Here is a 56,599-nt window from a genome sequence, read left to right as displayed (position 1 = left end):
CAAAGCGATTCTCGATGAGATGATTGAGGCTAACCGCGACTACTGGCCTGCGCTGCAAAAAGCGTGGGAAAACGGCAAAGCGGTATAAAAATACCGAGTTGGCTCGCGGGTTTAGCGAAGGTGGCTTGTAGGGTGATGAAAAAACGTTAACAATTCAGAGTAATTATTGATGACACGGAGAACCCCATGTCCACCTCATTTTTTGTCGCGGCCGACTGGCTGATAGAGCATAGCGATGATCCTGAAATCCAGTTGATTGACGCCCGCATGGCGCCAGTGGGTCAGGAACATCGCGATATGCGCGCGGAGTATCGTGACGGGCATCTTCCCGGCGCGGTTTTTTTTGATATCGAAGCCCTTTCCGACCACAGCACCTCCTTACCGCATATGCTGACGCGCCCGGAAGCGTTCGCCGTGGCGATGCGCGAGCTGGGCATCAGCCAGGATAAACACCTGGTAGTGTATGACGAAGGCACGCTGTTCTCCGCGCCGCGCGCATGGTGGATGCTGCGCAATTACGGCGTGGAGAATGTCTCGATTCTCGCGGGTGGTCTGGCTGGCTGGCAGCGCGACGCCCTGCCGTTGCAGAAAGGCGAGGTGCCGCTGCCGGAATCCGACTTTAACGCCAACTTCGATCCATCCGTGGTGAAAAAGCTGACCGATGTACTGCTGGCAAGCCACGAAGGCACCGCGCAGATTGTCGATGCGCGCCCAGCCCCGCGTTTTTCCGGCGAAGTCGATGAACCACGTCCGGGCCTGAAGCGCGGGCATATTCCCGGCGCACTGAACGTGCCGTGGGTTGATCTGGTGGTCGATGGTGAACTGAGAACCACCGATGAACTGGCCGCCATTTTCCGCCGCCAGGGCGTTGACCTGAACCAGCCGATCATTGCCAGCTGCGGCTCCGGCGTCACGGCGTCCGTGGTGATCCTTGCGCTTACGACGCTGGGCGCAAATAACGTGACACTGTATGACGGCTCCTGGAGTGAATGGGGCGCGCGCGACGATTTGCCTGTCGAACCGGCCTGAATGGACAACCGGCTTGCGCCCTTGCTGACGCGCGGGGCGTCACTGACCCGCGCGGAATATCGTGTGCTTGCACATCTGACGGAACATCCGTTGCTGGTGGGTAATATCACCGTGCGTCAGCTGGCGCAGGCGACTTACGTTTCCACCGCCACCATTATCCGGCTCTGTCAGAAACTTGGCTTTAGCGGCTACAGCGAATTTATCTGGCACTGCAAACAGCTTTTGTCCGACACACCGCATATTGCTCAGCAACATCATGAAGGGCATGACCAGCTACCGGCGCTGTTCCCGCAGTTTATGGCCAATTACCAGCGCACCTTCCAGTGGGTGACGGAAGAGAAGCGTCACCGCTTCGCCGCGCTGCTGCGCGATCGGGAGAGTTTTTTTCTCTATGGCGCGGGGTTCTCTTATCTCTTCGCCGAGTATTTAACCAAGAAGTTGCAGGTGCTGGGCAAGACGGCGTTTATCTCCGGGCCTGGCGACAGCCGCAATATCTTCCTCAGCAATGCCGCGCGTTATCAGGTCTTTATTGCCGTGTCGCGCAGCGGTGAAACCGAGCAGGTGCTGGATAAAGCGCGGATTGCGCGCACGGTTGGCATGACGGTCGTCGCCTTTACCCGCGCATCAGCAAACACGCTGGCGGAACTGGCGGATGTGCATTTTGCGCTGTATGACGAAGCGGTGCACTTTGCTGCCGAAGCGGCGGGCATTACGTCGTTTGAGTCGAATCTGGTGCTGTTAATGGATCTGTTGCTGCTGGAAGCGACGCAATAAACGGGCGGTACATTTCGCACCGCCTGTTCATCAGATAATGCGGTTGTTTTTGAAATCGCGCAGGAAACTGCCCCAGCGGCGTTCATAGAACGGCGTGATATGCGCCAGCATAAAGTGGCTGATACCTTTCTCGCCTTCCACCACCGGGCAAATATCGATCGGCTCATCCCCAGGCAGCGTATCTGTCGCGACGCTGCCCGCTGCATGGATGATCTCTTCGATGTCCCCTTCCGCTTCAATGCCAATCAGCAGGTTGGGTTGCTCGTCGGCCTTCTCTTTAATTGAGCAGAGAAACGCGCGTTTGACGGTTTTGATGCTTTTAAACAGCGTGGTCAGTGAATCGACCATTTGCGCAGGCGGTTCAGCTACTTCGGAAAGCAGCAGCGCCGTACCGCCTTCCAGCACTTCCTGCTGGCTGAGCGGACTACTTTCTGCGCCCACTAAATGGCTTAACTCGCGCGGCGTGAACTCTTTGCCGGTGGGTAATTTAGCGTTGAGGAATAGCGTCTCTCCCAGCGTCATTTCAAACAGCGTACGCGCAGGCATGACCACAAATGCCTGTTCTTCGCTAACGGCCTGCTGTAAGGCTTGCAGCGAGGTAAAGAACGGAATGACCGAGTTACCGTCATCTTTTTCCCAGTGCTGCAAATCCAGCGCGCTGTCTTCGACAATCGCTTCACCTTCCGCCGCCGTACCCGGCACCCAGACGGTTGATTCCAGCAGCGTACGGAAAAAAGCCGGGCGATAAGCGGGCTCGGTCGCCGCCTGCTCCAGCAGGGTTTCTAATTCGTTTTTGCTTTCGGACATAGGTTCTCTGATTCGTTGTAGTCCATGCCTTTTGTAGGCTGGATGAGCATAATGCCATCCGGCCTACAATGACGCTTACCCGGCAGTCAATAAATTCGCGATGGTGCGTACGCCAAGCCCGGTCGCACCGGCCGCCCACTGTTCCACTGCCGCTTTGCGGTAGGTGGCGGAGCAGTCGATATGCAGCCAGCCCTGCTGGTAGTTTTCAACAAAGTGCGACAGGAACCCGGCAGCCGTGCTTGCCCCGGCCGGGAAAGAACCGCTGGCGGTGTTGTTCAATTCTGCAAAGCTGGACGGCAGCTGATTGCGGTGGAACTCCGCCAGAGGCAGACGCCAGAACGGTTCATTTTCTGCCGTCGCACTGTTGAGCAGACGGCCAGCCAGCGCATCGTCAAAGCTGAACAGCGCGTGGTAATCGTTACCCAGCGCGGTTTTCGCCGCGCCAGTCAGCGTTGCGGCATCAATGATAAACTGCGGTTTTTGCGCAGACGCATCAATCAAGCCATCCGCCAGCACCAGACGCCCTTCAGCATCGGTGTTCATGATCTCTACGGTTTTGCCGTTGCGATAATGAATAATATCGCCCAGTTTAAAGGCGTTACCGCTGATCAGGTTGTCGGCACAGCAGAGGTACAGTTTGACGCGCTTATCCAGCCCGCGGGTGATGGCGAACGCCAGCGCGCCGGTCACCAGCGCCGCGCCCCCCATATCGGATTTCATTGAATCCATTGATGAGGTTGGTTTGATGCTGTAACCGCCGGAGTCAAAGGTGATGCCTTTGCCCACCAGCGCGGCATATACCGGCGCATCCGGGTTGCCGGTCGGGTTATAGTCCAGCGCCAGCAATACCGGCGGGCGCTCAGAACCGCGACCAACGGTGTGCAGGCCAAGGTAATTCTGCTCGCGCAGATCTTCGCCTTTGGTGATGCGGTAAGAGACGTTTTCACCGCCCGCGCTGTGCAGCAGATCGACCGCGCGCTGCGCCAGTTGCTCCGGCCCTAACTCTTCTGCCGGCGCGTTGATGATGTCGCGTACCCAGTCGATGGTTTTCAGGCGGCTATCCAGCTCTTTTTGCCCGGCTTCGTCCAGCGGCGCCCACTCCACTTTGCGTGTGCCTTTCGGCCCTTTGTAACCGGCCCAGAACGCCCAGCTACGATCCGCGTCCCAGCCTTCGCCGCTCAGTGCAACGTGTTTAATGCCCAGGCCGTCGATTTTGCGCGCGGCGCGCTGAATCAGACCTAAATCGTCTTTTCCATTCAGATGCAGGGCGATGCCGTCGTTATTGATGCTCCATGAGGCTTTTTCACCCCAACGCGCATCCGCGCTTTGCGTGGTGAGTGTCACTTTCATAGCTTCTGTCATTATATTTATCCTTATCGGCAGGCGCCGGATGGCAACGTTGCCTTTTCCGGCCTACGTATGCATGAAAACGGGCCGCCCGAAGGCAGCCCGTGAGATGATTATGATGCTTCGTCTAACCAGACTAGCAGAATCGCTTCGAGAATTTTTTCATTCGATGCGTTCGGATCGTCGTCGAACTCTTCCAGCTCGCAGATCCACTGATGCATATCGGTGAAACGTACGGTTTTCGGGTCCACATCCGGGCGGCTGTCATACAGCGCCTCGCCGATTTCGCGGCTGTCGGTCCATTTCAATCCCATATCAGTGCTCCCGCGCGTGGTTAATGGTGTAACGCGGGATCTCTACCACCAGATCTTCATCGGTGACGCGCGCCTGGCAGCTTAAACGGCTGTCCGGCTCCAGACCCCAGGCTTTATCCAGCATGTCGTCTTCGTCTTCGCTGCTTTCCGGCAAAGAGTCAAACCCTTCACGCACGAGGCAGTGGCAGGTGGTGCAGGCACATGATTTTTCGCAGGCGTGCTCAATCTCGATACCGCCGCGCAGGGCAACATCAAGAATGGTTTCACCGCTCTTCGCTTCCAGAACTGCGCCATCCGGACAGAGATCCTGATGAGGCAGAAAAACAATTTTAGGCATATTAAACCTCGTCGACGGAATGGCCTTTCAGCGCGGTACGCACGGACTGATCCATACGGCGCGCGGCGAATTCCTGGGTTTGTTTATCTACATTTTTAATGGCTTGTTCTATCGCGTCGGTATCATCGCCGTCGGCCACGCTGCGCAACTGCGCAACTGCCTCGTCGATAACCTCGCGCTCTGCGGCGCTTAACAGCGCGGCATCAGCGGCGAGCGCGCCGGTTAAACTTTCCAGCACGCGCGCGGCTTCCACTTTCTGCTCCGCCAGCATGCGCGCTTTCACGTCCTGCTCGGCGAAACTCATGGAGTCTTTAATCATATTGGCGATTTCGCCGTCGGTCAGACCGTAAGAGGGTTTCACCTGGATGGAGGCTTCCACGCCGGTGGATTTCTCCATCGCAGTGACGCTCAACAGACCGTCAGCATCTACCTGGAAGGTGACACGAATATGCGCCCCACCCGCCGGCAGCGCCGGAATGCCACGCAGAGCAAAACGCGCCAGCGAACGGCAATCCGCCACCAGCTCCCGCTCACCCTGCATTACATGGATAGACATTGCGGTCTGGCCATCTTTAAAGGTCGTGAACTCCTGGGCGCGGGCCACCGGAATCGTGGTGTTGCGCGGAATAACTTTTTCCACCAGTCCGCCCATGGTTTCCAGCCCCAGCGACAGCGGAATAACATCCAGCAGCAGCATTTCGCTGTCCGGCTTGTTGCCGACCAGAATGTCTGCCTGAATCGCCGCGCCAATTGCCACTACTTTATCCGGGTCGATGGAGGTTAACGGCGTGCGGCCGAAAAATTCACCCACGCGTTCACGCACCAGCGGTACGCGAGTGGAACCGCCCACCATTACCACTTCCAGCACATCCTGCGCTTCCACGTCCGCATCTTTCAGCGCACGACGACAGGAGAGCAGAGTGCGTTTGACAAGCGTTGAGATCATCTCTTCAAACTGCGCGCGAGTTACCACGCCCTGCCAGCCAGCCACATCAACAGTCGTGCTGTCGGCATCGCTCAGCGCAATCTTGGCGGCAATCGCCGCATCCAGAAGTTCACGTTGCTGACGCGCATCGCTGCGATCGGTAATGCCTGCCTGCTCGCTGATATAATCTGCCAGCAAGTGGTCGAAATCGTCGCCGCCGAGCGCGGAATCACCACCGGTCGCCAGCACTTCGAACACGCCGCGGCTCAGACGCAGAATGGAGATATCAAAAGTGCCGCCGCCAAGATCATAAACGGCGATAACGCCTTCTTTGCCGGAATCCAGGCCGTAGGCAATCGCCGCCGCGGTCGGCTCATTGAGCAGACGCAGCACATGCAACCCGGCTAAACGCGCAGCATCTTTCGTGCCCTGACGCTGCGCATCGTCGAAATAGGCAGGAACGGTGATCACCACGCCATCCAATTCGCCGGAGAGCGTCTCCTGCGCGCGGGCAGCCAGCGCTTTCAGAATATCGGCAGAAACGCGGATCGGGTTGACCACGCCGCCGCGCGTCACAATCATCGGCAGGCCGTTTTCACTGGCCTGGAATTGCCACGGCAGATGCAGGTAACGCGCCTGAATATCCGCCAGACTGCGGCCCATCAGGCGTTTTACGGAGCTGATGGTATTGACCGAATCCAGCGCTGCATTGGCGCGCGCATCGTAGCCGACAACGTGGCTGTCAGCCTGGTAGTTAACCACTGAAGGGAGTAAATGGCGCCCGGCGCTGTCGGCCAGCGTTTCCGCCTGACCGCTACGCACGGTGGCAACCAGCGAATTGGTGGTGCCGAGATCGATGCCCGCCGCCAGACGACGCTGATGCGGCGCGGCGCTCAGACCCGGCTCACTGATTTGTAATAAGGCCATTATGTGCTTCCAAAAAAATTAAAAACCGAGCAGTTTTTCTTCGAGTTGTTCTGTTGAGCTGCGCAGTTTATCGAGAAAACGCAGTTTACGCACGGTATCCGCCGCGACGTCCCACGTCTGATTGTCGAGTTGTTCCACCATCTGCTGGTGGCGGGCGTCGTACATCCCTTTTACCCGCTTCTGGAACGCTTCCAGACGGCCGCTGTCTTCCGCACGCTCGATCTCATCCAGCTCTTCGCGCAGCTCAAGCTGCTCCATCAAAAAGGCCGTGTCGCGAACGGTGTGCTGTTCAGAAGCTAAATCGAAGCCGTGCAGCGACAGCAAATATTCCGCGCGGGAGAGCGGATTGCGCAGGGTTTGCCACGCCTGATTAATGGTAGCGGATTGTTGGACCGCAGCCAGTTGTTCCGCCTGCGGGCGGCTGGCAAAGCGATCGGGGTGGAACTGCCGTTGCAGATCCTGGAAACGTGTCGCCAGCGCCTGAACGTCAAGCGGGTATTGGGCCGGCAACCCAAAGAGGGTGAAGTAATCCATAACAATTCCGGGTGTGCAATCGAAGCAAACCCCACGCGCAGCATGCTGCGGTGGGGTCAATGGGTAGGCGATCAGACGTTGAAGCTTTCGCCGCAACCGCACTCGTCTTTGACGTTAGGGTTGGTGAATTTAAACCCTTCGTTCAGGCCTTCTTTGACAAAGTCCAGTTGAGTGCCGTCGAGGAATTGCAGGCTTTTGCCGTCAACCACTACCTTCACGCCTTTGTCTTCGAACACCGTATCTTCTTCAGTCGGCGCGTCAACAAACTCCAGCACGTAGGCCATACCAGAACAACCGGAGGTTCTGACCCCCAGACGCAGACCAAACCCTTTGCCACGGTTGGCCAGGAAGGTATTTACTCGCGCGGCAGCACTGTCGCTCAGGCTAATGGACATGACAACAACCTCCTGCCTTATTTCGCTTCTTGTTTGCTTTTGTAGTCCGCAATCGCGGCTTTGATCGCATCTTCCGCCAGGATAGAGCAGTGGATTTTCACCGGCGGCAACTCCAGCTCTTCAGCGATATCGGTGTTTTTGATCGCCTGCGCTTCGTCCAGTGACTTGCCTTTTACCCACTCAGTTACCAGCGAGCTGGAAGCGATCGCCGAGCCACAACCGTAGGTTTTGAAACGCGCGTCTTCGATGATGCCTTTATCGTTAACTTTGATTTGCAGCTTCATGACGTCGCCACACGCTGGCGCGCCAACCATGCCGCTACCGACGCTGTCGTCGCCGTTGTCGAACGAGCCAACGTTGCGCGGATTTTCGTAGTGATCGATTACTTTTTCGCTATAAGCCATGATTAAATTCTCCTGTTTCCGCAACCGTTATTAGTGATGAGCCCATTCGATGGAGTTGATATCCACGCCCTGTTTGAACATTTCCCACAGCGGAGAGAGTTCGCGCAGACGGCCGATGGATTTACGCACCAGTTCGATGGTGTAGTCGATCTCTTCAACGGTGGTAAAACGACCTAAAGAGAAACGGATGGAGCTGTGCGCCAGCTCATCGCTCATACCCAGTGCGCGCAGCACGTAGGACGGTTCCAGGCTTGCGGAAGTACAGGCAGAACCGGAAGAAACAGCCAGATCTTTCAGCGCCATGATCAGCGACTCGCCTTCAACGTAGTTAAAGCTGACGTTGAGGATGTTCGGTGCGCCGTGCTCAAGATCGCCGTTCAGGTAAACTTCTTCGATATCGTTGATGCCGTTCCACAGACGGCTACGCAGACCGCGCAGACGCTCCATTTCGCTCGCCATCTCTTCTTTGGCAATACGGTAAGCTTCGCCCATGCCAACGATCTGGTGAACAGGCAACGTACCGGAACGCATACCGCGCTCGTGACCGCCGCCGTGCATCTGCGCTTCAATACGGATACGCGGTTTACGGCGTACGTACAGAGCGCCAATACCTTTCGGCCCATAGATTTTATGGCCAGAGAAGGACATCAGATCCACTTTCAGCTGGCTTAAGTCGATCGGCAGTTTGCCGACGCTCTGAGTAGCATCAACGTGATAAATAATGCCGCGAGCACGGCACATTTCGCCGATGGTTGCGATGTCCTGCACCACGCCGATTTCGTTGTTCACATGCATGATGGAGACGAGGATGGTGTCGTCACGCATCGCCGCTTCCAGCTCTTTCAGATCGATAATGCCGTTGCGCTGCGGGGCGAGGTAAGTCACTTCAAACCCTTCGCGCTCAAGCTGGCGACAGGTGTCCAGCACGGCTTTGTGTTCGGTTTTGCTGGTGATGATGTGCTTGCCTTTTTTCTGATAAAAGTTGGCAGCACCTTTGATCGCCAGGTTGTCGGATTCGGTCGCGCCGGAGGTGAAGACGATTTCGCGCGGGTCGGCACCCACCAGTTCAGCGATCTGGTTACGGGCGATATCTACCGCTTCTTCAGCTTGCCAGCCAAAACGGTGTGAACGGGAGGCTGGGTTACCAAAGGTCCCGTCCAGAGTGAGAAACTGCATCATTTTCTCGGCAACACGCGGATCCACCGGCGTAGTTGCGGAGTAATCGAGATAGATCGGTAATTTCATTGCTCTTTAAACTCCGTACATCGCTCTAATGCAAGGAATCAGGCAACCGGCTGGATGTACGACCGTGTTAACGGGGCACATCGATGTGCCCCGGCCCAATTCTGAATACTGTTTTTTATTATGCGCGCAGTTTAACGTCGATAGCGTCTTGTGCGCGGGTGGTGCGATGGGATTCAGTGCTGTGCTGACGATCGGACACATCGAGAATTTCCTGGTTATTGACCAGTTCACCCAGTGTGATGTTGTTGAGGAAACCGGTCAGACGGTCGCTCAGATCGCGCCACAGCGCATGGGTCAAACACTTATCGCCACCCTGGCAGCCGCTTTTACCCTGGCAACGGGTTGCGTCTACCGATTCGTCAACAGCGCTGATCACTTCGCCCACGGCGATGCTGCTCGCATCTTTGCCCAGCAGATAACCACCGCCAGGACCACGCACGCTGGCCACCAGGCCATTTTTACGCAGACGGGAGAACAGCTGCTCCAGATAGGACAGGGAAATTCCCTGACGCTCAGAAATATCAGCTAACGGAACCGGGCCCGCTTCGGAGTTGAGTGCAACGTCCAGCATTGCGGTCACGGCATAACGCCCTTTCGATGTCAGTCTCATGTCTTACAAGCCTCAAACTCGCCCCTGCCCGGGCTATATTATTTAATATGTTAATGTTGCATAGCGGTTGCAAGTCTGACATTCCCGACTAAATTGGTCAACTATTTAGTTGACTAAATTAGTCAGGTATTTGACTTTTCGTGCTTAACATAAATACCGGGTGGCACGTTGCCCTTTCCGGCCTACTGGCGCGGGGCTTGTAGACTGATGAGCGCCAGCAAATCACGCTTTATGCTGCTGCTCAATAGAGGCCAGAATACCGCGCAGGATATTCAGTTCCTGGCTTTCCGGGCGCGCACGCGTGAACAGACGGCGCAGCTTGTTCATCACCTGGCCGGGATGGTTTTCGCGGATAAAACCGGTCGCCAGCAGCGTCTTTTCCAGATGCTCGTAAAAGCGCTCAAGATCGTCGACCAGCGGATACGGCGTCTCTTCATGTTCTGCAGAAGATTCACTCTCCTGCGTCGCCAGCCAGGCCATACGCACTTCATAAGCGATAACCTGCACCGCCATCGCCAGGTTCAGCGAGCTGTACTCCGGGTTAGCGGCAATCGCCACGTGATAATGGCACTTTTGCAGTTCTTCATTCGTCAGGCCGACACGCTCGCGGCCGAACACCAGCGCCACCGGCGCGTGTTCTGCTTCCGCGACGCTTTTTAATCCGCATTCGCGCGGATCGAGCATCGGCCATGGGAGCGTACGTGAGCGGGCGCTGGTGCCAACCACCAGGCTACAGCCAGCTAATGCTTCATCCAGCGTATCGACAATGTGCGCACTGCCGATGACATCGCTGGCACCTGCCGCCAGAGCGATGGCCTGTGAATCCGGTTTAACCAGCGGGTTAACCAGCCACAGATTCGTCAACCCCATTGTTTTCATTGCACGGGCAACAGAGCCCATGTTGCCGGTGTGGGAGGTTTCCACCAGTACGATTCGAATATTTTGCAGCATAGATTTTCAACGGCTAAAGAATATTCGTGCATATTATCATAAACCGAAGACATATTCCGAATTGGCTGCTATTATGTGCGCCGTTTTCCGTTCTTTAACATCCAGTGAGAGAGACCGATGCATCCGATGCTGAACATCGCCGTGCGTGCTGCGCGCAAGGCGGGTAATTTAATTGCCAAAAACTACGAAACTCCCGATGCCGTAGAAACCAGCCAGAAAGGCAGCAATGATTTCGTGACCAACGTTGATAAAGCTGCTGAAGCAGTGATTATTGACACCATCCGCAAATCTTACCCGCAACACACCATCATCACCGAAGAGAGTGGCGAGCACGAAGGCACTGACCAGGATGTGCAATGGGTTATCGATCCACTGGATGGCACCACCAACTTCATCAAACGTTTGCCGCATTTCGCGGTATCTATCGCCGTTCGTATTAAAGGCCGCACTGAAGTTGCGGTGGTTTACGATCCGATGCGTAACGAACTTTTCACTGCAACCCGTGGCCAGGGCGCACAGCTTAACGGCTACCGTCTGCGCGGCAGCAATGCCCGCGATCTGGATGGTACCATTCTGGCGACCGGTTTCCCGTTCAAAGCAAAACAGCACGCGACGACCTACATTAACGTTGTCGGCAAACTGTTTACCGAATGCGCGGACTTCCGCCGCACCGGTTCCGCCGCGCTGGATCTGGCCTATGTTGCCGCAGGCCGCGTTGATGGTTTCTTTGAAATCGGGCTGAAACCGTGGGATTTCGCCGCAGGCGAGCTGCTGGTGCGTGAAGCGGGTGGTCTGGTGTGTGATTTCACCGGCGGCCACAACTACATGATGACTGGCAACATCGTTGCAGGTAACCCGCGTGTCGTAAAAGCCATGCTGGCAAACATGCGCGAAGAACTGAGCGACGCGCTGAAACGCTGAGATGTTTATTGCCCGATGGCGCTTTGCTTATCGGGCCTACAGCTTACGTATTCCATCATGGTTCGTGTATGTCGCCCAGGCCGGATAAGGCGTAAGCCTCCATCCGGCACTATCAAAACGGCCGCAAACCGCCGCCCGGCGGTAACGCGCTGACCCACATCACCACCGCCGCACTTATCAACAACACCCCTCCCGCCAGAGCCAGCGTTGTCCAGCCTACCTGTCGCCATAATACCGGCGTCTGCTGGCCGCTGAGTTTTACCGCTAACTGACGAAAACCATGTACCAGTAGCGCCAGCGCACTGATGGTCAGTGACGTGCCCGCCGCCATCACCAACGCTGACGCCACGCCCCAGGCAAAAACGCCAATCACTTTGCTGAACAGCAACACCATGATCGCACCAGAGCACGGGCGCATCCCCATGGATAACACAATCATCAACCTGGCTCGCCAGTCTTCACCGCTTTGCAGTTGCGAAGAAGTCGGCAGATGCTGATGCCCACAGCCGCAGCCTTCGTGGTGTACATGATGTGGCGTAAACGTGCGAAATACTGGTTTTTGCCGCAGAGCAAACAACTTTTTCAGCGCCCGCCAGCACAGCATCAGCCCCAGCACGCCGACCAGCAGGTAGCTGCCCTTCTCCAGCCAGTAACCGCTTAAATGCAGCTGCCGTGCAGGTAACGTCAGAATGTTCAGCACCACCACCACTAACGTAACCGCCACCAGCCCCTGCAACAGCGAGGAAGCCAGCGTCAGCATAATACCGGAACGCAATTTAGAGGGATGCGTGGCAAGCCAGGTGGCGATCACCACTTTACCGTGTCCTGGCCCCAGCGCATGCAACACGCCATAGACAAAGCTGAACAACAGCAGCGAACCGCCCGCTTTGGTTGGGTTTTCCGCCACCGCTTTCAGCAATGCGCTCATTTGTATATTCACATTGCGCTGCCAGATCGCGCTTTTGATCATCACCTGCGGCCACACCTGCCACAGCCAAAAACCGGCAATAAGCGCACAGAGCATAAACAGCAGCAGCGGCCACCATGCCAGCAGGCGGCGGGAACGGGGACGAACACCGGATATCACTGACATGAGAGGGTTACCGTTTGTGCAAATTGTTTGCCTAATTCCATGTCTTCCTCCGGCGCATCGGCTTTGTCCAGCGACTGCGCATAATTCAGCACCTCTTCGCCGGGTTTAGGGGTATGAACGGCCAGCTTACAGGATTTCTGCAACTCTGCAGGCAGAGACGCATCGCTCGCTTTGTCGTAACTCATATCGACAAAATAGGTGGGATCAAACGTAGAAAAAGTATATTGCTGGCCGCTAAGCGGCTGCGGCTCGGCGAGCGGCAGGATAAACGTCAACACCGCCTGATGCCCTTCCCGCTCCATACCATATTCCGTCGGTCGGTTGAGGAATTTTACTTTCTGCCCGTTGTGCCAGACCTCAGTAAAATAGTGCTGACCAAGTACATTCGCCATCACTTCCGCCGCCAGTTTTTTCCACACCTCATCGCCTGGCTGCGCATTGCCCGCATCATAAAGCAGATCCGCTGAAGTGATCTCATCCATTGTCCAGCGCATTTTCAGGCCGGAGAAGTGACCATTCTCTGCTAATACTTGTGTTTTCAGCTGGATAAAACTGTGCGGGTGCGCGCTTACCGTAAACGATAAAAGCGCGAGAAACACGCCCGTGACGCATTGTTTAACTGCTTGCATCTGTTCCTCACGTGAAAAATTCTGTGATGCTCTCCGGCAATCCTGAATGAAAGCACCGCGGCTTCGCTATCGCTGAGCATACCTTTAACTACGCTTATCAAACACCCTAACTGGAATCTGACAGATGACTATTGTAATGACACCGCCATCTGCGCTCTCCAGTCCGCAGCGCCGCTGCCAGGTGCTGTTGATGCTTGCCCTGCCGGGGCAAAGCGTCAGCCTGGAACATATCAGCGCCGTGAATGGCGTTGATGATGCCGCAGCCCGGCAGGATATTGACGAGACCAACAGTGAAATCCAGCGTTACCACCGGATTTCCATCGTGCGCCAGCACAACGGCAGCTATCGGATTGAAGGCGCTCCCCTCGACCAGCGCTTATGCCTGCTGCACTGGTTGCGTCGCGCGCTGCGGCTGTGCCCGCAATTTATCACGCAACAGTTTACCCCGTTGTTAAAAACAGCGCTTAAACAACAAGACATTGCCCGAACCCTGTATGACGACACCAATCTGCGCGCCTTAATTAACCTCTGCGCCCGTCGTTTACAACGCTCGATTGAGTGCCGGGATATGCAGTTTCTCTGCCTCTACTTGCAGTATTGTCTGTTACAAAACCATCACGGGCAGACGCCGGAATTTACCCCAGTGCAACAAACCTGGGCGCAAATGCGCGCCGAATACCTGGTCGCGCACGATATTGTGCGCCACTGGCAGCGCAGGGTAGCGGCAGTGCCGCAGGAAAATGAGCATCTGTTTCTGTCGCTGCTCTTTATGCTGGTGCGCACGCCCGATCCGCTTCGCGACCAGCATCAGCAGGATCGCCGTCTGCAACAGGCGATTGCCCGAATGATTGCCCGCTTTCACCAGCTTGCCGGGTTACGTTTTAGTGATGAGCAAGGTTTAACCGCGCAGCTTTATATTCATCTGGCGCAGGCGCTGGATCGCTGTCTGTTTGGCATCGGCATTGATAACAGCCTGCCGGAAGAGATCCATCGCCTCTACCCACGTCTAATGCGCACCACGCGTGAGGCATTACAGGAGCTGGAAGATGAATACGCACTGCGCTTTAGCGATGAAGAAGCGGGGCTGGTCGCGGTGATTTTCGGCGCCTGGCTGATGCAGGCGACCGACTTGCATGAGAAACAGGTGGTGTTGCTTACCGGCGATGACACGGCGCGCGAGCAGCAGATTGAGCAGCAACTACGCGAGTTAACGCTGCTGCCGCTGACCATCAACTACCTGCCGCTGGCGGAGTTTCGCAATGTGGGCGCACCAAAGGATGTGTCGTTAGTCATCACCCCTTACACCACACCGCTGCCGCTCTTTTCCCCGCCGCTCATCCATGCCGTCGAGTCGCTGAGTTCACAGCAACAACAGCATATTCGCACCATGCTGGAAGGTTAGCTGGCAACCGGCTGCTGGGCGGCCACTTTCGGTCGCAGGAACAGTGCCGGGATTGCCAGCAGCGCCATTACGAAAAACAACCCCTGATGCAGATATTCGAACAGGAATCCTGCAAACATGGTCATCACGGCAATACTGCCGCCCATCGCCACGGCGGAATAAATCGCCTGTAAACGGATCACTTCGCTGCCCTTACGGGCGGAGATATAACGCATACCCGCAAGATGGCAAACGGTAAAGGTTCCGCAGTGCAGGATTTGTGTGGCAATCAGCCACGGTAACTCTGTGGTCCAGCCCATCAAGCTCCAGCGCACCAGCCCGCAGACGGCGGAAAGCAGCAGTAGATCGCGGGCGCTGAAGCGGCGGAAAAGCCGGTTACTGAGGGCGAAGATCACCACTTCAGCCACCACGCCTAACGACCAAAGGTAGCCCACCGTCGAGGCGGAATAACCGGCCGATTGCCAGTAAATCGCACTGAAACCGTAGTAGGCAGCATGCGCGCCCTGCAGTAACGACACGCACGCCAGAAAACGCCAGTTTTGCACAAACAGCGCGCGCCAGGCTGACCAGCCAGCACCTTCCTGATGGCGGCTTTCACCCTGCGGCAGAATGGACGGGCGCAGCAGCATCCCCAGCAGCATTGAGGCGGCGCCCAGCGTCAGCATCGCCAGAATCGCCCGATAATCATAGAGGCTCACCAACTTACCGGTCAGCGCCGAGCCAATCACAAAGGCGATCGATCCCCATAACCGGACCCGGCCATAATCCATCGGGAACTGTTTTTGCCAGGTGCCCGCCAGCGCATCGGTGAGCGGCACTAACGGTGAGAAAAAGAGGTTGAAACCGACAATGATCACCGCCAACCACGCAACATGGCTGCCAGCATAAAACGCCAGCGCAAACAGTAATGTCGCCAGCGCGAGCACACGTAGTGCGGTGATTAAACGGGAAGGATCGCTCACGCGCGGAGCAATCAGCAGGCTCCCCAGGAAACGAGCCACCAGCCCTGCGCCAAGCAGCATGCCAATGATTTCCGGCGTCAGGCCAACGCCTTTGAGCCAGACGCTCCAGAAGGGTAAGAAAATGCCGTAGCTAAAAAAGTAGGTGAAGTAAGCGAGCGCCAGCCAGCGCGTGGACTGCAAGACCATGATTTCCTCCTGAATGGTGGCGATAGTCTGGAGGCAAATGACAAGGCTTGCAAGTAACAATCAGATAACACGCGCGCTCGCGCAACTTATTAACGGATGTAGGAATCGAGTACGCTGAGCACGACATCGAGATCGGCCTCGCGCTTGATTTCATCGTTTTCATGGACAATGTGATCCGTCAAATGCCCCTTGATCACTTCGCGCATCAAGCCGTTTACTGCGCCACGAATGGCGGCGATTTGCTGCAAGACTTGCGAGCATTCATGGGGCTCGTCGAGCATTTTTTTCAGCGCCGCTACCTGCCCTTCAATTTTGCTGGCCCGCGCTTTCAGCTTTCGTTTATCCCTGATGGTATGCGACATACAGCCCTCTACTCATTCATGCGTAACGGATATCAGCATACCATGCATTAACTGGGGGGGAGTTTATTTCTACTGGGGGATAGTATTTTTTACTGGGGGGGAGTAGATTAAAGCGCACAAAATGTTATCGAGAATTATTCTCATGAACGACTTCACCATTCTTTTTCAGCAAGGGAATGCCTGGTTTTTTATCCCCAGCGCGATACTGCTTGGTGCGTTGCACGGCCTGGAACCGGGCCACTCAAAGACGATGATGGCAGCCTTTATCATCGCTATCAAAGGCACCGTCAAACAGGCGGTGATGCTGGGGCTGGCAGCCACGCTGTCGCATACGGTTGTCGTCTGGCTGATTGCGCTGGGCGGCATGTATCTCAGCGGCAAGTTCACGGCGCAATCTGTGGAGCCCTGGCTGCAAATGGTTTCTGCGGTCATCATCATCGGTACCGCAGCATGGATGTTTTTACGCACCTGGCAGGGTGAGCACGCCTGGAAAAATGATCATCACAACGACCACGATCATCACCACCATCATTCTCACGATCACCACCATGATCATGAGCATTCGCATCACAGCCGCGGGCTGATCTTCCAGCCTGTTCAGGCCGTCAGTCTGGCGCAGCCGGCCATTCTGTCGGTGCGTAAGGTGGTGAAAGAAGAGGAGTATCAGGATGCGCACGAACGGGCGCATGCCAGGGATATTGAGCGTCGCTTTAACGGGACGGAAGTGACCAATGGGCAGATCCTGCTGTTTGGTCTGACCGGCGGGCTGATCCCCTGCCCGGCGGCGATCACCATTCTGCTGATCTGTATTCAGCTCAAAGCGCTGACGCTGGGCGCCACGCTGGTAATCTGTTTCAGTATCGGCCTTGCGCTGACGCTGGTCGCAGTCGGCGTCGGTGCAGCTTTTAGCGTACAGCAGGCGGCAAAACGCTGGTCCGGCTTCAATACGATCGCCCGTAAAGCCCCTTACTTCTCCAGCGCGCTGATCGCGCTGGTCGGAATGTATATGGGCATTCACGGTTACGCCAGCTTACAGTAATGCGCATTTGCCAGGCGACAGGCGTAAAAAAGGCCGCTCAATGCGGCCTTTTTGCTTTCAGATCTAATGCTTACGCGTAAACCGGGAAGCGTGCGCAGATATCCAGCACTTTCTGTTTGGTGCGCTCAATAACCGCTTCGTCATTGATGCTGTCCAGCACGTCACACATCCAGCCAGCCAGCTCTTTCACTTCCGCTTCTTTGAAGCCGCGACGAGTGACTGCCGGGCTGCCGATACGGATACCGGAAGTAACGAACGGGCTCTTCGGATCGTTCGGCACGCTGTTTTTGTTAACGGTGATGTTCGCACGACCCAGTGCAGCGTCTGCTTCTTTACCGGTCAGGTTTTTGTCTACCAGATCCAGCAGGAACAGGTGGTTGTCCGTACCGCCGGAAACCACTTTGTAACCGCGGCTCAGGAACACTTCAACCATCGCTTTGGCGTTTTTCGCGACCTGCTGCTGGTAGGCTTTGAACTCTGGCTCCATCGCTTCTTTCAGCGCCACCGCTTTACCGGCGATCACGTGCATCAGCGGGCCGCCCTGGCCGCCAGGGAAGACGGCGGAGTTCAGTTTTTTGTACAGCTCTTCGCTACCGCCTTTCGCCAGGATCAGGCCGCCGCGCGGACCCGCCAGGGTTTTGTGCGTGGTGGTAGTCACAACGTGTGCATGAGGAACCGGGTTCGGATAAACGCCTGCGGCGACCAGGCCAGCAACGTGCGCCATATCGACGAACAGGTAAGCGCCGATGCTGTCGGCAATTTCACGCATTTTCGCCCAGTCAACCACGCCGGAGTAAGCAGAGAAGCCGCCGATGATCATTTTCGGTTTGTGCTTCTGCGCTTGTTCATTCAGATCGTTGTAATCGATATGGCCAGTTTCATCGATGCCGTAAGGTACGATGTTGTACAGCTTGCCGGAGAAGTTCACCGGAGAGCCGTGAGTCAGGTGGCCGCCGTGCGCCAGGTTCATACCCAGCACGGTGTCGCCCGGCTCCAGCAGAGACGTGTAAACCGCGAAGTTCGCCTGCGAACCGGAGTGCGGCTGCACGTTAGCGTAATCGGCGCCAAACAGCTCTTTTGCGCGATCGATAGCCAGTTGCTCAACGATATCCACATATTCGCAACCGCCGTAGTAGCGCTTGCCTGGATAGCCTTCAGCATATTTGTTCGTCAGCTGAGAACCCTGAGCCTGCATCACACGCGGGCTGGTGTAGTTTTCGGAGGCGATTAGTTCAATGTGCTCTTCCTGACGTACTTTTTCTTGCTCCATAGCCTGCCACAATTCGGCATCATAATCGGCAATGTTCATTTCACGCTTTAACATCCGCATCTCCTGACTCAGCTAACAAAACAACTCTTTTCGAAGGCCCAATTTGGGGAACGGCTCACAGTATAACTGATTAATAACCCGATAACAGGTCTTGACAAAGGTTTTTACGCAAACGTTTGGCTCCGCACCAGACAAGGGTTTGAGCGATAACGCCATCCGGCGAGAAAACGGATTTCTTTTCAGGTTTGTGATGCAAGTTATTCACGTTCAAATCCCTTTACATTGTCGGCTCTTTACAAGCCAGTGCGCCGCGCTATAAGATGCATTTAAAATACAACTTTAAAGATTAACCAAAAGGAAGTCCCCATGCTCGACACCCAAACCATCGCAACGGTAAAAGCCACCCTTCCCCTGCTGGCCGCGACCGGCCCGAAACTGACCGCCCATTTTTATGACCGTATGTTTACACATAATCCGGAGCTGAAAGAGATCTTCAATATGAGCAACCAGCGCAACGGCGATCAGCGTGAAGCGCTGTTTAATGCCATTGCCGCATATGCCAGCAATATTGATAATCTCGCCGCCCTGCTGCCTGCGGTGGAAAAAATCGCCCAGAAACACACCAGCTTCCAGATCCAGCCGGAGCAGTACAACATCGTTGGCGCGCATCTGCTGGCAACGCTGGATGAGATGTTCAGCCCGGGCCAGGAAGTACTGGATGCCTGGGGAAAAGCCTACGGCGTGCTGGCGGGCGTCTTTATCAATCGCGAAGCGCAAATCTACAGCGAGCACGCCGAAAAAACCGGCGGCTGGCAAGGCACTCGCGCTTTCCGTCTGCGTGAGAAAATTTCGCAGAGCGCATTGATCACCAGTTTTGAATTTGAACCTGTCGATGGTCTGCCGGTTGCGGATTATCAGCCGGGGCAATATCTCGGCATCTGGCTGAAGCCGGAAGGTTTTACCCACCAGGAGATTCGTCAGTATTCGCTGACCCGCAAGCCGAATGGCAAAACGTACCGCATCGCCGTGAAACGCGAAGCAGGCGGTCAGGTTTCCGAATGGCTGCACGACGAAGCCAAATCGGGCGATATCGTTCATCTGGCCGCGCCTGCCGGGGATTTCTTTATGGCTATTCCGGCCACTACGCCAGTAACGCTGATTTCTGCCGGTGTCGGCCAGACACCGATGCTGGCAATGCTGGATCACCTGGCCAAAACGCAGCATCGTGCGCAGGTTAACTGGTTCCACGCCGCGCTTGATGGTCAGGTTCATGCTTTTGCTGATGAAGTCAGCCAGCTTGGCGCTTCACTCAACGGTTTCTACCAGCATGTCTGGTATCAGCAGCCGCAGGCGGCCGATTGCGGTCGTTTTCACAGTGAAGGATTAATGGATTTAAGCGCGCTGGAAGGGAAATTTAGCGATCCGGAGATGCAATTTTATCTGTGCGGCCCGGTCGGGTTTATGCAGTTTGCCGCCCAACAGCTTGTGGCGCTCGGCATTGCCAAAGAGAAGATTCACTACGAATGCTTTGGCCCGCATAAGGTGTTGTAAGTCAGTTTCCCTCACCCCATGGGGTGAGGGAGAAACATCAAATCGCGGCGTCGTCTTCTTCGCCAGTACGGATGCGCACCACGCGCGCCACGTCAAAGACAAAGATTTTACCGTCACCGATTTTGCCGGTTTGCGCCGTGCGGATAATGGTATCCACACAGGTATCAACGATATCGTCAGTCACCACGATTTCAATTTTCACTTTTGGCAGAAAGTCCACCATATACTCGGCGCCGCGATAAAGTTCGGTGTGCCCTTTCTGACGACCAAAACCTTTCACTTCGGTCACCGTCATCCCGGTGATGCCGACTTCCGCCAGCGCTTCGCGCACATCATCCAGTTTGAAAGGTTTAATAATCGCATCAATTTTTTTCATGGTCTTTCCTTACACGCTCTTACCAGTCTGCTGCATCGTAATCGGTTGCTCACAGTAGCATAATCATTTCGCCATTACTCTTTAAAGTCATTGGCGTCCAGCTCATGCCGGGAGAGCAATTTGTAGAATTCGGTGCGGTTGCGCCCCGCCATACGGGCAGCATGTGTCACATTACCTTTGGTGATTTGCAGCAGCTTGCGCAGGTAGTTGAGTTCAAACTGGTTGCGCGCTTCAACAAAGGTCGGCAGCGCGGTGTTTTCACCTTCCAGCGCCTGCTCGACCAGCGCGTCGCTGATCACCGGCGATGAGGTCAGCGCCACGCATTGCTCAATCACGTTCACCAACTGGCGCACGTTACCAGGCCAGGAGGCGGTCATTAAGCGCTTCATCGCATCGGTAGAAAAGGCGCGCACAAAGGGTTTATGCCGATCCGCCGCCTGGCGCAGCAGGTGATTAGCCAGTAGAGGAATATCTTCCGCACGCTCGGCCAGCGCTGGCAGCTTGAGGCTTACCACATTCAGGCGATAGTAGAGATCTTCGCGGAATTCACCGCGCGCCATCGCTTTCGGCAAATCACGGTGCGTCGCCGAAATAATGCGTACATTAATATCAATATCGCGGTTGCTGCCGAGCGGACGCACTTTGCGCTCCTGCAACACACGTAACAGCTTGACCTGTAACGGGATCGGCATATCGCCAATCTCATCAAGAAACAGCGTACCGCCCTCTGCGGCCTGGAACAGACCTTCACGGCTACTGACCGCGCCGGTGAACGCGCCGCGCGCGTGGCCAAACAGCTCTGACTCCAGCAACTGCTCCGGCAGCGCGCCACAGTTAATGGCGATAAACGCGCTTTTGCTACGCGGGCTGGCATTGTGGATCGCCTGCGCCAGCACCTCTTTGCCGGTTCCGCTCTGGCCGTTAATCAGCACGCTCACATCCGATTGCGCCACCATACGCGCCTGCTCAAGCAGACGCAGCATTAGCGGGCTGCGGGTGACAATGGTTTCGTGCCACCGATCGTCGCTGGCGGAACCGCTATGTTCCAGCGCATCATCGATGGCTTTATACAGCGCATCTTTATCCACCGGCTTGGTCAGGAAACTGAAAACGCCCTGCTGGGTGGCGGCCACGGCATCAGGGATCGAACCGTGCGCCGTCAGGATAATCACCGGCATTCCCGGCTGCACACGCTGGATTTCAGCAAAAAGCTGCATGCCATCCATCTCATCCATGCGCAAATCGCTGATCACTAAATCGACCTTTTCCCTCGCGAGAATGCGCAACCCTTCCTGTCCGCTTTCTGCGGTGACAACGCTGTAGCCTTCGCTGGTGAGGCGCAACCCCAGCAGTTTCAGCAATCCAGGATCGTCATCCACTAACAACAAGTGGGCAGGTTTACGGCTGGTCATGGTTTCACATCCTCCTGAGTCGCATCCGTTTTCGGCGTGTGAACATTATCGGGCAGATCGGTAGCAGCAGGTTTGCTACGCGTGGAAAGGCGGCGCTCAATATCAGTGAGGGTTTCCAGTTTGCGCGTGGTCGTTTCCAGTTGCTCGCGCAGGAACTGTTGTTGCTGTCGCAGGCTGTCCAGCTCGCTGTCGGTGGATTGCTGAAGTTTACCGTAGCGGCTGCGCTCATCGGCGAGCTGCAATTTCGAGGCTTCGCCGTCGCGCCAGAGCTGGAAGATCGGACGAACCTGCGCCGGGATAACCGGGCTTAAGGCGTCCAGCTTGTCGTTATATTCCCGACGTTCCAGCGGCGAAATCTTCGCGCTGGAGAGCAAAATACCGCGTCGGAAAGTGGCCTGCCAGCTTTCATCAGACCATGAACGCGCTTCTGCACGCGCTGCCGCTGGCGCTAAACGCTGGGCGCAATCCATACTGCGCAGCCAGTAGAGTGGGTTATTGTCAACGTCCGGTCCCGATAACGACCAGATATCCTCACAGTCCGTTGCCAGAAAATCCGCCAGTTGATGATCGGGGAGTCTCACTTCCTGGTCGTCATGAATAGCGCTTTGCGGCTTCTGCGCCACGCAGCCCGCCAGTAACAGACAGGGAAGCGCACGAAGCCAGACGTTTTGCTGTGTAACCGCGTTAACCACGCGGGAAAAGAGATGCGACATACTCACCAGATATAGATTCATTAAATGGATTTTTCCGGCGTATTAAGCGGTAACTCAATACGGAAACAGACATCGGCTTTGCCGTCCGCCACCAGATGCAGTTCACCCTGCATACGGCGGAGGCAATCTCTGGCGATACTTAACCCTAACCCGCTTCCTTTCACCGCCCCTTTCCTTTGGTGGCTTCCCTGGAAGAAAGGTTCAAAAATCATCTCTCGTTCGCTTTCAGGGATCGGCGTACCGGTATTTGCCACCTCAATACAAAGCCGGTTACCGGCTGTAAAACTGCGCAGATAAATGGTACCGGATTCAGCACCATAGTGCACCGCGTTGGAGTAAAGATTATCCAGCACGCTCATCAACAGCATCGGTTCGGCCAGGCAGCTTGCCGCATCCAGCGCGATCTCGGTATGCATCATTTTAGCTCGCGCTGGCAAACTGTGAGCGGAGATCACCATATCAATCAACGGTTCCAGCTCCACCTGTTCCAGTTCGACCGCGCCATCCGCCAGTTTGCGGTTGTAATCGAGCAGTTGTTCAATCAGCTTTTGCAGATTGCGACTGCTGGCATCGAGGATCTCCACCACCTCTTTCTGCTCTGCCGTCAGCGGCCCAACCACTTCATCAGCAAGCAGTTCCGTCCCTTCGCGCATGCTGGCGAGCGGCGTTTTAAGTTCATGGGAGAGATGGCGTAAAAATTGATGACGCTGGGATTCCAGCCAGGCCAGCCTTTCGCTGAGCCAGATAATGCGTTCGCCCACATAACGCAGTTCACGCGGCCCTTTAAACACCACGGAATGGCCCAGAGATCGCCCTTCTCCCAGCCGGTTGATCATGCGTTCGATTCCCTTCACCGGGCCGATGATCATGCGGGTAAACAACAGTACCAGGCCAAGGCTTACCAGGAACAGCACCAGCGCCTGCCAGCCGAAAAATTGCCCGCGTTCAGCGATCTCCAGTTGCAGTTGCTGCCCGCGCGAGAACACCACTGCGCGGGTGGATTGCACCATATCCGTATTGGCGGCGGCAAAGGCTTCAAGCTGCGCGGAAGCCGCTGCCGACGGGCCGCTGTTTTTACACTGCAACTGGGCAAGATCGCTGAGATCCTGGCGTAACGCCTGGTAGAGTTTGTCATCCGGCAGCACGCCAGCATGCGCATCAAGCATTTCGCTGTAGCGTTTACGCTGATTCTGGTAAACCCGCGCCAGCGTTGCATCATCCAGCACGCAATACTGGCGGTAGCTGCGCTCCATTTCGAGCGCCGCATTGGTCATCGCTTCGCTGCGACGTGCGTCAATCAACGTGGTGCGGTTGGTTTGCAGCGCCTGCGCGCTAAGCGCATTCAGGCTTTGCCACGCCTGCCAGGCCAGAACCAGCAGCGGTAATAAAATCAGCAGGAACGCCATCATGACCAGTTGGCGCAGCGAGCGGGGAAAAACAGGCCAGCGTTTCAATGCAGTACTCTCACAGAAAAAGATACCGGAATGCTAACTGATTTAGTAAATGCCAGAAACAACAAAGCCGGGCTTTAACCCGGCTTTGTTTAAAAATTAGGCGGTGCCTAACTCGACGTTTCGCCCGATATCTGATAAAGCTACGCAATGATCAGCAGTTGGACGGCAGGCACCTTTAAGTGCGTCATTCTGAGTTTATGTAGCGCGTCCCGAAGGGGCTGACATAAGAAGGTGAATGAGCCACTGCCTGTTATTATGCATGTATTATGCCAATGTATAAATCATTATTTTAATATATTGATTATTAATGAATTTTTATCACCTGCCGGTAAAACAAAAATGTTTATCATTTCACCAACCTGTCGCTAATTAGCAACACCCATTCATCACCGAAAATAACTTATTAATAATCAATAGATTAAATGTCGCCTTTTAGAGACAGTAAGGAATATCTGTTGTCGGGAAATACCGACAGTTGAGCGGGCAAAAAAAAGCCCCCTTCCCGAAGGAAGAGGGCTTGTCTGCAACAGCCGATTAACCCAATTGTTTACGGGCGTTGCGGAAGATGCGCATCCACGGGCTGTCCTCGCCCCAGTTTTCCGGGTGCCAGGAGTTGGAGACCGTACGGAACACGCGCTCCGGGTGCGGCATCATGATGGTTACGCGACCGCTTTCGCTGGTTACCGCCGTAATACCGTTCGGCGAACCGTTCGGGTTAGCCGGGTAGGTTTCCGTCACTTTGCCGAAGTTATCGACATAACGCAGCGCCACCAGCCCTTTGCTCTCAAGCTGAGCCAGATGCGCCGCGTCACGCACTTCGACACGGCCTTCACCGTGAGAAACCGCGATCGGCATTTGCGAACCGACCATGCCGGCCAGCAGCAGCGACGGGCTTTGCGTCACTTCAACCAGGCTGAAGCGCGCTTCAAAGCGATCGGAGTGGTTACGCACAAAGCGCGGCCACAGTTCGCTACCCGGGATCAGCTCACGCAGGTTAGACATCATCTGGCAGCCGTTACATACGCCCAGCGCCAGCGTCTGCGGACGATGGAAAAAGGTTTCAAACTCATCGCGTACGCGGTCGTTGAATAAAATCGACTTCGCCCAGCCTTCGCCCGCGCCCAATACGTCACCGTAAGAGAAGCCACCGCACGCTACCAGCGCGTGGAAGTTTTCCAGTCCACTGCGCCCGGCCAGCAGATCGCTCATATGCACGTCGATAGCATCAAACCCGGCACGGTGGAAAGCGGCCGCCATTTCCACATGGGAGTTAACGCCCTGCTCGCGCAGCACCGCCACTTTCGGACGCGCGCCGGTAGCAATAAACGGCGCAGCGATATCGGCATTGATATCGAACGACAGTTTTACGTTCAGGCCCGGATCGGCGTCATTCGCTTTCGCGTCATGCTCCTGATCCGCACATTCCGGGTTGTCGCGCAGGCGCTGCATCTGCCAGGTGGTTTCTGCCCACCACATACGCAGCGTGGTTCGGCTTTCGCTGAACACCGGCTGGCCGTTCGCCTCGATAACAAAGCGGTCACCGGAAACGGCACGGCCGAGATAATGAACATTGTCACCCAGACCGTAGGCCGCCAGTACGCTTTCCACCGCCTCACGATCGACGGCACGTACCTGAATCACCGCGCCCAGCTCTTCGTTAAACAGCGAGGCCAGACGATCGCTGCCCAGCGCCGCAATGTCAGCATTCACGCCGCAGTGGCCGGTAAAGGCCATTTCAGCCAGCGTGACCAGCAAACCGCCATCGGAACGGTCGTGATAAGCCAGCAGTTTACGATCGGCCACCAGCGCCTGAATCGCATCATAGAAGCCTTTTAATTGCTCAACGTTACGCACATCCGCAGGTTTGTCGCCCAGTTGACGGTAAACCTGCGCCAGCGCCGTCGCGCCCAGCGCGTTGTTGCCGTTACCGAGATCGATCAGCAGCAAGGCGTTATCTTCCGTTGAAAGCTGCGGCGTCACCGTGTGGCGCACATCTTCCACGCGGGCAAAGGCAGTGATCACCAGCGACAACGGCGAGGTCATCTCGCGCTGCTCGCTGCCTTCCTGCCAGCGGGTTTTCATCGACATGGAGTCTTTACCCACCGGAATGGTCAGCCCCAGCGCCGGGCAAAGCTCTTCACCAACGGCTTTTACCGCCGCATACAGGCCCGCGTCTTCACCCGGGTGACCGGCTGCCGCCATCCAGTTGGCGGAGAGTTTGATACGTTTAATATCGCCAATCTGCGTCGCCGCAATATTGGTTAATGCTTCACCCACCGCCAGGCGAGCGGAAGCAGCAAAGTCGAGCAGCGCAACCGGCGCACGTTCGCCCAGCGCCATCGCTTCGCCGTAGTAGCTGTCAAGGCTGGCAGTAGTGACCGCGCAGTTAGCAACCGGTACCTGCCACGGGCCAACCATCTGATCGCGGGAAACCATACCGGTCACCGTACGGTCGCCAATGGTGACGAGGAAGGTTTTTTCCGCCACGGTCGGCAGATGCAGCACGCGGTTTACCGCATCAGCCACAGAGATGCTTTGCGTATTGAAGGCATCGCCGGTCGCCTGACGGGTTTCTACGTCACGCGTCATTTTCGGCGTTTTACCCAGCAGCACATCCAGCGGCATGTCGATCGGCTGGTTGTTAAAGTGCTTGTCATTCAGCGTCAGGTGCTGCGCTTCGGTGGCTTCACCGATTACCGCGTACGGCGCGCGTTCGCGGCGGCAAAGCTCGTCAAACAGCGCCAGTTGATCGGCGGCAACCGCCAGCACATAGCGCTCCTGCGATTCGTTACACCAGATTTCCAGCGGGCTCATGCCCGGCTCATCACTGAGGATATCGCGCAGTTCGAAACGACCACCGCGACCGCCATCGCTCACCAGCTCCGGCATGGCGTTCGACAGACCGCCCGCGCCAACATCATGAATAAAGAGGATCGGGTTGGCATCGCCCAGCTGCCAGCAGCGGTCGATCACTTCCTGGCAACGACGCTCCATCTCCGGGTTATCACGCTGTACGGAGGCAAAATCGAGATCCGCATCAGACTGGCCGGAGGCCATAGAAGACGCCGCGCCGCCGCCGAGACCGATGTTCATCGCCGGGCCACCCAGCACGATCAGTTTCGCGCCAACGGTGATCTCGCCTTTCTGTACGTGATCCGCGCGGATGTTACCGATCCCGCCTGCCAGCATGATCGGTTTGTGATAGCCGCGCAGCTCTTCGCCGTTGTGGCTGTTTACTTTCTCTTCATAGGTACGGAAGTAACCATTCAGCGCCGGACGACCAAATTCGTTATTGAACGCTGCGCCGCCCAGCGGGCCGTCGGTCATAATATCCAGCGCAGTAACGATACGCTCTGGCTTACCAAAATCCTCTTCCCACGGCTGTTCAAAGCCCGGGATGCGCAGATTGGAAACGGAGAAGCCCACCAGCCCGGCTTTCGGTTTCGCGCCGCGACCGGTCGCACCTTCATCGCGGATTTCGCCGCCGGAACCGGTCGCCGCCCCTGGCCACGGTGAAATCGCCGTCGGGTGGTTATGGGTTTCCACTTTCATCAGAATATGTGCCGGTTCCTGATGGAAATCGTAACGGCCTTCCCCGCGATCGGCGAAGAAGCGCCCCACTTCCGAACCTTCCATGACCGCCGCGTTGTCTTTGTAGGCTGACAGCACGAAGTCCGGCGTTTGCTCGAAGGTGTTTTTAATCATTTTGAACAGCGACTTCGGCTGCTGCTTGCCATCAATCACCCAGTCGGCGTTGAAAATTTTGTGGCGACAGTGCTCGGAGTTCGCCTGGGCAAACATATAGAGCTCGATGTCGTTCGGGTTACGCCCCAGACGGGTGAACGCATCCTGCAGGTAATCAATTTCGTCTTCCGCCAGCGCCAGGCCAAGACGCAGGTTCGCGTCGATCAGCGCCTGGCGGCCTTCGCCAAGCAGATCAACGCTCTGCACCGGTGCCGGTTGATGGTGCTCAAACAGACGCGCAGCGTCCGCCTGCGAGGTGAACACACTCTCCATCATGCGGTCATGCAGTTCGGCGGCGACCTCATTCCACTGGGCATCGCTCAGACCCGCCGCGTCAACGTAATACGCCACGCCGCGCTCAAGGCGATTGATTTTATTCAGTCCGCAGTTGTGGGCGATATCGGTCGCTTTGGAAGACCAGGGAGAGATGGTGCCAGGACGAGGCGTGACGAGCAGTAATTTTCCGGTCGGCGTATGGCTGCCAAGGCTCGGGCCGTATTTCAGCAGGCGCTGGAGCCGTGCGTACTCTTCGTCAGTAAGGCTCTCATTCAGATCGGCAAAGTGGGCATACTCGGCATAAATATTACTGACCGGGAGGTTGGCCGCCTGAAAACGCGCCAGCAGTTTGTTGATACGGAAAGCGGACAATGCAGGCGAACCACGCAGAATTTCCATCATAAGTCTCTCGTCTTCGAAGCGTCAGGGACGCTTTAAGTGTGCACCAGGGGGAAAACGGGCGTCATTATAGAGAATAGTGCGCGGCGACGAAACCGTTTGCGTCGAAATAAACCACGTCTGATTTTTTAACAATAGCTGTCGCCGACTGCTCTAATTAGTTGCCAACTGGCGTTTTGTTGCGCAAAATGCCGCTCAATCACCGACAAACCCTGTTGTTACCACGGTAAAAAATATTCTGAAGCAAAGCACTGCGCAGAGAATTAACTAATTGAAAAAATTTAAGATTAATTATCTGCTCATCGGCATTGTCACCCTGCTGCTGGCAGCGGCCCTGTGGCCTTCCATTCCCTGGTTCGGTAAAGCCGACAATCGCATCGCGGCGATCAAAGCACGCGGGGAATTGCGCATCAGTACGCTTTCCAGTCCGCTGAGCTATGCCGTCATTGACGGGAAAACCTCCGGGCTGGATTACGATCTGGCACAGCATTTTGCCGATTACCTCGGCGTCAAACTGAAAGTGACCGTACGGCAGAACATCAGCCAGCTTTTCGACGATCTCGATAATGATGACGCCGATATGCTTGCTGCTGGCCTTGTCTATAACAGCGAACGAATCAAAAACTACCAGACCGGCCCGGTCTACTACTCGGTTTCGCAGCAACTGGTTTATCGGGTTGGCGGCTATCGTCCGCGCTCGCTGCAATCGATCACCGCCGATCAATTAACCATCGCCCCCGGCCACGTTGCACTGGATGATCTGCGCGAACTTAAAGAGAAAAAGTACCCGGATTTAAGCTGGAAAGTGGACGAAAAACTGGGCACGACAGCACTGTTAGAACAGGTTGTCGAGGGCAAACTGAGTTATACCGTGGCCGATTCAGTGGCAATCAGCCTGTTCCAGCGCGTTCATCCGGAACTGGCCGTCGCGCTGGATATCACCGATGAACAGCCAGTGACCTGGTTCAGCAAGCGTGACGACGATAATACGCTGTCAGCGGCGATGCTCGACTTCTTCAACAACATGAATGAAGACGGCACGCTCGCCCGGCTGGAAGAGAAATACCTCGGCCACGGCGACGATTTTGACTATGTGGATACGCGCACTTTCCTGCGCGCAGTGGACAGCGTATTGCCCGATCTTCAGCCGATCTTTGAAAAATACGCGCAGGAGATCGACTGGCGGTTGCTGGCGGCCATTTCTTACCAGGAGTCGCACTGGGATTCGCAGGCCACCTCGCCCACCGGCGTGCGCGGCCTGATGATGCTGACCAAAAACACGGCGCAGAGCCTTGGCTTAAGCGATCGTACCGATGCTGAACAAAGCATCAGCGGCGGCGCCCGTTATCTGCTGGATATGATGAGCAAAGTGCCGGATAGCGTGCCGCAGGATGAGAAAATCTGGTTTGCGCTGGCGGCCTACAATATGGGTTACGCGCATATGCTTGATGCCCGCGCGCTGACGGCGAAAACCAAAGGCAATCCCGATAGCTGGGCCGACGTCAAACAGCGGCTGCCGCTGCTGAGCCAGAAACCTTATTACAGTAAGCTGACTTACGGTTACGCCCGTGGTCATGAAGCTTATGCTTATGTGGAAAATATTCGTAAGTACGAAATTAGCCTGGTGGGTTATCTGCTGGAAAAAGAGAAAGTAGCCGCCAAAGCCCTGCAACTGGCGCAGAGTTATCCGGCAGTTTCGACAGATGAACTTAATCGCCCGGATTACGGCGTGATGCCCTTCAGCGCGCTGACGGCCAACGATGCCTTCCCGCGTAACCCGTTACTGGTGCCCGAAGCGCTGGTAAAAAATCCGCTTAAAGTCAATCGCTAGTTTTTCGGTCGGCGTGAATTGCCGGACGGCAGCTTCGCCTTATCCGGCCTGGAGATTTGGCGAGTCCGGCGGCGATTTCTTCAGCGCTTTTTTCTCTATCCGGCGCTGGCGGAAAAAGTCGCTCAGCATAGCCGCACACTCGTCGCGCAACACACCCTCTTCCATTTCAATCCGGTGATTCATACCCGGATGATGCAGTACATCCAGCAGCGATCCCGCCGCGCCCGTTTTGGCATCGCGCGCGCCAAACACCAGCCGCCCGATGCGGCTATGCACCATGGCACCGGCGCACATCACGCACGGCTCCAGCGTGACATATAACGTAGTATCGATCAGACGATAATTTTGCAGCACCAGCCCGCCCTGGCGTAGCGCCATGATTTCAGCATGGGCGGTCGGATCGTGGCGGCCAATCGGCCGGTTCCAGCCTTCGCCGATCACCTGGTCGTTATAAACCAGTACCGCGCCAACGGGGACTTCGCCCTCATCCCAGGCTCGCTTTGCCAGCGTCAGCGCATAGCGCATCCAGTACTCGTGATTCAGTTCAGGGTTGGACAAAGGGAAGTACTCCAGTGATTCAGGCGGGGCGCATTATACACAGCGCTCCGGTCAGGCACTACTCCAGTTGTTGCAGCTCACCGCGCGGCGTAACGCGCCAGCGGTGCTGGCAGAAATAAAGTAGCGGGTTATCCTGCTTGCTATCGCTGTAGCCGCTGTACAGGCGCAGCGGCGTGCCGATTTTACGCTCTAACTGCGCAACCTTTTCATGGCCAAGGCAGCGCATTGTTAACACCCAGCCGCCGTTACGCCGTTTGATTTGGCTGGCAATCAGATTCACGCGCGGCAGCCAGGGGGTATCAAAATAGACCTGCTCCACCAGCGGCTGCGGCGAACCGGTAATCAGCCAGATATCCGCATCGGCTGCCGCAAGGTAGTTGGTCAGCCTTGCCTGGACAACCGGAAATGCCGTTACGTGCCCGCGAAACCAGGCGACAAATTTCTGCTGGAGCGCCAGCAAATGGCGCTCGCTGTGACCAAACGTGCATCCCCACAGCAGCAAGCTCATCGGCCAGCGCGCGGCACGCCCTCTGATCAATAATCCGCCGATAATCACCGGCAACAGCGGCAATACCAGTAAGGCATTAAGCGGGTGATGGCGCAGTAAATAGCGCAGAAATGTCCCGAACATATCCTGCTGATGCAGTGTGCCATCAAGGTCAAAAAAAACGACGCGGCGCTCAGTGGTAGCCAAATGTTATCCCTCTGCCTGGTTTATCCCTGACCGCCAGCCTCCGGTTATGGCGATCGCTCTTTCATAGCCTAACAGATAGAACCTCACATTTCCGGTAACGGCCACAATGACGATATCTCATCCACGCGCTGTGATCGGCCTGATCCTGGTCAAAAGCTGGTCATTGATATTTTGTATCAATAGAATTTTTAATTCATAATTATATGCTATTAATGGAATATTAAATTCTTTCGCCCGCTTAGCCGGGTGCGGCCACAGCGGCTGATGATACCTCCCGGAGACGTTATGAACTGTTTGATCCGCATTCGCCAGCGTTACCCTGGCCTGGCGCAGAGCGATAAAAAACTGGCGGAATTTCTGCTGGAAAACCCCGATCGCGCACGCCATTTAAGCTCACAACAGCTGGCAGCCGAAGCGGGCGTCAGCCAGTCGAGCGTGGTGAAATTCGCGCAGAAGATGGATTTTAAAGGTTTCCCGGCGATGAAGCTGGCGATCAGCGAAGCGCTGGCCAGCAATCCGAACCCCTACTCGATTCCGGTGCATAACAAAATTCGCGGCGACGATCCACTGCGGGTCGTTGGGGAAAAGCTGATCAATGAGTATCAAAGCGCCATGCATGCCTCGCTGGATGTCAACAGCGAAGAGAAGCTGCTGGAAAGTGTACGCCTGCTGCGCGACGCGCGGCGCATTATCCTGACGGGGATTGGCGCATCCGGGCTGGTTGCACGCAACTTCGGCTGGAAGCTGATGAAAATCGGCATTAACGCCGTCGTCGAGCAGGATATGCACGCCCTGCTGGCGACCGTACAGGCCATGGAGCCAGGCGATCTACTGCTGCCAGTTTCCTATACCGGTGAACGGCGGGAGATCAATATGGCCGTAGATGAGACGCTGCGCGTGGGCGGTAAAGTTCTGGCGATTACCGGTTTTACGCCTAACGCGCTGCAACAACGCGCGACGCATTGCCTCTATACCATTGCCGAAGAGCAGGCGACGCGCAGCGCGGCGATCTCCTCCACCAGCGCGCAAATGATGCTGACGGATTTACTGTTTATGGCGCTGGTGCAGCAGGATCTGGAGCATGCGCCGGAGCGTATTCGCCACAGCGAGGAGCTGGTAAAAAAACTGGTTTGAACAGGGAATGATCGTATAATGCCCGCCCTGTTCGTGATGTTTCTGAGATTTTCCTGATGGCGCTGTTAATTACCAAAAAATGCATCAATTGCGATATGTGCGAACCGGAATGCCCGAACGAGGCGATTTCGATGGGCGACAGCATTTATGAAATTAACAGCGACCGTTGCACTGAATGTGTCGGGCACTATGAAACCCCGACCTGCCAGAAAGTGTGCCCGATCCCCAATACGATCCTCAAAGATCCCGCGCATGTGGAAAGCGAAGAACAACTGTGGGACAAGTTTGTCCTGATGCACCACGCCGATAAAATCTAGTTCTCGATAATCACCGTCGCGCAAGCGTAGTGGCGCTCATCCGCCAGCGTCACGTGCATACTGCGTACGCCCATTCTTTCCGCCATACGCTGCGCCTCTTCCCATAAACGCAGGCTCGGTTTGCCCAGTTCGTCATTAAAGACTTCGAACTGATTAAATGCCAGCCCGTTGCGGATCCCCGTGCCCAATGCTTTCGCTGCTGCTTCTTTCACAGCAAAGCGTTTTGCCAGGAAGCGAACCGGCTGCTGATGCGCCTGATAGATTTCCCACTCATTCGCGCTCAGCACCCGTCTGGCAAGGCGATCGCCGCTACGGGCGATCACCGCTTCGATGCGGGCTATCTCAACGATATCCGTACCAATTCCCAGAATCGCCATTAGCCGCGCGCTTCCAGCATCAGGCGTTTCATTTCGGCCACCGCCTCTTTCAGACCGCTCATTACCGCGCGGCCGATAATCGCATGGCCGATATTCAGCTCGTGCATCTCCGGCAGTGCAGCAATCGCTTTCACATTGTGGTACGTCAAACCGTGACCAGCATTCACTTTCAGCCCCAGGCTCGCAGCATAGGTTGCCGCTTTGGCAATGCGTTCAAGTTCTTTTGCCTGTTCCGCATCGGTTTTGGCATCGGCATAGCAGCCGGTGTGGATCTCAATATAGGGCGCGCCAACCTCAGCGGCGGCTTTGATCTGTTCATCATCAGCATCGATAAACAGCGAAACAAGGATACCCGCAGCCGCCAGGCGCTGGCAGGCATCACGCATTTTCTCGCGTTGACCGGCAACGTCCAGCCCGCCTTCAGTGGTGACTTCCTGGCGTTTTTCCGGCACCAGGCAGCAGAAGTGCGGTTTAGTTTCACAGGCGAGCGCCAGCATCTCTTCGGTGACCGCCATTTCCAGATTCATACGCGTGTGCAGGGTCTGGCGCAAAATGCGCACGTCGCGGTCGGTAATGTGACGGCGATCCTCACGCAGATGCACGGTGATGCCATCAGCACCCGCCTGCTCGGCAATAAACGCCGCCTGTACCGGATCCGGGTATGCGGTCCCGCGCGCATTACGCAGTGTGGCAATGTGATCAATATTGACGCCTAACAGTAATTCAGCCATGACAATCCTCGTATTTTTATGGGTTCCGGCGCGGTCTTCGCCCCGCCTGGCCTGTAATTTTTCCGCTATTGTTTGGGAACAAACTGCCGGAATAGCTCGCGGCTTTTCAGCGGTTTGCCACCAAGATACGGCTTTAACGCAATGCGGGTAAAGCGCTTTGCCGCGCGCAGGGTGTCAGCATCCGGAAACTCCCGCTCCGCCAGCGCGCGCAGATGTCGCCCGGTAAAAGTGCTGTTATCGATCACCACGCTGGCGATAAAGCCCTTCTCTTCACGGTAGCGGTAGGTCATTGCATCTTCCACCGGCTCGCCGCTGCCCGCGCAGTGGAGAAAATCCACGCCATAACCGAGATGGCCGAGCAGCGCCAGCTCAAAGCGGCGCAGGACAGGTTCCGGCGTGCCGGTTGCGCCAGCAAGCGCCTGGATACAGTGCAGATAATCAAAAAAGAGTTCTGAGAAGCGCGTCTCGTGCTCCAGCACTCTGGAGATGAGTTCGTTGACGTAGAGACCGCTGTAGAGCGTGATACCGCTCAGCGGCAGCGCCAGTGATACCGCTTCTGCGCTGCGCAGGGTTTTAACTTCACCGCGCCCGCTAAAGCGAACCAGCAGAGGGGTAAAAGGCTGCAAAGCGCCTTTCAGACTGGAGCGTTTCGAACGTGCACCTTTGGCGACAAGGCGCACACGGCCTGACTCTTCCGTGAAGACGTCCAGCATCAGGCTGGTTTCGCTCCAGGGGCGACTATGCAGAACAAATGCGCGCTGCCAGCCTTCCATGATGTTATGTCCGGCGTTCAGGTTGCAGATGCGCAAGCCAGCCGCTGACTTCAAGACTTACGGCCTGGCCGCCTGCCTGCAACCCGAAATTCATCGAGATGGCACGCTTAGAGATCGTCTACATAACCGAGACTGCGCAGGGCGCGCTCGTCATCGGCCCAGCCGGATTTCACTTTCACCCACAGTTCGAGGTGAACTTTGGCTTCGAACATCTCTTCCATATCTTTACGGGCTTCGATACCGATGGTCTTAATTTTGGAACCTTTGTTACCAATCACCATCTTCTTCTGCCCTTCGCGCTCAACCAGGATCAACCCGTTGATGTCGTAACCGCCGCGTTCATTGGTGACGAACTGTTCGATCTCCACGGTTACCGAGTAAGGTAACTCGGCGCCGAGGAAACGCATCAGTTTTTCACGGATGATCTCAGAAGCCATAAAGCGCTGGGAACGATCGGTCACGTAATCTTCCGGGAAGTGATGAATCGCTTCCGGCAGATGCTTACGCACGATGCTGGCGATGGTATCGACGTTGGTGCCGGTTTCCGCAGAGAGCGGCACGATATCGAGGAAATTCATCTGGCTTGCCAGGAATTGCAGGTGCGGCAGCAGATCCGCTTTTTCCTGCACGTTGTCAACTTTGTTGACCGCGAGGATCACCGGCACTTTACTGTCACGCAGTTTGTTGAGCACCATTTCGTCGTCCGGCGTCCATTTGGTGCCTTCGACAACAAAAATCACCAGCTCAACATCACCGATAGAACTGCTGGCCGCTTTGTTCATCAGGCGGTTAATGGCGCGTTTCTCTTCCATATGCAGCCCGGGGGTATCGACGTAGATCGCCTGATATTCCCCTTCGGTATGGATGCCGACGATACGGTGACGCGTGGTCTGCGCTTTGCGGGAAGTGATCGAAATCTTCTGCCCAAGCAGCTTGTTCAGAAGAGTGGATTTGCCGACGTTAGGACGCCCAACGATAGCGATAAACCCGCAGTAGCTTTTTTCAGTTTCAGTGCTCATTCCAACTCCAGTTTTTTCAGCGCCTGTTCGGCGGCAGCTTGTTCCGCCTTGCGACGGCTGGAACCCGTGCCAACCACCGGTTCACTCAGGCCGCTGACCTGGCAGTGGATAGTAAATTCCTGATCGTGCGCTTCGCCACGCACCTGCACCACCAGATAGGAAGGCAGCGGCAGATGGCGACCCTGCAAAAACTCCTGCAGGCGCGTTTTCGGATCTTTTTGTTTATCGCCAGGACTGATTTCGTCCAGACGCGTCTGATACCAGCTCAGGATTAATTGTTCGACGGTCTGGATATTGCTATCGAGAAATACTCCGCCAATTAATGCCTCAACGGTGTCCGCCAGAATAGATTCACGGCGAAAACCGCCGCTTTTCAATTCACCCGGCCCTAAACGCAGACATTCACCCAGTTCAAATTCGCGGGCGATTTCCGCCAGCGTATTTCCGCGCACCAGCGTCGCACGCATACGGCTCATATCACCTTCATCCACGCGCGGGAAACGGTGATAAAGCGCATTTGCAATCACAAAACTTAAAATAGAGTCGCCGAGAAATTCGAGACGCTCATTATGTTTGCTACTGGCGCTGCGGTGGGTTAATGCCTGCTGCAACAGATCCTGATGTTGAAAAGTGTAGCCCAGCTTCCGCTGAAGCCGATTAATTACGATGGGATTCATGCGATACCAATAAATAAATGCGTCAACAATGCAGCACACGAAACCGACCTGAAAACAAACCAACGCGGTTTCGTGTGCCGTGGCTCTTGTGGGAACCAGTCCTAACTTCGGGGGAATATTCTATACGCAACGACCGGGGTTGTCGTTAGTCAGATGGGAATAATCTTGGAAATAATTCGGGGCGCAAGCGTAATGATTGCGCCCCGGCTAATTAATGAATTCCGCCGATACGATTCAGGCGTATGCCTGTCGGCCATTCACCTTCTTGTTTCTCGAAGCTCATCCAGATTGCCGTGGCCCGGCCCACCAGATTTTGCTCCGGTACAAAGCCCCAGTAACGGCTGTCCGCGCTGTTGTCACGGTTGTCACCCATCATGAAGTAGTGACCCGGCGGCACAACCCACGTAGCCAGCGGCTGGTTTGGCTGGCGATAGTAGATCCCCAGTTGATCCTGCGCGATAGGCACGGTCAGAATGCGGTGCGTCACATCACCCAGCGTCTCTTTGCGCTCGGCCAGACGCACGCCGTCGTCCATACTCTGCCCTTTCGGCATCTGGTAGAAACCGCTGCTCGCTTCACCGCCGGTACGACGGCCGAAAGTCTGCACAAAATCGCTCTCTTCCACATTGCTGTAAGTGATCGGCAGCGCGCTGCCGCATGCCTGGCCAGAGCTACAATTCGGCTGCACGGTAACCTGTTTGCTCACCGGATCGTACGTGACTTTATCGCCCGGAAGGCCAACTACACGCTTGATGTAGTCAAGACGCGGATCGTCCGGGTATTTAAATACAGCAATATCGCCGCGTTTCGGATGACCGGTTTCGATCAGCGTTTTCTGGTAGATCGGATCTTTAATGCCATAGGCAAATTTCTCCACCAGAATAAAATCGCCAATCAGCAGCGTCGGCATCATCGAACCTGACGGGATCTGGAACGGTTCGTAAATAAACGAACGCACGACCAGAACAATCGCCAGCACCGGGAATACAGAAGCGCCCGTTTCCAGCCAGCCCGGTTTCGGGCCGATTTTCTTCAGCGTTTTCGCATCCAGCGCATCACCTGTCGCAGCCTGCGCGGCGGCCTGACGTTCCCGGCGTTTCGGTGCAAAAATAAACTTATCAAGGCACCATAAAATTCCCGTCACCAGCGTCGCGATCACCAGTATCAGGGCAAACATGTTCGCCATGCCAACTCCTTTAGGTTATTTGCTCTCTTTGCCTACGTGCAGAATGGCAAGGAACGCTTCCTGCGGCAGTTCGACGTTACCGACCTGCTTCATACGTTTCTTACCTTCTTTCTGTTTCTGCAGCAGCTTTTTCTTACGGCTGACGTCACCGCCATAGCATTTTGCCAGTACGTTTTTACGCAGCTGTTTCACGGTTGAGCGGGCAATAATGTGGTTGCCAATCGCCGCCTGAATCGCGATATCAAACTGCTGGCGCGGGATCAGCTCTTTCATCTTCTCCACCAGCTCGCGGCCACGGTACGGCGCGTTATCGTTGTGGGTGATCAGCGCCAGCGCATCAACACGCTCGCCGTTAATCAGCACGTCCACACGTACCATGTTTGAAGCCTGGAAACGTTTGAAGTTGTAGTCCAGCGACGCATAACCGCGTGAGGTCGACTTCAGACGATCGAAGAAGTCCAGCACGACTTCCGCCATCGGAATTTCATAGGTCAGCGCCACCTGGTTACCGTGGTAAACCATGTTGGTCTGTACGCCGCGTTTTTCGACGCACAGGGTAATGACGTTGCCCAGGTATTCCTGCGGCAGCAGCATATGACATTCGGCGATCGGCTCGCGCAGTTCGTCGATATTGTTCAGCGGCGGCAGCTTGGAAGGGCTGTCGACGTAAACCACTTCTTTGTTGGTGGTCAGCACTTCGTAGACTACGGTCGGCGCGGTGGTGATCAAATCCAGATCGTATTCACGCTCCAGACGTTCCTGAATGATCTCCATGTGCAGCAGACCGAGGAAGCCGCAGCGGAAGCCGAAGCCCAGCGCAGTGGAACTTTCCGGCTCATAGAACAGCGAAGCATCGTTCAGGCTCAGCTTACCGAGCGCGTCACGGAAGTTTTCATAATCGTCGGAACTGACCGGGAACAGACCCGCATAAACCTGCGGTTTCACCTTTTTAAAGCCTGGCAGCGCTTTGTCTGCCGGGTTACGGGCTGTGGTCAGGGTATCGCCGACCGGCGCGCCGAGAATGTCTTTAATTGCGCAGACCAGCCAGCCTACTTCGCCGCATTTCAGTTCGTTACGGTCAATTTGTTTCGGCGTGAAAATACCGAGGCGGTCAGCGTTGTAGACCTGCCCGGTGCTCATCACCTTAATTTTGTCGCCTTTGCGCATGGTGCCGTTTTTGATACGCACCAGGGAAACCACGCCGAGGTAGTTATCGAACCAGGAGTCGATGATCAGCGCCTGCAATGGCGCATCCGGATCGCCTTCCGGCGGCGGAATATCGCGCACCAGGCGTTCCAGAACGTCCGGTACACCGACGCCGGTTTTCGCCGAGCAGCGCACCGCATCGGTAGCGTCGATGCCGACGATGTCTTCAATCTCTTCCGCAACACGTTCAGGATCGGCAGCCGGCAGATCGATCTTGTTCAGTACCGGCACCACTTCGAGATCCATTTCAATGGCGGTATAGCAGTTCGCCAGCGTCTGCGCTTCCACGCCCTGCCCGGCATCCACTACCAGCAGTGCCCCTTCACAGGCAGCCAGCGAGCGGGAAACCTCATAGGAGAAGTCAACGTGACCCGGGGTATCGATAAAGTTGAGCTGGTAGATTTCGCCATTGTTAGCTTTGTAATCCAGCGTCACGCTTTGCGCTTTGATAGTAATGCCACGCTCGCGCTCAAGATCCATCGAATCAAGAACCTGGGCTTCCATTTCGCGATCGGAAAGACCACCGCAAATCTGGATGATACGGTCAGACAGCGTCGACTTACCGTGGTCGATGTGAGCGATGATCGAAAAGTTACGAATATTCTTCATAGAGTGAGATTTTATGCCTTACGAGTAGCTAAGAGGCCTGTTCGCGCCTGACGTCAAATGTACTGAAACGCCGCATTCTACACTACAACCACAATGCGGGGAAATGCCAGAAAGTGACGCCATTACCGCAAGGCGAAAAGGGAAATTACGGACGATTTTCAGCAGTTGTGCTATCGACGCGAATCATCTCTGGCGGCAAGCCAACGCTCAGGATCACTGGCTGCCATTCACTGCGGGCAGCCAGCTTTGGCGACAGCCCGCGCGCGAGTAAAAAGCCGCCAACCCCACCCAGCACCGCGCCGCACAACGCCGCGATATCGGCGGCAAACAGCGACTGGAAAATGGCGCCCATAGCAAACAGCCCCACCAGCGGCGACATATAGACCAGCATTGCGGAGCTCAGCAGACTGGCTTCAGCAATTCCCAGTTCCACTTTTTGCCCCGCCACCAGAGGTTGTTCGCAAGGAACAGCAATGGTGTGCGTTGTTTGCGGCCCCAGTTTATTCAGCACACGGCTACCGCAACCTGCACGGGAAGCGCAGCTGCTACAGGATGCTTTGACATCACATTCGACCAGCGCGTTACCATTTTGCCAGGAAACGACGGTCGCCCACTCTTTAATCATTGTGCGGCCTTGAATTTGAGGCTGTCCGCAATACGTTTTGCGGTTTGCGGTGGCAGTTCGCCGACAACGGTGATTTCCGCGTTATCGCGAACCGTGGTCATCACGGTACGCCGACCGGTACGCAGTAACTGTTCGGAGCTGTTCTGATTGGCCGGGCTGATGTTAACCGAGAAGCTGAATAACCCATCAGAATAGAGACGCGATTCAACCGGCATCTCAAGCGTTGGCAATTTACGGCGGCTGCTGGCGACTTGCTCAAAGCCCTGCGGCACCCAGGATGGCATCCAGTTGAAATCCACGTTATCGCCAACCGGTAATGACAGCAGCGGCGGCAGACTGGCTTTTGCCAGCGTCTGCATATTACTGGCAACCTGGCCATTGACCGAGAATGCGATGACGCGGAACTGTTCAAGGGTTTCGCCATCGCGATCGAGCAGATCGACGCGCATTGGCAGATGCGTCTCTTCATCCATCCAGACGATATAGCTGTACCGGGTGCCATCGCGCGCCACAACGCGGATCACTTCGCATAACCTGTCAGCAATGCGCGTACGGCCTACGGAGATGAAGTCATAATAAGGGGAAAGACGTTTGAAATCGGTATAAACCAGTGACGGCAGCGAATCGACAATATAGTTGCCGTTGAGCGTAAAGGGTTCAAGACCAGGCTCAAAGTAGCTGATCTCACTGCCCCGCTGCACCACTTCCCGACGCGGACCGTCCATCTGCAATAACTGTGCAAGCGGTTGGTCATTCAAACGCACATGACGGTAGCGTAAAGACTCTACTCCCTGCTTATTAATGCTGATAAAAGACAGTTCGTAGTTGAGTGACTGACTCGCCACATTCATTTGCTGTAACAACGCCCCGGATGAAACATCAGCCGAGGCGTTGACAGAGAAGAACAGGCCAGTAGCCACAAAAGACATGGCACACCAAAGTTGCTTCATTACTGCGATTGCGTTCCTAAAGTTTGATTTCCCGGCACCTGTACAGCGGCCTGCTGCGTTTGCGCCTGCTCAAACTGAAGCTGTTCGGAGTGCAGACGGCGTTGCAGTTCGTAATCCTGCAACATCGCATTAATGCGACGACGCTGTTCCTGCACCTGCTGTTGCTGACCGGCGCTTGCCGATGATGCATCAGAAGGAACACCCAAACTTACCGGACTGGCTTTACCCATCATCGGCAGCGTATTAAACACTGGCGCTTCGGGCTGTTGGGTTGATTCAGTTGAGCCATTATAGTGCTGGACACCAACAATAACAGCAAGTGATACGCATGCCGCTACACCCATTTGGGTAAGCTGACTTGCCCACGGGCGAACCTTGTGCCAGAACGGCATCTTCTGCCATTGGTGCGGCGCAGGCTGCGCTTCGGGAATCAACGGCGTCGCAGTTTCAACGGCGTCGTTCTCAATCGCGGCCATCACGCGGGCGGAGATATCGAAATGGAGGAGATCGGCCGTATCACCGCGCATAGAGTCGCGAATCAGGTGATAGTTCTCCCAGGTTCTCTGCATTTCAGGATCGCGGGCCAGCTCTGCGAGCAGCTCGCTATCCATCGTTTCACCATCCATTAAAGCGGAAAGTTGTTCTTTCTGCATGCCTAATACCTTTTTCAGTATCCCGCTATCGTCAACGCCTGATAAGCGGTTGAACTTTATTATCAATAGCTTCACGCGCACGGAAGATACGTGAACGCACTGTACCAACCGGGCAATCCATGATGACCGCAATCTCTTCGTAACTCAGGCCATCCAGCTCCCGCAACGTAATTGCCATGCGTAAATCTTCCGGGAGCGACTCAATGGTACGGAAAACTATTTGTCTCAGTTCTTCTGACAACATTAAGTTCTCAGGGTTCGAAATTTCTTTCAGTGCACCGCCACTTTCGAAGTTTTCTGCTTCAATAGCGTCCACATCACTGGATGGCGGCCTGCGCCCCTGGGCGACCAGATAATTTTTCGCTGTGTTAACAGCAATTCGGTATAGCCATGTATAAAAAGCACTATCTCCCCTGAACGAATCAAGCGCGCGATAGGCCTTTATAAATGATTCTTGTACGACATCAGGTACATCGCCCGAAGGGACATACCGGGAAACCAGACTCGCCACTTTATGCTGGTAGCGCACCACCAGTAAGTTAAACGCTTTCTGATCTCCTTTCTGGACCCTTTCGACAAGAACCTGATCCGTTAACTGCTCGCTCATCCGAGGTAAAATCTCCCCAAAACCAATTTCCACGCGTATCCAGAACGCCACTCCAATACTGCAATATGAGCAAGCAGCCAATTAGAGCCCAGGTTTACAGTAAAGTTCCGTTACGCCATTGTTTTTGTGTATCGTTCGCAAAAAATCATTATCACTCATTATAAGTCTGCAAACGCTGAACACTGTGTTTTCTCAAAGAAAAGACCTTAAGATCGCCAGAGAGTAACGCAATAGCGGTTTTTTTTCATCTCTAATACACCTTCACTAACGATCTGCTTCTTAATATTTTTTCCGTTGATGGCACCTGCATGCGCAAAGTTTCTGTTTAGCCATTAATACAACCCTTGCAAAAAATAGTGATCTTTCGCCAGATGCGGTGCTATGCTCAGCGAACCTTGTTTAGTAAATTAAACACAAATCATGAAAACAACGCCTGAACTCTCCTGTGATGTATTGGTGGTCGGTAGCGGCGCCGCCGGCCTTTCCGTGGCATTACGTCTGGCAGCACAACAGCACAACGTTATCGTCTTAAGTAAGGGGCCAATCAGTGAAGGCTCAACATTTTATGCTCAGGGCGGCATTGCAGCCGTATTTGACGAAACAGACAGCGTTGAATCCCATGTGGAAGATACGCTGATTGCTGGCGCAGGAATTGTTGAACGTCACGCGGCAGAATTTGTCGCCAGCAATGCGCGCTCCTGCGTACAGTGGCTTATCGATCAAGGAGTGTTATTTGACACCGAGGTCGCCGCAAATGGCGAGTCCAGCTACCATCTGACGCGCGAAGGCGGGCACAGCCATCGCCGCATTCTTCATGCCGCCGATGCCACTGGTAAAGCGGTGGAAAATACTCTGGTCAGCAAGGCCATCAACCACCCGAATATTCGCGTACTCGAACGCTGCAATGCGGTGGATTTGATTATTTCGGACAAAATCGGCCTGCCGGGTACGCGTCGCGTTGTAGGCGCATGGGTGTGGAACCGAAATAAAGAACAGGTTGAAACCTGCCAGGCAAAGGCGGTGGTGCTGGCGACCGGCGGTGCATCGAAAGTCTATCAATACACCACCAACCCGGATATCTCCTCCGGTGACGGCATCGCCATGGCATGGCGTGCCGGTTGCCGGGTGGCGAACCTGGAGTTTAACCAGTTCCATCCCACCGCACTGTTTCATCCGCAGGCGCGCAGCTTCCTGCTCAGCGAAGCGCTGCGCGGTGAAGGAGCCTGGTTGAAACGCCCGGACGGTACGCGTTTTATGCCGGACTTTGATCCGCGTGGCGAACTGGCACCGCGTGATGTCGTCGCCCGCGCTATCGATCATGAAATGAAGCGCCTCGGCGTGGACTGCATGTATCTCGATATCAGCCATAAGCCTGCCGAATTTATTCGTCATCATTTCCCGATGATTTATGAAAAATTGCTGGGTCTGGGAATCGATTTGACCAAAGAGCCTGTGCCGATTGTGCCTGCTGCGCACTACACATGCGGCGGCGTGATGGTTGACGATCGCGGGCGTAGCGATGTCGACGGTCTCTATGCCATTGGCGAAGTGAGCTACACCGGCCTGCACGGCGCAAACCGCATGGCATCAAATTCACTGCTTGAATGTCTGGTGTACGGTTGGTCGGCGGCGGAAGATATTGCCCGCCGCATGCCACATGCACATGCCATTCCGGCGCTGCCCGCCTGGGATGAAAGCCGTGTCGACGACGCCGATGAGCGGGTTATCCTGCAACATAACTGGCACGAACTGCGGCTGTTTATGTGGGACTACGTGGGTATCGTACGCACCACAAAACGACTCGAACGCGCAATGCGCCGCATTACCTTATTGCAGCAGGAAATTGACGAGTACTACGCCAATTTCCGCGTCTCCAATAATCTGCTGGAATTGCGTAACCTGCTACAGGTAGCCGAGCTGATTGTACGCTGCGCGATGCAGCGCAAAGAGAGCCGCGGGTTGCATTACACGCTGGACTACCCCGATCAGCTTGCGGAATCCGGCCCGACGGTACTCTCGCCGCGCAGTTACATAAACAAGTAGAAGCTCTGGGTCAGCGCGGTGTAGCTGTCAGAATAGCGCTGATCCGGCCCACGAATCGCCAGCCGGTCGGCAAACACGTCGCCGGCGCGCGGCGAGAAGGCCAGCAGGACACGATGCGGCAAACGGCTTTCCGTTTCTGACACATCGGTTCGCAAACGCAAATGCCAGCCTATACCCAGCGCTTTCTGCGTGAAAAGCTCGCTGGCTTCAATCGGCAGCACAACGCAGAAAAAACCCTCTTCCGTCACCAGTGTAGCGGCAATTTCCAGCAATGCCTGATGATCAAGCGTAGTGGTATAACGCGCGCGATCGCGTTCTGGCGTCGCACATTTCACCCCTTCGTCAAAATAAGGAGGATTGCTGACAATCAGATCGTAACGCGCAGTATTCTCACTGCTCCACTGGCGAATATCAGCCTCGTGAACTGTGATACGATCTGCCCACGGCGATGCTTGCACATTTTCCTGCGCCTGAGAAGCAGCCTGCTCATCAAGCTCGACGGCATCAATGGTCACCGTCGGCCCGGTCCGCTGCGCCAGCATCAGCGCCAACAGACCGCTGCCCGTGCCGATATCCAGCACATGCCGTGCTTTCGATACCGGCGACCAGGCACCCAACATCAAACCATCAGTGCCCACTTTCATGGCGCAACGATCGTGTGCAACAAAGAATTCTTTAAACGTGAAGCCGTCACGGCGCAACTGAGCCTTTGGCTGGGACATCTTTACAACCTCAATACGGAAACAGGCGTAGCATAGGTGAAAGCAAAGCGCCGGAAAAGCGATAAGCAGACAACAGATGAAGATTCCAGCCGTAACGTCTATAATCAGCGCCCCACACAGAGGTAGATCATGACTGTAACGACTTTTTCCGAACTCGAACTTGACGACAGCCTGCTGGACGCGCTCCAGGATAAAGGTTTTACGCGCCCAACCGCTATCCAGGCAGCTGCCATTCCGCCTGCGCTTGAGGGGCGTGACGTCCTTGGTTCTGCGCCTACTGGTACCGGTAAAACGGCGGCCTATCTGCTGCCAGCGTTGCAACACCTTCTGGACTTTCCACGTAAGAAATCCGGCCCGCCGCGTATTCTGATCCTGACGCCAACCCGCGAGCTGGCAATGCAGGTTGCCGATCATGCCCGTGAACTGGCGGCGAATACCCATCTGGATATCGCGACCATTACCGGCGGCGTCGCCTATATGAACCACGCTGAAGTGTTCAGCGAAAATCAGGATATTGTGGTTGCCACCACCGGTCGCCTGCTGCAATACATTAAAGAAGAGAACTTCGACTGTCGTGCGGTAGAAACGCTGATCCTCGATGAAGCCGATCGCATGCTGGATATGGGCTTCGCGCAGGATATCGAGCACATCGCGGGTGAAACTCGCTGGCGCAAACAGACGATGCTGTTTTCCGCAACGCTTGAAGGCGATGCGATCAAAAATTTCGCCGAACGTCTGCTGGAAGATCCCGTCGAAGTCTCCGCCACACCGTCAACGCGCGAACGTAAGAAAATTCACCAGTGGTACTACCGCGCCGACAACCTTGAACACAAAACCGCACTGCTGATACACCTGCTGAAACAGCCGGAAGTCAGCCGTTCTATCGTCTTCGTGCGTAAACGTGAACGCGTGCATGAGCTGGCAGGCTGGCTGCGCGAAGCGGGCATCAATAACTGCTATCTCGAAGGCGAGATGGTACAGGTGAAGCGCAACGAAGCGATCAAACGTCTGACCGACGGTCGCGTCAATGTGCTGATCGCCACCGATGTCGCTGCGCGTGGTATCGACATTCCGGATGTCAGCCACGTCATTAACTTCGATATGCCGCGCAGTGGCGACACCTACCTGCACCGTATTGGCCGTACCGGCCGCGCCGGTCGCAAAGGCGCAGCCATCTCCCTCGTTGAAGCGCACGATCATCTGTTGCTGGGCAAAGTAGGCCGTTACGTTGAAGAGCCGCTGAAAGCCCGCGTCGTGGACGAACTGCGCCCGACAACACGAGTGCCAAGCGAGAAGCTGAAAGGCAAGCCGTCGAAAAAAGTGCTGGCCAAACGCGAAGAGAAGAAAAAAGAGAAAGAGAAGCCGCGCGTGAAGCAACGCCATCGCGATACCAAAAACATCGGTAAGCGACGCAAACCCAGTGCTGCAAACAGCGAGCAGCAAAAAACAGAAGAATAAAAAAACGCCGGGATATCCCGGCGTTTTTTATATCAGCCTGAAATTACAGGCTTTCAGTAAAGGTACGAGCAATAACATCGCGCTGCTGTTCCGGCGTCAGCGAGTTAAAACGTACTGCATAACCGGATACACGAATGGTCAGCTGCGGGTATTTTTCCGGATGCTCAACGGCATCAAGCAGCGTTTCACGACGCAGAACGTTCACGTTCAGGTGCTGACCGCCTTCCACACGCACTTCCGGTTTTACTTCCATCGGAATTTCACGATATTCGATAGCGCCCAGTTTGTTGACCGCAACCACTTCATCTTCCGCGAAACCACCTTTTGCACAGACGCAACGTGCTTCGCCTTTTTCGCTATCAAGCAGCCAGAACGAGTTCAACAGGTTGTCGTTTGCAGCTTTAGTAATCTGGATACCAGTAATCATGATTTGCCTCCCTTCGGCACATTATTCGATTAGCCGGTTTTCCCGGCCAATTGGTAAAACCATTGTTGTCTGATTGTTTATATACCAGTCTGACACCCCGCATTCTTTGATTTAAATCAATAAAAACCACACACTAAAAATGGTGATTAGGGAATATACTTGTTTTATATCAAGTTACGCGTTTCGGACCATCTTAAAACATTTGTAAATTTTCAAATTTTTTTGAGTAAATTCTGCAAAAGCCGACGGTGAATTTTGTTCTGCCGAAAGAAGCAGTTAAGCTACGGGGAACCAACTTCGCAGGAGAGCGGGATGACCACCTCATTAACATGGCATGATGTGCTGGCAGAAGAAAAACAGCAGCCCTACTTTATTAACACTCTCAGTACGGTTGCGGCTGAGCGGCAGTCCGGAATGACCATCTACCCACCGCAGAAAGATGTGTTTAACGCTTTCCGTTTTACCGAACTGGGCAACGTTAAAGTGGTGATTCTGGGGCAGGATCCCTATCACGGTCCTGGTCAGGCACACGGCCTGGCATTTTCTGTGCGCCCCGGTATCGCCATCCCACCTTCCCTGCTGAATATGTATAAAGAGCTGGGAAACACCATACCGGGCTTCGTGCGGCCGCAGCATGGTTATCTGGAGAGCTGGGCGCGCCAGGGCGTATTGCTGCTCAACACCGTGCTGACGGTACGCGCCGGCCAGGCGCATTCGCATGCCAGTCTCGGCTGGGAAACCTTTACCGACAAAGTGATCGCACTGATTAATGAACATCGGGAAGGCGTCGTGTTTTTACTCTGGGGTTCGCATGCGCAGAAGAAAGGGGCGATTATCGACAAATCCCGCCACCATGTTTTGCGCGCACCGCACCCATCGCCGCTCTCTGCGCATCGCGGTTTCTTTGGCTGTAATCACTTTGCGCTGGCAAATCAGTGGCTGGAGCGGCATGGAGAGCAGCCGATCGACTGGATGCCGACTCTGCCCGCGGAAACCGAATAAAAAAAAGCCAGCATTGCGCTGGCTTTTTTACTCTGCTGGCTAACGTCAGGCTTTGTTCTGCCGCCACCATTCTGCCAGCAACACGCCGGTTGCCACAGAAACATTGAGGCTTTCAACGTTGCCGGTACCCTCAATCGAGACGCTCAGATCCGCGCGGGAAAGCGTCGCATCAGATAACCCATCGCGCTCCTGGCCCAGTACCAGTACCATTTTTTTCGGTAACGTCGCTTTGAACAGCGGCGTGCCGTTGTGGCTGGAAGTCGTTACCAGCGCATAACCGGCCTGACGGAAATCTTCCAGCGCATCGGCAAAGCTGTCGCCAGTAATTGCCTGAACGTGTTCGGCTCCGCCTTCTGCGGTACGCACTGCTGCGCCAGATTCAATCACCCCAGCATCCTGCAACACTACGCCTTTGACGCCAAAGTGCGCGCAGCTACGCATAATCGCGCCGAGGTTATGCGGGTTGCCGACATCTTCGAGCGCCAGCACGCAATCCTCTTCACCGGCGTTCGCCACCCATTTCTGCACGCTCAGACCATTGCGTTTTTTAATCAGGAAGCAGACACCGCCGTGATGTTCCGTCCCGGACGCTTTCTCCAGTTCTTCGTCATCCACCACATGGTAGGCTTTGCGGTTTGCCGCCATCCAGCGCAGGGCTTCTTTAAAACGCGGTGTTACGCTCTGCACAAACCAGGCGCGAACAATGGATTCAGGACGGCTGCTGAACAGCGCCTGGCAGGCGTTTTCGCCGTATACGCGCGTCTCTTCCGCGCGCTGACGACGCAGCACTTCGGGATCGATAAAGCTTTTACCGCTGATACCGCCGTGATCCGGTTTCTCCGGCGTGTCGTCGCCCGGTGCGCGGGAAACGGTACGCCACGGTGAATCACCACGTTCACTGTAATTGTCTCGCTGCGGGCGGCGACTATTGTTGTCGCGAGCAGAACGGCCCCTGTCATCACGGCCAGGGCGGCCACGATCATCGCGGGCAGTACGACGGTCATCTCCGGCACGAGACGACGATCCTGCACGTGCTGGCCCTTTCCCGGTGCGCGGGTTTTGGCCACGTTTATCGGAATCATCATCACTGCGGACATACATCACTTTGACCTTGCCGCTTTTGTTCTTTAATTCATCGTTCATGCTTTTCTCCACCAGCGCTGCGCGAAGCGCGCAGATTACCTGATGTCCTTGCGCTTCGCCATTAATTCGTTCAAAAGCTATCGACTATTGTATTCATTGAACAAAACGCATTGTCGTTTAAAACCTTCTTATTAATAATATGTAACATAGTAGAAACATACCGGCAGTCATGCCGCTCTGTACCATCGCTTTTCCTGAGGTTAGTTATGAATACCGTATGTGCAAGCTGTCAGGCGCTGAACCGCATTCCCGAAGAGAGAATGAACGACGGCGCAAAATGTGGACGCTGTGGACACGAGCTGTTCGATGGAGATGTGATCAACGCTACCGGTGAAACGCTGGATAAATTACTGAAAGACGATCTGCCCGTGGTCGTTGATTTCTGGGCACCATGGTGCGGCCCGTGCCGCAGTTTTGCGCCGATTTTTGAAGATGTGGCGGAAGAACGCAGCGGCAAAGTGCGATTTGTCAAAGTGAACACCGAAGCTGAACGTGAACTGAGCGCGCGCTTCCGCATTCGCAGTATTCCAACCATTATGCTGTTCAAAAATGGTGAAGTTGTCGACATGCTCAGCGGTGCCGTGCCAAAAGCACCGTTCGACAGTTGGCTCAACGAATCACTGTGATCCCGTCGGGGCGCATCTTGTGCCCCGTTTTCAGCTCTGCGACAATGGCGTTTTTATTGCGCAATCCCCATGACCGAAAACGCTGTTCTTCGACTCCGTGCCGAACGCCTTGCCCGTTCGACGCGTCCGTTTCTTGCCCGTGGTAACCGTATCCGTCGCTGCCAGCGTTGCCTGCTGCCGCTGCGCCAGTGCCTGTGCGAGACGTTAAAACCCGCAACCGCCAACAGCCGTTTCTGCCTGGTGATGTTCGATACCGAACCGATGAAACCGAGCAATACCGGAAGGCTGATCGCCGACGTGTTACCCGATACGCTGGCTTTTCAGTGGTCGCGCACCGAACCGCCGCAGGCACTTATCGATCTCTGCCGCAGTGAGACGCATCAGCCAATGGTGGTATTTCCCGCCTCTTATGCGGGCAGCGAACGCCAGGTGCTGAGCGCGCCGCCGTCAGGCAAACCACCGCTGTTTATTATGCTGGACGGTACCTGGACCGAAGCGCGTAAAATGTTCCGCAAAAGCCCTTATCTGGATGCGCTGCCGGTTATCTCTGTGGATCTCTCGCGAGTTTCCGCTTACCACCTGCGGGAAGCGCATGCCGACGACCAATATTGCACTGCGGAAGTGGCGATTGCGCTGCTGGATATCGCGCGCGACAACGCAGCCGCACAGGCACTCGGCGAACATTTCGCGCTCTTTCGCGAACGTTATCTGGCAGGTAAAACACGCCATCCATCCGCTATCACAGCAAACGCAACTGAAAACGTTTAGAATCATCGGATCTCTCTTAAGCGGAGGCCGGTATGAGCCAACGAGGGCTGGAAGCGTTATTACGTCCCCGATCGATTGCGGTGGTGGGCGCGTCAATGAAGCCGGATCGCGCAGGTTTTCTGATGATGCGCAATTTACTGGCGGGAGGATTTGCCGGGCCGGTATTGCCGGTCACGCCCGCTTATAAAGCGGTTCAGGGCGTGCTGGCCTGGCCGGATGTCGCCAGCCTGCCGTTTACGCCCGATCTGGCGGTGCTATGCACGCACGCCAAACGCAACCTTGAACTGCTTGATGCTCTGGGGCAAAAAGGCTGCAAAACCTGCATTATTCTCTCGGCGCCGCCCGAACAACATCCGCTTCTTCTGGCCTGCGCGTCGCGCTATCAGATGCGCCTGCTCGGTCCGAACAGCCTCGGTTTACTGGCTCCGTGGCAGGGGCTGAACGCCAGTTTTTCGCCGGTGCCGATTACGCGCGGCAAACTGGCGTTTATCTCCCAGTCAGCGGCAGTGTCGAATACGATCCTCGACTGGGCGCAACAGCGCGAGATGGGATTTTCTTACTTCATCGCGCTGGGTGATAGCCTGGATATCGATGTTGACGAATTGCTGGATTTTCTCGCGCGGGACAGTAAAACCAGCGCCATTCTGCTCTATCTGGAACATTTAAGCGACGCGCGTCGCTTTGTCTCCGCCGCCCGCAGCGCATCACGAAATAAACCTATTCTGGTTATCAAAAGCGGCCGCAGCCCGGAAGCGCAGCGATTATTGCAGGTGCATTCTGGTCTTGATCCCGCCTGGGATGCTGCGATTCAGCGAGCTGGCTTGCTGCGTGTCCAGGATACACATGAACTGTTTTCCGCGGTAGAAACGCTCAGCCATATGCGTCCGCTGCGTGGTGAGCGCCTGATGATCGTCAGTAATGGCGCCGCGCCGGCAGCGCTGGCGCTGGATGAACTTTGGCTGCGTAATGGCAAACTGGCGGCGCTCAGCACAGAGACGCTGGCCCGTTTGCACACAGCATTACCGGATTACGTCGTCCCCGGTAACCCGCTTGATTTACGCGATGATGCCGGTAATGAGCGTTATGTCGCAGCGCTTAATATTTTGCTCGACAGCCAGGATTACGACGCGTTGATGGTGATCCATGCGCCCAGCGCCGCCGCGCCGGGCAGTGAAAGCGCAGTAACATTGATCGACGCACTGAACAAACATCCGCGCGGGAAATATGTGACGGTGCTGACCAACTGGTGCGGCGAATTTTCTTCGCAGGAAGCGCGACGCCTGTTTAGCGAAGCGGGTTTACCCACTTACCGCACGCCTGAAGGCACCATTACGGCGTTCATGCACATGGTGGAGTATCGACGCAACCAGAAACAACTCCGCGAAACACCCGCGATATCCCTCAGCATGACGGCGAATACCGCCGAAGCGCATCATCTGTTGCAGCAAGCGTTGATGGAGGGCGCAACGACGCTGGATACTCATGAAGTCCAGCCGATTTTAGGTGCCTGGGGGCTACAAACTCTGCCGACATGGATTGCCAGTGACAGCGCTGAAGCCGTGCACATTGCCGAACAGATCGGTTACCCGGTCGCCTTAAAATTGCGTTCGCCGGATATTCCTCATAAATCCGAAGTTCAGGGGGTGATGCTTTATCTGCGCACAGCGAACGAGGTGCAGCAGGCAGCGGATGCAATTATCGATCGTGTGAAAATGAATTGGCCGCAGGCGCGTATTCACGGTTTGCAGGTGCAAAGCATGGCAAACCGCGCGGGGGCGCAGGAACTGCGAGTGGTTGTCGAACATGATCCTGTGTTCGGCCCGTTGATTATGTTAGGCGAAGGCGGCGTTGAGTGGCGGGCAGAAGATCAGGCCGCCGTTGCGCTACCGCCGCTGAATATGAATCTCGCCCGTTATCTGGTGATCCAGGCGATTAAAAGTAAAAAGATCCGCGGGCGCAGCGCGTTACGCTCGCTGGATATTGCCGGCTTAAGCCAGTTTCTGGTGCAGGTTTCGAATCTGATTGTTGATTGCCCGGAAATTGAGCGGCTGGATATTCATCCTTTACTTGCCTCCGGTAGCGAATTTACCGCGCTGGATGTAACCATGACCATTTCCTCCGCTGCCGGAAACGGTGAAACGCGTCTCGCTATACGTCCCTATCCTCAGCATCTGGAAGAAGAGGTGGAGATGAAAAATGGCGAGCGGTGCCTGTTCCGCCCGATTCTTCCGGAAGATGAGCCTCAGCTACAGCGCTTTATCGCCCAGGTGACAAAAGAGGATCTTTACTACCGTTACTTTAGCGAGATCAACGAATTTACCCATGATGATTTAGCGAATATGACGCAGATCGACTACGATCGGGAAATGGCATTTGTTGCAGTACGCCGCACAGATCAAGGTGAAGAAATTCTGGGCGTTACGCGTGCGATTTCCGACCCGGATAATATCGACGCTGAATTTGCTGTGCTGGTTCGTTCCGATTTGAAAGGGCTCGGGCTTGGTCGACGTTTACTTGAGAAGCTTATCAGTTATACCCGGGATCACGGACTTAAGCGCTTGAATGGTATTACTATGCCCAACAATCGCGGCATGGTGACGCTGGCGCGTAAACTGGGATTTGACGTTGATATTCAGCTGGAAGATGGCATTGTGGGATTGTCTCTCCAACTCATGAAGACGGATGAATCCTGAGTAAGGTACTGGAAATGTTGACTACTTTAGCAGGCACGGTGTTATTATTGCCCGCTTATGTCGTCTGCATGGTACAGAAGACCCTTCAATAAACAGAGAAGAAACGCACTGTGATGTTGTCAAAATTTAAGCGTAATAAACATCAACAACACCTTGCCCAACTCCCCAAGATTGCTCAGTCAGTTGATGACATAGAGTTTTTCTACTCACCCGCTGATTTCAGGGAGACGCTGCTGGCGAAAATCGCCAGTGCTACGCGCCGGATCTATATCATCGCCCTGTACCTGGAACAGGACGATGGCGGGAAAGGAATTCTGCATGCGCTGTATGAAGCCAAGCGCCAGCGCCCGGAACTGGATGTCTGTGTGCTTGTCGACTGGCACCGCGCCCAGCGTGGCCGCATTGGCGCAGCGGCATCCAATACCAACGCCGACTGGTACTGCCGCCTTGCTCAGGAAAATCCGGACGTTGTGCTCCCGGTTTATGGCGTTCCTGTGAATACGCGTGAAGCGCTCGGCGTGCTGCATTTCAAAGGATTTATCATTGATGACAGCGTGCTTTACAGCGGCGCAAGCCTCAATGATGTCTATTTGCATCAGCACGATAAGTATCGCTATGACCGCTATCAGTTGATCCGCAACCCGCAAATGGCGGATATCATTCGTAACTGGGTCGATCAGAATCTGATTCAGGGGCGCGGCGTAAATCGTCTTGATAATGCTCAGCGTCCGAAAAGCCCGGAAATCAAAAACGATATCCGTCTGTTCCGTCAGGAGCTGCGCGATGCCACATACCATTTCCAGGGCAATGCGGATAACGATCAACTGGCGGTCACGCCGCTGGTCGGTCTGGGTAAATCCAGCCTGCTGAACAAAACTATTTTCCATCTGATGCCGTGTGCAGAGCACAAGCTGACGATCTGTACCCCCTACTTCAACCTGCCTGCGGTGCTGGTGCGTAACATTATCCAGCTACTGCGCGATGGTAAAAAAGTGGAAATTATCGTTGGCGACAAAACGGCGAATGACTTTTTCATTCCGGAAGATCAACCGTTCAAAATCATCGGCGCGCTGCCTTATCTGTATGAAATCAATCTGCGTCGTTTCCTGAGCCGGCTACAGTATTACGTTAACACCGATCAGCTAGTTGTGCGTTTATGGAAAGATGATGATAACAGCTATCACCTGAAAGGAATGTGGGTGGATGACGAATGGATCCTGCTGACAGGTAACAACCTGAACCCCCGCGCCTGGCGGCTGGATCTGGAAAACGCCATCCTGATCCACGATCCGAAACATGAACTGGCGGCCCAGCGCGACAAAGAGCTGGAGCTTATCCGCACGCATACGACCGTGGTGAATCATTATCGTGATTTGCAAAGCATTGCGGATTATCCGGTAAAGGTACGCAAACTTATTCGCCGGTTGCGCCGTATCCGCATCGATAAGCTGATAAGCCGTATTCTTTAAAACTAAGCCCCGTCTCTGCGATGGGGCTTTTTTTCGGGTCTGCTGATGAAATACATGATGATAGCAAGTGTGGTGCTACTGACAGGCTGTAGCCATATGGCGAATGATAGCTGGAGTGGGCAGGATAAGGCGCAGCATTTTCTGGGCTCCGCCATGCTTTCTGCCGCCGGTAACGAGGTAGCGCAACATCAGGGATATAGCCGCGATCGTAGCGCAATGGTAGGGCTGATGTTTTCAATTAGCCTTGGCGCATCGAAGGAGCTTTGGGACAGCCGTCCGGCGGGGAGTGGCTGGAGCTGGAAAGATTTCGCATGGGATGTTGCCGGTGCCACAACGGGTTATACCGTGTGGCAACTGGCAAATCACTAAAGACGGATGCCTTTCCCTTTACGATGAAGCATAAGCGAAACCAGAAATGCTAAGGCTCCCAGCACAGTGACGTACCAGAAAAAAGCGGTTTCTACACCGAATGACTTCAATGACAGCGCCACATATTCCGCCGAACCGCCAAATAACGCATTTGCCACGGCATAAGAAAGACCGACACCCAGAGCGCGTACCTGTGCGGGAAACATTTCTGCTTTCAGGATCCCGCTGATTGAGGTGTAAAAGCTGACGATCACCAGCGCCAGCATCACCAGAGCAAATGCCGCGTATGGCGACGTGACGCTGTGCAATGCACTGAGAATCGGTACTGTGCACACCGTTGAAAGACCGCCGAAGAGCAGCATTGATGTGCGGCGCCCAATCTTATCGGATAAAGCACCAATAATCGGTTGGATCAGCATGAAGACAAACAGAGCTACAGTCATAATGATGCTGGCAACGTTCGCGTGCATACCCGCCGTATTAACCAGGTATTTCTGCATATAAGTGGTGAAGGTGTAAAACGCCAGCGATCCTCCCGCCGTGAACCCAAGCACCATCAGAAAAGCTTTACGGTTGCGCCATAATCCTTTCATTGAACCAGCTTCTTTTAAAGCCCGAACTTCTTGCTGCGATGTTTCATCCAGTTGGCGGCGTAGCCAGAGAGCGACAATAGCCAGCACTGCTCCAATAGCAAAGGGAATACGCCAGCCCCATGCGCGTAATTCAGCATCATCAAGGATCTGTTGCAGGATCACGACAACCAGTAGCGCCAGCAGTTGCCCACCGATCAGCGTAACGTACTGGAATGACGCGTAAAAACCTTTACGCCCTTCCACGGCGACTTCGCTCATATAGGTCGCGCTGGTGCCGTACTCGCCGCCGACAGAAAGCCCCTGGAACAAACGGGCAATCAATAATAGTGCCGGAGCCCAGGTGCCGATTGCGTCATAACCTGGTAAACAGGCAATGACCAGCGATCCAAAGCACATCATGCAGACAGAGATCAGCATTGAGGTTTTACGCCCGCGGCGATCGGCGATTCGACCGAATAACCATCCGCCAATAGGACGCATCAGAAAACCGGCGGCAAATACGCCTGCGGTTTGTAATAGCTGGGTTGTCGTGTTGCCTGCCGGAAAAAAAATATGAGCAAAATAGAGAGAGCAAAAGGAGTAGACATAGAAATCAAACCACTCCACCAGGTTGCCCGATGAAGCACCAATAATCGCCCACACCCTTCTACGAGTATCGCTGCTGGTGAGCGATTCACGCGTTGTTATGCTGCTTTCAGCCATTCGAATGATACTCCTGCCAGAGCCAGAGGTTACTTGCCCATGGTGAGTATCCTTGTCCACCACTGCGCAAAGATAGAAATGTTACATATTTGTTATAATTAAATCGTGATTACAATCACGTTTTAGCTTAGCAGGATAAGCAATTAAGAATATGACCTGACCAGGAAAATAAATAAAGCAAAAAAGCCCCGTGCCGGGGCACGGGGCTTCCTGTCTCTTCCGCCCGGACGCAAAAAGGCCATCCTTCCG

Annotated in this window: 56 protein-coding genes (1 of these 56 cut by a window edge); 18 read left to right on the top strand and 38 right to left on the bottom strand. The window is 55.0% G+C overall.

The window, feature by feature from the left end; genetic code table 11:
- The 3 genes from DK872_RS06700 to DK872_RS06690 all read left to right on the top strand — a co-directional run.
- A protein-coding gene (locus DK872_RS06700; protein WP_161518166.1) for a 6-phospho-alpha-glucosidase crosses the window boundary here: on the top strand, positions 1–88 show its end. The gene continues 1,274 nt to the left of window position 1, outside the view; 88 of the gene's 1,362 nt are visible here — the last part of the coding sequence; the start codon falls outside the window, past its left edge; its stop codon occupies positions 86–88.
- Positions 89–186: 98 nt separating this feature from the next.
- A complete protein-coding gene (gene sseA, locus DK872_RS06695; protein ID WP_035888192.1) occupies positions 187–1,029 on the top strand; it encodes a 3-mercaptopyruvate sulfurtransferase in 843 nt (280 codons plus the stop codon).
- A complete protein-coding gene (locus tag DK872_RS06690; protein ID WP_079517531.1) occupies positions 1,030–1,803 on the top strand; it encodes a MurR/RpiR family transcriptional regulator in 774 nt (257 codons plus the stop codon). It abuts the gene before it with no gap.
- Positions 1,804–1,833: 30 nt separating this feature from the next.
- Here the strand turns inward: DK872_RS06690 and sseB are convergent, their stop codons facing one another.
- From sseB to trmJ, 11 genes are all read right to left on the bottom strand, one after another.
- Positions 1,834–2,610 carry an enhanced serine sensitivity protein SseB gene (sseB, locus tag DK872_RS06685; RefSeq protein WP_090396305.1) on the bottom strand — a complete coding sequence of 259 codons (777 nt, stop codon included), beginning with the start codon at positions 2,608–2,610 and terminating at the stop codon, positions 1,834–1,836.
- Positions 2,611–2,685: 75 nt separating this feature from the next.
- Positions 2,686–3,972, bottom strand: coding sequence for an aminopeptidase PepB (gene pepB, locus DK872_RS06680; protein WP_007370810.1), 1,287 nt, complete (start codon positions 3,970–3,972; stop codon positions 2,686–2,688).
- A gap of 98 nt (positions 3,973–4,070) precedes the next feature.
- On the bottom strand, positions 4,071–4,271 hold the full coding sequence (iscX, locus tag DK872_RS06675) for a Fe-S cluster assembly protein IscX (protein WP_007370809.1): 201 nt from the start codon (positions 4,269–4,271) through the stop codon (positions 4,071–4,073).
- Position 4,272: 1 nt separating this feature from the next.
- Entirely contained in the window at positions 4,273–4,608 is a 336-nt protein-coding gene (gene fdx, locus DK872_RS06670; protein WP_007370808.1) for an ISC system 2Fe-2S type ferredoxin, read from the bottom strand.
- A 1-nt stretch (position 4,609) separates the two neighbouring features.
- Positions 4,610–6,460, bottom strand: a complete 1,851-nt coding sequence (hscA, locus tag DK872_RS06665) for a Fe-S protein assembly chaperone HscA (protein ID WP_035888198.1) — start codon at positions 6,458–6,460, stop codon at positions 4,610–4,612.
- 18 nt (positions 6,461–6,478) lie between these two features.
- The gene (gene hscB, locus DK872_RS06660; protein ID WP_035888199.1) at positions 6,479–6,994 is read right to left on the bottom strand and encodes a co-chaperone HscB; all 516 of its coding nucleotides are present in this window, start codon (positions 6,992–6,994) and stop codon (positions 6,479–6,481) included.
- A gap of 71 nt (positions 6,995–7,065) precedes the next feature.
- Positions 7,066–7,389: an iron-sulfur cluster assembly protein IscA gene (gene iscA, locus DK872_RS06655; protein ID WP_007370805.1), complete on the bottom strand. Its 324-nt coding sequence runs from the start codon at positions 7,387–7,389 to the stop codon at positions 7,066–7,068.
- Between the two features lie 17 nt (positions 7,390–7,406).
- A complete protein-coding gene (gene iscU, locus DK872_RS06650; RefSeq protein ID WP_007370804.1) occupies positions 7,407–7,793 on the bottom strand; it encodes a Fe-S cluster assembly scaffold IscU in 387 nt (128 codons plus the stop codon).
- Between the two features lie 30 nt (positions 7,794–7,823).
- Positions 7,824–9,038 carry a cysteine desulfurase gene (iscS, locus tag DK872_RS06645; RefSeq protein ID WP_007370803.1) on the bottom strand — a complete coding sequence of 405 codons (1,215 nt, stop codon included), beginning with the start codon at positions 9,036–9,038 and terminating at the stop codon, positions 7,824–7,826.
- Positions 9,039–9,156: 118 nt separating this feature from the next.
- The gene (iscR, locus tag DK872_RS06640) at positions 9,157–9,648 is read right to left on the bottom strand and encodes a Fe-S cluster assembly transcriptional regulator IscR (protein WP_007370802.1); all 492 of its coding nucleotides are present in this window, start codon (positions 9,646–9,648) and stop codon (positions 9,157–9,159) included.
- A 222-nt stretch (positions 9,649–9,870) separates the two neighbouring features.
- Positions 9,871–10,599 carry a tRNA (cytosine(32)/uridine(32)-2'-O)-methyltransferase TrmJ gene (trmJ, locus tag DK872_RS06635; protein WP_007370801.1) on the bottom strand — a complete coding sequence of 243 codons (729 nt, stop codon included), beginning with the start codon at positions 10,597–10,599 and terminating at the stop codon, positions 9,871–9,873.
- 117 nt (positions 10,600–10,716) lie between these two features.
- On the opposite strand from trmJ, the gene suhB reads away from it, so the two are divergent.
- Entirely contained in the window at positions 10,717–11,520 is an 804-nt protein-coding gene (suhB, locus tag DK872_RS06630) for an inositol-1-monophosphatase (protein WP_007370800.1), read from the top strand.
- Positions 11,521–11,632: 112 nt separating this feature from the next.
- On the opposite strand, the gene DK872_RS06625 is transcribed toward suhB, so the two are convergent.
- A complete protein-coding gene (locus DK872_RS06625) occupies positions 11,633–12,613 on the bottom strand; it encodes a nickel/cobalt transporter (RefSeq protein WP_007370799.1) in 981 nt (326 codons plus the stop codon).
- The gene (locus DK872_RS06620; RefSeq protein ID WP_007370798.1) at positions 12,604–13,242 is read right to left on the bottom strand and encodes a DUF1007 family protein; all 639 of its coding nucleotides are present in this window, start codon (positions 13,240–13,242) and stop codon (positions 12,604–12,606) included. The genes DK872_RS06625 and DK872_RS06620 overlap by 10 nt, the downstream gene beginning before the upstream one ends.
- 124 nt (positions 13,243–13,366) lie before the next feature.
- Here DK872_RS06620 and csiE point away from each other — a divergent pair, with 124 nt between their 5' ends.
- Entirely contained in the window at positions 13,367–14,644 is a 1,278-nt protein-coding gene (csiE, locus tag DK872_RS06615) for a stationary phase inducible protein CsiE (protein WP_161518165.1), read from the top strand.
- On the opposite strand, the gene DK872_RS06610 is transcribed toward csiE, so the two are convergent.
- Positions 14,641–15,792, bottom strand: a complete 1,152-nt coding sequence (locus DK872_RS06610) for a 3-phenylpropionate MFS transporter (protein WP_007370796.1) — start codon at positions 15,790–15,792, stop codon at positions 14,641–14,643. The genes csiE and DK872_RS06610 overlap by 4 nt on opposite strands.
- 89 nt (positions 15,793–15,881) lie before the next feature.
- Positions 15,882–16,154 carry a Ni(II)/Co(II)-binding transcriptional repressor RcnR gene (gene rcnR / locus DK872_RS06605; RefSeq protein ID WP_007370795.1) on the bottom strand — a complete coding sequence of 91 codons (273 nt, stop codon included), beginning with the start codon at positions 16,152–16,154 and terminating at the stop codon, positions 15,882–15,884.
- A 142-nt stretch (positions 16,155–16,296) separates the two neighbouring features.
- Between rcnR and DK872_RS06600 the strand changes: the two genes are divergently transcribed.
- Entirely contained in the window at positions 16,297–17,193 is an 897-nt protein-coding gene (locus DK872_RS06600; RefSeq protein WP_161518164.1) for a nickel/cobalt efflux protein RcnA, read from the top strand.
- Positions 17,194–17,263: 70 nt separating this feature from the next.
- Here DK872_RS06600 and glyA read toward each other — a convergent pair whose 3' ends face one another.
- Positions 17,264–18,517 (bottom strand): serine hydroxymethyltransferase, encoded by a 1,254-nt coding sequence (glyA, locus tag DK872_RS06595; RefSeq protein WP_007370793.1) that lies wholly within the window; start codon positions 18,515–18,517, stop codon positions 17,264–17,266.
- Positions 18,518–18,829: 312 nt separating this feature from the next.
- Here glyA and hmpA point away from each other — a divergent pair, with 312 nt between their 5' ends.
- A complete protein-coding gene (gene hmpA / locus DK872_RS06590) occupies positions 18,830–20,014 on the top strand; it encodes an NO-inducible flavohemoprotein (protein WP_161518163.1) in 1,185 nt (394 codons plus the stop codon).
- Positions 20,015–20,051: 37 nt separating this feature from the next.
- On the opposite strand, the gene glnB is transcribed toward hmpA, so the two are convergent.
- The 5 genes from glnB to purL all read right to left on the bottom strand — a co-directional run bounded on the left by glnB (position 20,052) and on the right by purL (position 28,391).
- Positions 20,052–20,390, bottom strand: coding sequence for a nitrogen regulatory protein P-II (gene glnB / locus DK872_RS06585; protein WP_002438074.1), 339 nt, complete (start codon positions 20,388–20,390; stop codon positions 20,052–20,054).
- 74 nt (positions 20,391–20,464) lie between these two features.
- The gene (gene glrR, locus DK872_RS06580; protein ID WP_007370790.1) at positions 20,465–21,802 is read right to left on the bottom strand and encodes a two-component system response regulator GlrR; all 1,338 of its coding nucleotides are present in this window, start codon (positions 21,800–21,802) and stop codon (positions 20,465–20,467) included.
- Positions 21,799–22,536 (bottom strand): two-component system QseEF-associated lipoprotein QseG, encoded by a 738-nt coding sequence (gene qseG, locus DK872_RS06575; RefSeq protein WP_071921192.1) that lies wholly within the window; start codon positions 22,534–22,536, stop codon positions 21,799–21,801. Before qseG ends, glrR begins: the two co-directional genes overlap by 4 nt.
- Positions 22,536–23,969: a two component system sensor histidine kinase QseE/GlrK gene (gene qseE / locus DK872_RS06570; RefSeq protein WP_202625974.1), complete on the bottom strand. Its 1,434-nt coding sequence runs from the start codon at positions 23,967–23,969 to the stop codon at positions 22,536–22,538. The genes qseG and qseE overlap by 1 nt, the downstream gene beginning before the upstream one ends.
- Positions 23,970–24,503: 534 nt before the next feature.
- Positions 24,504–28,391 (bottom strand): phosphoribosylformylglycinamidine synthase, encoded by a 3,888-nt coding sequence (purL, locus tag DK872_RS06565; protein WP_161518162.1) that lies wholly within the window; start codon positions 28,389–28,391, stop codon positions 24,504–24,506.
- A gap of 268 nt (positions 28,392–28,659) precedes the next feature.
- On the opposite strand from purL, the gene mltF reads away from it, so the two are divergent.
- Positions 28,660–30,219 carry a membrane-bound lytic murein transglycosylase MltF gene (mltF, locus tag DK872_RS06560; protein ID WP_090396295.1) on the top strand — a complete coding sequence of 520 codons (1,560 nt, stop codon included), beginning with the start codon at positions 28,660–28,662 and terminating at the stop codon, positions 30,217–30,219.
- Positions 30,220–30,258: 39 nt separating this feature from the next.
- Here mltF and tadA read toward each other — a convergent pair whose 3' ends face one another.
- Positions 30,259–30,777: a tRNA adenosine(34) deaminase TadA gene (gene tadA, locus DK872_RS06555; protein ID WP_007370784.1), complete on the bottom strand. Its 519-nt coding sequence runs from the start codon at positions 30,775–30,777 to the stop codon at positions 30,259–30,261.
- A 58-nt stretch (positions 30,778–30,835) separates the two neighbouring features.
- Positions 30,836–31,471: a phosphatidylglycerophosphatase C gene (yfhb, locus tag DK872_RS06550; RefSeq protein ID WP_035888209.1), complete on the bottom strand. Its 636-nt coding sequence runs from the start codon at positions 31,469–31,471 to the stop codon at positions 30,836–30,838.
- 285 nt (positions 31,472–31,756) lie between these two features.
- Between yfhb and DK872_RS06545 the strand changes: the two genes are divergently transcribed.
- Positions 31,757–32,605: a MurR/RpiR family transcriptional regulator gene (locus DK872_RS06545; RefSeq protein ID WP_007370782.1), complete on the top strand. Its 849-nt coding sequence runs from the start codon at positions 31,757–31,759 to the stop codon at positions 32,603–32,605.
- A gap of 56 nt (positions 32,606–32,661) precedes the next feature.
- Positions 32,662–32,922, top strand: a complete 261-nt coding sequence (locus DK872_RS06540) for a YfhL family 4Fe-4S dicluster ferredoxin (RefSeq protein WP_007370781.1) — start codon at positions 32,662–32,664, stop codon at positions 32,920–32,922.
- Here the strand turns inward: DK872_RS06540 and acpS are convergent.
- The 11 genes from acpS to rpoE all read right to left on the bottom strand — a co-directional run bounded on the left by acpS (position 32,919) and on the right by rpoE (position 42,335).
- Complete coding sequence (acpS, locus tag DK872_RS06535; protein ID WP_007370780.1) at positions 32,919–33,299, bottom strand: holo-ACP synthase; 381 nt, start codon at positions 33,297–33,299, stop codon at positions 32,919–32,921. The two genes, DK872_RS06540 and acpS, sit on opposite strands and share 4 nt — an antisense overlap.
- Complete coding sequence (gene pdxJ / locus DK872_RS06530; protein ID WP_161518161.1) at positions 33,299–34,030, bottom strand: pyridoxine 5'-phosphate synthase; 732 nt, start codon at positions 34,028–34,030, stop codon at positions 33,299–33,301. Before pdxJ ends, acpS begins: the two co-directional genes overlap by 1 nt.
- Positions 34,031–34,095: 65 nt before the next feature.
- On the bottom strand, positions 34,096–34,803 hold the full coding sequence (recO, locus tag DK872_RS06525; protein ID WP_007370778.1) for a DNA repair protein RecO: 708 nt from the start codon (positions 34,801–34,803) through the stop codon (positions 34,096–34,098).
- A gap of 107 nt (positions 34,804–34,910) precedes the next feature.
- Positions 34,911–35,822, bottom strand: a complete 912-nt coding sequence (era, locus tag DK872_RS06520; RefSeq protein ID WP_007370777.1) for a GTPase Era — start codon at positions 35,820–35,822, stop codon at positions 34,911–34,913.
- The gene (rnc, locus tag DK872_RS06515) at positions 35,819–36,499 is read right to left on the bottom strand and encodes a ribonuclease III (RefSeq protein ID WP_007370776.1); all 681 of its coding nucleotides are present in this window, start codon (positions 36,497–36,499) and stop codon (positions 35,819–35,821) included. The genes era and rnc overlap by 4 nt, the downstream gene beginning before the upstream one ends.
- A gap of 211 nt (positions 36,500–36,710) precedes the next feature.
- Positions 36,711–37,685 (bottom strand): signal peptidase I, encoded by a 975-nt coding sequence (gene lepB, locus DK872_RS06510; RefSeq protein WP_161518160.1) that lies wholly within the window; start codon positions 37,683–37,685, stop codon positions 36,711–36,713.
- A 15-nt stretch (positions 37,686–37,700) separates the two neighbouring features.
- Entirely contained in the window at positions 37,701–39,500 is a 1,800-nt protein-coding gene (gene lepA, locus DK872_RS06505) for a translation elongation factor 4 (protein ID WP_035888216.1), read from the bottom strand.
- A gap of 145 nt (positions 39,501–39,645) precedes the next feature.
- Positions 39,646–40,125: a SoxR-reducing system protein RseC gene (gene rseC / locus DK872_RS06500; RefSeq protein WP_071921196.1), complete on the bottom strand. Its 480-nt coding sequence runs from the start codon at positions 40,123–40,125 to the stop codon at positions 39,646–39,648.
- A complete protein-coding gene (rseB, locus tag DK872_RS06495; protein WP_071921197.1) occupies positions 40,122–41,075 on the bottom strand; it encodes a sigma-E factor regulatory protein RseB in 954 nt (317 codons plus the stop codon). Before rseB ends, rseC begins: the two co-directional genes overlap by 4 nt.
- Positions 41,075–41,728, bottom strand: a complete 654-nt coding sequence (gene rseA, locus DK872_RS06490) for an anti-sigma-E factor RseA (protein ID WP_035888221.1) — start codon at positions 41,726–41,728, stop codon at positions 41,075–41,077. Before rseA ends, rseB begins: the two co-directional genes overlap by 1 nt.
- Positions 41,729–41,759: 31 nt before the next feature.
- Positions 41,760–42,335: an RNA polymerase sigma factor RpoE gene (gene rpoE / locus DK872_RS06485; RefSeq protein WP_007370770.1), complete on the bottom strand. Its 576-nt coding sequence runs from the start codon at positions 42,333–42,335 to the stop codon at positions 41,760–41,762.
- Positions 42,336–42,755: 420 nt separating this feature from the next.
- On the opposite strand from rpoE, the gene nadB reads away from it, so the two are divergent.
- Positions 42,756–44,378: an L-aspartate oxidase gene (gene nadB / locus DK872_RS06480; protein ID WP_161518159.1), complete on the top strand. Its 1,623-nt coding sequence runs from the start codon at positions 42,756–42,758 to the stop codon at positions 44,376–44,378.
- On the opposite strand, the gene DK872_RS06475 is transcribed toward nadB, so the two are convergent.
- Positions 44,363–45,100, bottom strand: a complete 738-nt coding sequence (locus tag DK872_RS06475; RefSeq protein WP_007370768.1) for a tRNA1(Val) (adenine(37)-N6)-methyltransferase — start codon at positions 45,098–45,100, stop codon at positions 44,363–44,365. The genes nadB and DK872_RS06475 overlap by 16 nt on opposite strands.
- Before the next feature lie 129 nt (positions 45,101–45,229).
- On the opposite strand from DK872_RS06475, the gene srmB reads away from it, so the two are divergent.
- A complete protein-coding gene (gene srmB, locus DK872_RS06470) occupies positions 45,230–46,558 on the top strand; it encodes an ATP-dependent RNA helicase SrmB (RefSeq protein ID WP_007370767.1) in 1,329 nt (442 codons plus the stop codon).
- Positions 46,559–46,601: 43 nt separating this feature from the next.
- Here srmB and grcA read toward each other — a convergent pair whose 3' ends face one another.
- Complete coding sequence (grcA, locus tag DK872_RS06465; RefSeq protein ID WP_007370766.1) at positions 46,602–46,985, bottom strand: autonomous glycyl radical cofactor GrcA; 384 nt, start codon at positions 46,983–46,985, stop codon at positions 46,602–46,604.
- Positions 46,986–47,297: 312 nt separating this feature from the next.
- Between grcA and ung the strand changes: the two genes are divergently transcribed.
- On the top strand, positions 47,298–47,987 hold the full coding sequence (ung, locus tag DK872_RS06460) for a uracil-DNA glycosylase (protein ID WP_161518158.1): 690 nt from the start codon (positions 47,298–47,300) through the stop codon (positions 47,985–47,987).
- Between the two features lie 45 nt (positions 47,988–48,032).
- On the opposite strand, the gene DK872_RS06455 is transcribed toward ung, so the two are convergent.
- Positions 48,033–49,130: a tRNA/rRNA methyltransferase gene (locus tag DK872_RS06455; protein WP_007370764.1), complete on the bottom strand. Its 1,098-nt coding sequence runs from the start codon at positions 49,128–49,130 to the stop codon at positions 48,033–48,035.
- 206 nt (positions 49,131–49,336) lie between these two features.
- Between DK872_RS06455 and trxC the strand changes: the two genes are divergently transcribed.
- From trxC to DK872_RS06430, 5 genes are all read left to right on the top strand, one after another.
- Complete coding sequence (trxC, locus tag DK872_RS06450) at positions 49,337–49,756, top strand: thioredoxin TrxC (protein ID WP_007370763.1); 420 nt, start codon at positions 49,337–49,339, stop codon at positions 49,754–49,756.
- Between the two features lie 69 nt (positions 49,757–49,825).
- Positions 49,826–50,524: a tRNA-uridine aminocarboxypropyltransferase gene (locus DK872_RS06445; RefSeq protein ID WP_007370762.1), complete on the top strand. Its 699-nt coding sequence runs from the start codon at positions 49,826–49,828 to the stop codon at positions 50,522–50,524.
- Positions 50,525–50,556: 32 nt separating this feature from the next.
- Entirely contained in the window at positions 50,557–53,217 is a 2,661-nt protein-coding gene (gene pat, locus DK872_RS06440; RefSeq protein ID WP_079517525.1) for a protein lysine acetyltransferase, read from the top strand.
- Positions 53,218–53,330: 113 nt separating this feature from the next.
- Complete coding sequence (pssA, locus tag DK872_RS06435) at positions 53,331–54,686, top strand: CDP-diacylglycerol--serine O-phosphatidyltransferase (RefSeq protein WP_161518288.1); 1,356 nt, start codon at positions 53,331–53,333, stop codon at positions 54,684–54,686.
- Between the two features lie 45 nt (positions 54,687–54,731).
- On the top strand, positions 54,732–55,055 hold the full coding sequence (locus tag DK872_RS06430; RefSeq protein WP_035888232.1) for a YfiM family lipoprotein: 324 nt from the start codon (positions 54,732–54,734) through the stop codon (positions 55,053–55,055).
- Here DK872_RS06430 and DK872_RS06425 read toward each other — a convergent pair.
- Positions 55,052–56,350 (bottom strand): MFS transporter, encoded by a 1,299-nt coding sequence (locus DK872_RS06425; RefSeq protein ID WP_072441072.1) that lies wholly within the window; start codon positions 56,348–56,350, stop codon positions 55,052–55,054. The two genes, DK872_RS06430 and DK872_RS06425, sit on opposite strands and share 4 nt — an antisense overlap.
- Between the last annotated feature and the right edge of the window lie 249 nt (positions 56,351–56,599).

It is taken from the genome of Kosakonia sp. MH5 (assembly GCF_009935945.1).
GTDB classification, from domain to species: domain Bacteria; phylum Pseudomonadota; class Gammaproteobacteria; order Enterobacterales; family Enterobacteriaceae; genus Kosakonia; species Kosakonia radicincitans.
The sequence above is the reverse complement of the archived record's forward strand: the minus strand, read 5'-3'. Positions and strand labels throughout refer to the sequence as shown.

Excerpts from the sequence above, each read along its gene's own strand:
- sseA (WP_035888192.1), top strand. The coding sequence starts at position 187 with ATGTCCACCTCATTTTTTGTCGCGGCCGACTGGCTGATAGAGCATAGC.
- DK872_RS06690 (WP_079517531.1), top strand. The coding sequence starts at position 1,030 with ATGGACAACCGGCTTGCGCCCTTGCTGACGCGCGGGGCGTCACTGACC.
- sseB (WP_090396305.1), bottom strand. The coding sequence starts at position 2,610 with ATGTCCGAAAGCAAAAACGAATTAGAAACCCTGCTGGAGCAGGCGGCG.
- pepB (WP_007370810.1), bottom strand. The coding sequence starts at position 3,972 with ATGACAGAAGCTATGAAAGTGACACTCACCACGCAAAGCGCGGATGCG.
- iscX (WP_007370809.1), bottom strand. The coding sequence starts at position 4,271 with ATGGGATTGAAATGGACCGACAGCCGCGAAATCGGCGAGGCGCTGTAT.
- fdx (WP_007370808.1), bottom strand. The coding sequence starts at position 4,608 with ATGCCTAAAATTGTTTTTCTGCCTCATCAGGATCTCTGTCCGGATGGC.
- hscA (WP_035888198.1), bottom strand. The coding sequence starts at position 6,460 with ATGGCCTTATTACAAATCAGTGAGCCGGGTCTGAGCGCCGCGCCGCAT.
- hscB (WP_035888199.1), bottom strand. The coding sequence starts at position 6,994 with ATGGATTACTTCACCCTCTTTGGGTTGCCGGCCCAATACCCGCTTGAC.
- iscA (WP_007370805.1), bottom strand. The coding sequence starts at position 7,389 with ATGTCCATTAGCCTGAGCGACAGTGCTGCCGCGCGAGTAAATACCTTC.
- iscU (WP_007370804.1), bottom strand. The coding sequence starts at position 7,793 with ATGGCTTATAGCGAAAAAGTAATCGATCACTACGAAAATCCGCGCAAC.
- iscS (WP_007370803.1), bottom strand. The coding sequence starts at position 9,038 with ATGAAATTACCGATCTATCTCGATTACTCCGCAACTACGCCGGTGGAT.
- iscR (WP_007370802.1), bottom strand. The coding sequence starts at position 9,648 with ATGAGACTGACATCGAAAGGGCGTTATGCCGTGACCGCAATGCTGGAC.
- trmJ (WP_007370801.1), bottom strand. The coding sequence starts at position 10,599 with ATGCTGCAAAATATTCGAATCGTACTGGTGGAAACCTCCCACACCGGC.
- suhB (WP_007370800.1), top strand. The coding sequence starts at position 10,717 with ATGCATCCGATGCTGAACATCGCCGTGCGTGCTGCGCGCAAGGCGGGT.
- DK872_RS06625 (WP_007370799.1), bottom strand. The coding sequence starts at position 12,613 with ATGTCAGTGATATCCGGTGTTCGTCCCCGTTCCCGCCGCCTGCTGGCA.
- DK872_RS06620 (WP_007370798.1), bottom strand. The coding sequence starts at position 13,242 with ATGCAAGCAGTTAAACAATGCGTCACGGGCGTGTTTCTCGCGCTTTTA.
- csiE (WP_161518165.1), top strand. The coding sequence starts at position 13,367 with ATGACTATTGTAATGACACCGCCATCTGCGCTCTCCAGTCCGCAGCGC.
- DK872_RS06610 (WP_007370796.1), bottom strand. The coding sequence starts at position 15,792 with ATGGTCTTGCAGTCCACGCGCTGGCTGGCGCTCGCTTACTTCACCTAC.
- rcnR (WP_007370795.1), bottom strand. The coding sequence starts at position 16,154 with ATGTCGCATACCATCAGGGATAAACGAAAGCTGAAAGCGCGGGCCAGC.
- DK872_RS06600 (WP_161518164.1), top strand. The coding sequence starts at position 16,297 with ATGAACGACTTCACCATTCTTTTTCAGCAAGGGAATGCCTGGTTTTTT.
- glyA (WP_007370793.1), bottom strand. The coding sequence starts at position 18,517 with ATGTTAAAGCGTGAAATGAACATTGCCGATTATGATGCCGAATTGTGG.
- hmpA (WP_161518163.1), top strand. The coding sequence starts at position 18,830 with ATGCTCGACACCCAAACCATCGCAACGGTAAAAGCCACCCTTCCCCTG.
- glnB (WP_002438074.1), bottom strand. The coding sequence starts at position 20,390 with ATGAAAAAAATTGATGCGATTATTAAACCTTTCAAACTGGATGATGTG.
- glrR (WP_007370790.1), bottom strand. The coding sequence starts at position 21,802 with ATGACCAGCCGTAAACCTGCCCACTTGTTGTTAGTGGATGACGATCCT.
- qseG (WP_071921192.1), bottom strand. The coding sequence starts at position 22,536 with ATGAATCTATATCTGGTGAGTATGTCGCATCTCTTTTCCCGCGTGGTT.
- purL (WP_161518162.1), bottom strand. The coding sequence starts at position 28,391 with ATGATGGAAATTCTGCGTGGTTCGCCTGCATTGTCCGCTTTCCGTATC.
- DK872_RS06545 (WP_007370782.1), top strand. The coding sequence starts at position 31,757 with ATGAACTGTTTGATCCGCATTCGCCAGCGTTACCCTGGCCTGGCGCAG.
- DK872_RS06540 (WP_007370781.1), top strand. The coding sequence starts at position 32,662 with ATGGCGCTGTTAATTACCAAAAAATGCATCAATTGCGATATGTGCGAA.
- acpS (WP_007370780.1), bottom strand. The coding sequence starts at position 33,299 with ATGGCGATTCTGGGAATTGGTACGGATATCGTTGAGATAGCCCGCATC.
- pdxJ (WP_161518161.1), bottom strand. The coding sequence starts at position 34,030 with ATGGCTGAATTACTGTTAGGCGTCAATATTGATCACATTGCCACACTG.
- recO (WP_007370778.1), bottom strand. The coding sequence starts at position 34,803 with ATGGAAGGCTGGCAGCGCGCATTTGTTCTGCATAGTCGCCCCTGGAGC.
- era (WP_007370777.1), bottom strand. The coding sequence starts at position 35,822 with ATGAGCACTGAAACTGAAAAAAGCTACTGCGGGTTTATCGCTATCGTT.
- rnc (WP_007370776.1), bottom strand. The coding sequence starts at position 36,499 with ATGAATCCCATCGTAATTAATCGGCTTCAGCGGAAGCTGGGCTACACT.
- lepB (WP_161518160.1), bottom strand. The coding sequence starts at position 37,685 with ATGGCGAACATGTTTGCCCTGATACTGGTGATCGCGACGCTGGTGACG.
- lepA (WP_035888216.1), bottom strand. The coding sequence starts at position 39,500 with ATGAAGAATATTCGTAACTTTTCGATCATCGCTCACATCGACCACGGT.
- rseC (WP_071921196.1), bottom strand. The coding sequence starts at position 40,125 with ATGATTAAAGAGTGGGCGACCGTCGTTTCCTGGCAAAATGGTAACGCG.
- rseB (WP_071921197.1), bottom strand. The coding sequence starts at position 41,075 with ATGAAGCAACTTTGGTGTGCCATGTCTTTTGTGGCTACTGGCCTGTTC.
- rseA (WP_035888221.1), bottom strand. The coding sequence starts at position 41,728 with ATGCAGAAAGAACAACTTTCCGCTTTAATGGATGGTGAAACGATGGAT.
- rpoE (WP_007370770.1), bottom strand. The coding sequence starts at position 42,335 with ATGAGCGAGCAGTTAACGGATCAGGTTCTTGTCGAAAGGGTCCAGAAA.
- nadB (WP_161518159.1), top strand. The coding sequence starts at position 42,756 with ATGAAAACAACGCCTGAACTCTCCTGTGATGTATTGGTGGTCGGTAGC.
- DK872_RS06475 (WP_007370768.1), bottom strand. The coding sequence starts at position 45,100 with ATGTCCCAGCCAAAGGCTCAGTTGCGCCGTGACGGCTTCACGTTTAAA.
- srmB (WP_007370767.1), top strand. The coding sequence starts at position 45,230 with ATGACTGTAACGACTTTTTCCGAACTCGAACTTGACGACAGCCTGCTG.
- grcA (WP_007370766.1), bottom strand. The coding sequence starts at position 46,985 with ATGATTACTGGTATCCAGATTACTAAAGCTGCAAACGACAACCTGTTG.
- ung (WP_161518158.1), top strand. The coding sequence starts at position 47,298 with ATGACCACCTCATTAACATGGCATGATGTGCTGGCAGAAGAAAAACAG.
- DK872_RS06455 (WP_007370764.1), bottom strand. The coding sequence starts at position 49,130 with ATGAACGATGAATTAAAGAACAAAAGCGGCAAGGTCAAAGTGATGTAT.
- trxC (WP_007370763.1), top strand. The coding sequence starts at position 49,337 with ATGAATACCGTATGTGCAAGCTGTCAGGCGCTGAACCGCATTCCCGAA.
- DK872_RS06445 (WP_007370762.1), top strand. The coding sequence starts at position 49,826 with ATGACCGAAAACGCTGTTCTTCGACTCCGTGCCGAACGCCTTGCCCGT.
- pat (WP_079517525.1), top strand. The coding sequence starts at position 50,557 with ATGAGCCAACGAGGGCTGGAAGCGTTATTACGTCCCCGATCGATTGCG.
- pssA (WP_161518288.1), top strand. The coding sequence starts at position 53,331 with ATGTTGTCAAAATTTAAGCGTAATAAACATCAACAACACCTTGCCCAA.
- DK872_RS06430 (WP_035888232.1), top strand. The coding sequence starts at position 54,732 with ATGAAATACATGATGATAGCAAGTGTGGTGCTACTGACAGGCTGTAGC.
- DK872_RS06425 (WP_072441072.1), bottom strand. The coding sequence starts at position 56,350 with ATGGCTGAAAGCAGCATAACAACGCGTGAATCGCTCACCAGCAGCGAT.